The sequence below is a fragment of the Halomonas denitrificans genome (assembly GCF_003056305.1).
GTDB lineage: Bacteria > Pseudomonadota > Gammaproteobacteria > Pseudomonadales > Halomonadaceae > Halomonas > Halomonas denitrificans.
Genome location: NZ_PYVX01000005.1, coordinates 53,858 through 109,604, shown reverse-complemented (window position 1 = coordinate 109,604; position 55,747 = coordinate 53,858). Strand labels below are relative to the sequence as shown.

The 55,747-nt window shown below is 70.9% G+C and carries 52 protein-coding genes and 1 pseudogene (2 of these 53 cut by a window edge); 7 read left to right on the top strand and 46 right to left on the bottom strand.

Features of this window, described 5'->3' with window-relative positions:
- A protein-coding gene (locus C9F13_RS13865) for an electron transfer flavoprotein subunit beta/FixA family protein (RefSeq protein WP_108446864.1) crosses the window boundary here: on the bottom strand, positions 1-230 show its 5' end (the start). The gene continues 523 nt to the left of window position 1, outside the view; the window shows 230 of its 753 coding nt (coding positions 1-230); its start codon is at positions 228-230; its stop codon lies beyond the left edge, outside the window.
- Between the two features lie 395 nt (positions 231-625).
- On the opposite strand from C9F13_RS13865, the gene C9F13_RS13860 reads away from it, so the two are divergent.
- Positions 626-2,266, top strand: a complete 1,641-nt coding sequence (locus tag C9F13_RS13860) for an electron transfer flavoprotein-ubiquinone oxidoreductase (protein ID WP_108446942.1) — start codon at positions 626-628, stop codon at positions 2,264-2,266.
- A 97-nt stretch (positions 2,267-2,363) separates the two neighbouring features.
- Here the strand turns inward: C9F13_RS13860 and C9F13_RS13855 are convergent, their stop codons facing one another.
- The 16 genes and pseudogenes from C9F13_RS13855 to C9F13_RS13780 all read right to left on the bottom strand — a co-directional run bounded on the left by C9F13_RS13855 (position 2,364) and on the right by C9F13_RS13780 (position 16,263).
- On the bottom strand, positions 2,364-3,194 hold the full coding sequence (locus tag C9F13_RS13855; protein ID WP_108446863.1) for a sulfurtransferase: 831 nt from the start codon (positions 3,192-3,194) through the stop codon (positions 2,364-2,366).
- The gene (locus C9F13_RS13850) at positions 3,191-5,428 is read right to left on the bottom strand and encodes an ATP-dependent helicase (RefSeq protein ID WP_108446862.1); all 2,238 of its coding nucleotides are present in this window, start codon (positions 5,426-5,428) and stop codon (positions 3,191-3,193) included. Before C9F13_RS13850 ends, C9F13_RS13855 begins: the two co-directional genes overlap by 4 nt.
- On the bottom strand, positions 5,425-5,997 hold the full coding sequence (locus C9F13_RS13845) for a DUF1285 domain-containing protein (protein WP_108446861.1): 573 nt from the start codon (positions 5,995-5,997) through the stop codon (positions 5,425-5,427). The genes C9F13_RS13850 and C9F13_RS13845 overlap by 4 nt, the downstream gene beginning before the upstream one ends.
- A 30-nt stretch (positions 5,998-6,027) precedes the next feature.
- Positions 6,028-6,873 carry a TatD family hydrolase gene (locus C9F13_RS13840; RefSeq protein WP_108446860.1) on the bottom strand — a complete coding sequence of 282 codons (846 nt, stop codon included), beginning with the start codon at positions 6,871-6,873 and terminating at the stop codon, positions 6,028-6,030.
- Positions 6,874-6,927: 54 nt separating this feature from the next.
- A pseudogene (locus C9F13_RS13835) lies at positions 6,928-7,278 on the bottom strand (PilZ domain-containing protein); the annotation flags it as partial.
- 24 nt (positions 7,279-7,302) lie between these two features.
- Entirely contained in the window at positions 7,303-8,304 is a 1,002-nt protein-coding gene (locus C9F13_RS13830) for a DNA polymerase III subunit delta' (protein WP_425432889.1), read from the bottom strand.
- A complete protein-coding gene (tmk, locus tag C9F13_RS13825; protein WP_108446858.1) occupies positions 8,295-8,948 on the bottom strand; it encodes a dTMP kinase in 654 nt (217 codons plus the stop codon). Before tmk ends, C9F13_RS13830 begins: the two co-directional genes overlap by 10 nt.
- A gap of 19 nt (positions 8,949-8,967) precedes the next feature.
- The gene (mltG, locus tag C9F13_RS13820; protein WP_108446857.1) at positions 8,968-9,972 is read right to left on the bottom strand and encodes an endolytic transglycosylase MltG; all 1,005 of its coding nucleotides are present in this window, start codon (positions 9,970-9,972) and stop codon (positions 8,968-8,970) included.
- A gap of 19 nt (positions 9,973-9,991) precedes the next feature.
- A complete protein-coding gene (pabC, locus tag C9F13_RS13815; protein WP_245888784.1) occupies positions 9,992-10,804 on the bottom strand; it encodes an aminodeoxychorismate lyase in 813 nt (270 codons plus the stop codon).
- Between the two features lie 16 nt (positions 10,805-10,820).
- The gene (gene fabF, locus C9F13_RS13810; RefSeq protein WP_108446856.1) at positions 10,821-12,059 is read right to left on the bottom strand and encodes a beta-ketoacyl-ACP synthase II; all 1,239 of its coding nucleotides are present in this window, start codon (positions 12,057-12,059) and stop codon (positions 10,821-10,823) included.
- 198 nt (positions 12,060-12,257) lie between these two features.
- The gene (gene acpP, locus C9F13_RS13805) at positions 12,258-12,491 is read right to left on the bottom strand and encodes an acyl carrier protein (RefSeq protein ID WP_008956801.1); all 234 of its coding nucleotides are present in this window, start codon (positions 12,489-12,491) and stop codon (positions 12,258-12,260) included.
- A 130-nt stretch (positions 12,492-12,621) separates the two neighbouring features.
- Positions 12,622-13,365, bottom strand: coding sequence for a 3-oxoacyl-ACP reductase FabG (gene fabG, locus C9F13_RS13800; protein ID WP_108446855.1), 744 nt, complete (start codon positions 13,363-13,365; stop codon positions 12,622-12,624).
- Between the two features lie 30 nt (positions 13,366-13,395).
- Positions 13,396-14,367 carry an ACP S-malonyltransferase gene (fabD, locus tag C9F13_RS13795; protein ID WP_108446854.1) on the bottom strand — a complete coding sequence of 324 codons (972 nt, stop codon included), beginning with the start codon at positions 14,365-14,367 and terminating at the stop codon, positions 13,396-13,398.
- 5 nt (positions 14,368-14,372) lie between these two features.
- Positions 14,373-15,494: a phosphate acyltransferase PlsX gene (plsX, locus tag C9F13_RS13790; RefSeq protein WP_108446853.1), complete on the bottom strand. Its 1,122-nt coding sequence runs from the start codon at positions 15,492-15,494 to the stop codon at positions 14,373-14,375.
- A 38-nt stretch (positions 15,495-15,532) separates the two neighbouring features.
- Positions 15,533-15,703, bottom strand: a complete 171-nt coding sequence (rpmF, locus tag C9F13_RS13785) for a 50S ribosomal protein L32 (protein WP_108446852.1) — start codon at positions 15,701-15,703, stop codon at positions 15,533-15,535.
- 32 nt (positions 15,704-15,735) lie between these two features.
- Positions 15,736-16,263 (bottom strand): YceD family protein, encoded by a 528-nt coding sequence (locus C9F13_RS13780; RefSeq protein WP_108446851.1) that lies wholly within the window; start codon positions 16,261-16,263, stop codon positions 15,736-15,738.
- Positions 16,264-16,392: 129 nt separating this feature from the next.
- Between C9F13_RS13780 and C9F13_RS13775 the strand changes: the two genes are divergently transcribed.
- The gene (locus C9F13_RS13775) at positions 16,393-16,974 is read left to right on the top strand and encodes a Maf family protein (RefSeq protein WP_108446850.1); all 582 of its coding nucleotides are present in this window, start codon (positions 16,393-16,395) and stop codon (positions 16,972-16,974) included.
- A gap of 30 nt (positions 16,975-17,004) precedes the next feature.
- Here the strand turns inward: C9F13_RS13775 and sppA are convergent, their stop codons facing one another.
- The 3 genes from sppA to C9F13_RS13760 all read right to left on the bottom strand — a co-directional run bounded on the left by sppA (position 17,005) and on the right by C9F13_RS13760 (position 19,820).
- Complete coding sequence (gene sppA / locus C9F13_RS13770; RefSeq protein ID WP_108446849.1) at positions 17,005-18,099, bottom strand: signal peptide peptidase SppA; 1,095 nt, start codon at positions 18,097-18,099, stop codon at positions 17,005-17,007.
- Positions 18,100-18,210: 111 nt separating this feature from the next.
- The gene (locus C9F13_RS13765; RefSeq protein ID WP_108446848.1) at positions 18,211-18,861 is read right to left on the bottom strand and encodes an HAD-IA family hydrolase; all 651 of its coding nucleotides are present in this window, start codon (positions 18,859-18,861) and stop codon (positions 18,211-18,213) included.
- 11 nt (positions 18,862-18,872) lie between these two features.
- Positions 18,873-19,820: an RluA family pseudouridine synthase gene (locus tag C9F13_RS13760; RefSeq protein ID WP_108446847.1), complete on the bottom strand. Its 948-nt coding sequence runs from the start codon at positions 19,818-19,820 to the stop codon at positions 18,873-18,875.
- Between the two features lie 564 nt (positions 19,821-20,384).
- Here C9F13_RS13760 and rne point away from each other — a divergent pair.
- Positions 20,385-23,840, top strand: a complete 3,456-nt coding sequence (rne, locus tag C9F13_RS13755) for a ribonuclease E (protein WP_211310974.1) — start codon at positions 20,385-20,387, stop codon at positions 23,838-23,840.
- A 110-nt stretch (positions 23,841-23,950) separates the two neighbouring features.
- Here rne and murB read toward each other — a convergent pair whose 3' ends face one another.
- The 9 genes from murB to C9F13_RS13710 are packed head-to-tail and all read right to left on the bottom strand — an operon-like array spanning position 23,951 to position 32,701.
- On the bottom strand, positions 23,951-24,967 hold the full coding sequence (gene murB / locus C9F13_RS13750; RefSeq protein ID WP_108446845.1) for a UDP-N-acetylmuramate dehydrogenase: 1,017 nt from the start codon (positions 24,965-24,967) through the stop codon (positions 23,951-23,953).
- Positions 24,964-25,440 carry a low molecular weight protein-tyrosine-phosphatase gene (locus C9F13_RS13745; protein WP_108446844.1) on the bottom strand — a complete coding sequence of 159 codons (477 nt, stop codon included), beginning with the start codon at positions 25,438-25,440 and terminating at the stop codon, positions 24,964-24,966. The genes murB and C9F13_RS13745 overlap by 4 nt, the downstream gene beginning before the upstream one ends.
- Positions 25,440-26,228 (bottom strand): 3-deoxy-manno-octulosonate cytidylyltransferase, encoded by a 789-nt coding sequence (kdsB, locus tag C9F13_RS13740; RefSeq protein ID WP_108446843.1) that lies wholly within the window; start codon positions 26,226-26,228, stop codon positions 25,440-25,442. Before kdsB ends, C9F13_RS13745 begins: the two co-directional genes overlap by 1 nt.
- Positions 26,228-26,437: a Trm112 family protein gene (locus C9F13_RS13735; protein WP_108446842.1), complete on the bottom strand. Its 210-nt coding sequence runs from the start codon at positions 26,435-26,437 to the stop codon at positions 26,228-26,230. Before C9F13_RS13735 ends, kdsB begins: the two co-directional genes overlap by 1 nt.
- A gap of 19 nt (positions 26,438-26,456) precedes the next feature.
- A complete protein-coding gene (gene lpxK / locus C9F13_RS13730) occupies positions 26,457-27,494 on the bottom strand; it encodes a tetraacyldisaccharide 4'-kinase (protein ID WP_108446841.1) in 1,038 nt (345 codons plus the stop codon).
- Entirely contained in the window at positions 27,491-29,233 is a 1,743-nt protein-coding gene (msbA, locus tag C9F13_RS13725) for a lipid A export permease/ATP-binding protein MsbA (protein WP_108446939.1), read from the bottom strand. Before msbA ends, lpxK begins: the two co-directional genes overlap by 4 nt.
- The gene (locus C9F13_RS13720; protein WP_108446840.1) at positions 29,233-29,655 is read right to left on the bottom strand and encodes an ExbD/TolR family protein; all 423 of its coding nucleotides are present in this window, start codon (positions 29,653-29,655) and stop codon (positions 29,233-29,235) included. The genes msbA and C9F13_RS13720 overlap by 1 nt, the downstream gene beginning before the upstream one ends.
- On the bottom strand, positions 29,652-30,365 hold the full coding sequence (locus tag C9F13_RS13715) for a MotA/TolQ/ExbB proton channel family protein (RefSeq protein WP_211310973.1): 714 nt from the start codon (positions 30,363-30,365) through the stop codon (positions 29,652-29,654). The genes C9F13_RS13720 and C9F13_RS13715 overlap by 4 nt, the downstream gene beginning before the upstream one ends.
- 38 nt (positions 30,366-30,403) lie before the next feature.
- Entirely contained in the window at positions 30,404-32,701 is a 2,298-nt protein-coding gene (locus C9F13_RS13710; RefSeq protein WP_108446839.1) for a DNA internalization-related competence protein ComEC/Rec2, read from the bottom strand.
- A gap of 122 nt (positions 32,702-32,823) precedes the next feature.
- Between C9F13_RS13710 and C9F13_RS13705 the strand changes: the two genes are divergently transcribed.
- Entirely contained in the window at positions 32,824-33,366 is a 543-nt protein-coding gene (locus tag C9F13_RS13705; RefSeq protein ID WP_108446838.1) for a DUF2062 domain-containing protein, read from the top strand.
- A 63-nt stretch (positions 33,367-33,429) separates the two neighbouring features.
- On the opposite strand, the gene C9F13_RS13700 is transcribed toward C9F13_RS13705, so the two are convergent.
- On the bottom strand, positions 33,430-34,167 hold the full coding sequence (locus tag C9F13_RS13700; protein ID WP_108446837.1) for an ABC transporter ATP-binding protein: 738 nt from the start codon (positions 34,165-34,167) through the stop codon (positions 33,430-33,432).
- Positions 34,160-35,401 carry a lipoprotein-releasing ABC transporter permease subunit gene (locus tag C9F13_RS13695; protein WP_108446836.1) on the bottom strand — a complete coding sequence of 414 codons (1,242 nt, stop codon included), beginning with the start codon at positions 35,399-35,401 and terminating at the stop codon, positions 34,160-34,162. Before C9F13_RS13695 ends, C9F13_RS13700 begins: the two co-directional genes overlap by 8 nt.
- A gap of 143 nt (positions 35,402-35,544) precedes the next feature.
- Between C9F13_RS13695 and C9F13_RS13690 the strand changes: the two genes are divergently transcribed.
- Complete coding sequence (locus C9F13_RS13690) at positions 35,545-36,615, top strand: agmatine deiminase family protein (RefSeq protein ID WP_108446835.1); 1,071 nt, start codon at positions 35,545-35,547, stop codon at positions 36,613-36,615.
- Complete coding sequence (locus tag C9F13_RS13685; protein ID WP_108446834.1) at positions 36,612-37,514, top strand: carbon-nitrogen hydrolase; 903 nt, start codon at positions 36,612-36,614, stop codon at positions 37,512-37,514. The genes C9F13_RS13690 and C9F13_RS13685 overlap by 4 nt, the downstream gene beginning before the upstream one ends.
- Positions 37,515-37,599: 85 nt before the next feature.
- Here the strand turns inward: C9F13_RS13685 and C9F13_RS13680 are convergent, their stop codons facing one another.
- From C9F13_RS13680 to C9F13_RS13665, 4 genes are all read right to left on the bottom strand, one after another.
- Entirely contained in the window at positions 37,600-38,547 is a 948-nt protein-coding gene (locus C9F13_RS13680) for a Nudix family hydrolase (RefSeq protein WP_108446833.1), read from the bottom strand.
- Positions 38,548-38,631: 84 nt separating this feature from the next.
- Positions 38,632-39,861: a bifunctional glutamate N-acetyltransferase/amino-acid acetyltransferase ArgJ gene (gene argJ, locus C9F13_RS13675; RefSeq protein ID WP_108446832.1), complete on the bottom strand. Its 1,230-nt coding sequence runs from the start codon at positions 39,859-39,861 to the stop codon at positions 38,632-38,634.
- 51 nt (positions 39,862-39,912) lie between these two features.
- Positions 39,913-42,648: a preprotein translocase subunit SecA gene (secA, locus tag C9F13_RS13670; protein WP_108446831.1), complete on the bottom strand. Its 2,736-nt coding sequence runs from the start codon at positions 42,646-42,648 to the stop codon at positions 39,913-39,915.
- 69 nt (positions 42,649-42,717) lie between these two features.
- Complete coding sequence (locus C9F13_RS13665) at positions 42,718-43,071, bottom strand: hypothetical protein (RefSeq protein ID WP_108446830.1); 354 nt, start codon at positions 43,069-43,071, stop codon at positions 42,718-42,720.
- 142 nt (positions 43,072-43,213) lie between these two features.
- On the opposite strand from C9F13_RS13665, the gene C9F13_RS13660 reads away from it, so the two are divergent.
- Positions 43,214-43,636 carry a DUF721 domain-containing protein gene (locus tag C9F13_RS13660; protein ID WP_108446829.1) on the top strand — a complete coding sequence of 141 codons (423 nt, stop codon included), beginning with the start codon at positions 43,214-43,216 and terminating at the stop codon, positions 43,634-43,636.
- Positions 43,637-43,725: 89 nt separating this feature from the next.
- On the opposite strand, the gene lpxC is transcribed toward C9F13_RS13660, so the two are convergent.
- The 11 genes from lpxC to C9F13_RS13605 all read right to left on the bottom strand — a co-directional run.
- Positions 43,726-44,637, bottom strand: a complete 912-nt coding sequence (gene lpxC, locus C9F13_RS13655) for a UDP-3-O-acyl-N-acetylglucosamine deacetylase (RefSeq protein WP_108446828.1) — start codon at positions 44,635-44,637, stop codon at positions 43,726-43,728.
- A gap of 111 nt (positions 44,638-44,748) precedes the next feature.
- The gene (ftsZ, locus tag C9F13_RS13650) at positions 44,749-45,933 is read right to left on the bottom strand and encodes a cell division protein FtsZ (RefSeq protein ID WP_108446827.1); all 1,185 of its coding nucleotides are present in this window, start codon (positions 45,931-45,933) and stop codon (positions 44,749-44,751) included.
- Between the two features lie 34 nt (positions 45,934-45,967).
- Entirely contained in the window at positions 45,968-47,257 is a 1,290-nt protein-coding gene (gene ftsA, locus C9F13_RS13645) for a cell division protein FtsA (RefSeq protein WP_108446826.1), read from the bottom strand.
- A 194-nt stretch (positions 47,258-47,451) separates the two neighbouring features.
- Entirely contained in the window at positions 47,452-48,177 is a 726-nt protein-coding gene (locus tag C9F13_RS13640) for a cell division protein FtsQ/DivIB (RefSeq protein WP_108446825.1), read from the bottom strand.
- A gap of 3 nt (positions 48,178-48,180) precedes the next feature.
- Positions 48,181-49,098 carry a D-alanine--D-alanine ligase gene (locus tag C9F13_RS13635; RefSeq protein ID WP_108446824.1) on the bottom strand — a complete coding sequence of 306 codons (918 nt, stop codon included), beginning with the start codon at positions 49,096-49,098 and terminating at the stop codon, positions 48,181-48,183.
- A complete protein-coding gene (gene murC / locus C9F13_RS13630) occupies positions 49,095-50,507 on the bottom strand; it encodes a UDP-N-acetylmuramate--L-alanine ligase (RefSeq protein WP_108446823.1) in 1,413 nt (470 codons plus the stop codon). Before murC ends, C9F13_RS13635 begins: the two co-directional genes overlap by 4 nt.
- Positions 50,508-50,568: 61 nt before the next feature.
- Positions 50,569-51,654, bottom strand: a complete 1,086-nt coding sequence (gene murG / locus C9F13_RS13625; RefSeq protein ID WP_108446822.1) for an undecaprenyldiphospho-muramoylpentapeptide beta-N-acetylglucosaminyltransferase — start codon at positions 51,652-51,654, stop codon at positions 50,569-50,571.
- A complete protein-coding gene (gene ftsW / locus C9F13_RS13620) occupies positions 51,651-52,874 on the bottom strand; it encodes a putative lipid II flippase FtsW (protein ID WP_108446821.1) in 1,224 nt (407 codons plus the stop codon). Before ftsW ends, murG begins: the two co-directional genes overlap by 4 nt.
- Positions 52,871-54,247: a UDP-N-acetylmuramoyl-L-alanine--D-glutamate ligase gene (gene murD / locus C9F13_RS13615; RefSeq protein ID WP_108446820.1), complete on the bottom strand. Its 1,377-nt coding sequence runs from the start codon at positions 54,245-54,247 to the stop codon at positions 52,871-52,873. Before murD ends, ftsW begins: the two co-directional genes overlap by 4 nt.
- Before the next feature lie 37 nt (positions 54,248-54,284).
- Positions 54,285-55,367, bottom strand: coding sequence for a phospho-N-acetylmuramoyl-pentapeptide-transferase (mraY, locus tag C9F13_RS13610; protein ID WP_108446819.1), 1,083 nt, complete (start codon positions 55,365-55,367; stop codon positions 54,285-54,287).
- 9 nt (positions 55,368-55,376) lie between these two features.
- On the bottom strand, positions 55,377-55,747 hold the 3' end of the coding sequence (locus C9F13_RS13605) for a UDP-N-acetylmuramoyl-tripeptide--D-alanyl-D-alanine ligase (protein WP_108446818.1). Its footprint extends 997 nt past the window's final position; 371 of the gene's 1,368 nt are visible here — the last part of the coding sequence; its start codon lies beyond the right edge, outside the window; its stop codon occupies positions 55,377-55,379.

Sequence of the window (55,747 nt, the reverse complement as noted above, 5' to 3'; positions counted from 1 at the left end):
GCCAGCGCGGTGCGCAGCTGCTCCTGGGCGGCCTTGGGCCCGACGGTAGCGACGACCACCTCGGTGGCCACGCCCTTCTCCTTCAGGCGCACCGCCTCTTCCACGGCGATCTCGCAGAAGGGGTTCATGGCCATCTTGACGTTGGTGAGGTCGACGTCGGAGTGGTCCGGCTTGACCCGGATCTTGACGTTGTAGTCGATGACGCGTTTGACCGCGACGAGTACCTTCATAGTGTCCTCGCTTGGTTCACTCTGGGAACCTGATGATGAGAGAAGCGGCCTCGACCACCCAAGCGAGCGGGCGGGAAACACGCCTCCTTGGAACCGGCCGGCATACTCTTATGCGTTTCATGCAAGCGTTTGATAGGCGCTGCAGCGAAAAACGTTCCCAATGTGCCATGACCGGCCCGGATCAACAATCCCCGGCCTGACGGGGCCCATTCCTGCCTGCACCGCCCCCTGCACCATCGCAGGGGGTGACCCTTTACCGCTATTATGCCTATCATGAGACATGGCTAGAAGCAAACGACCGTTTTAAATCCTATCGACGTTGGTCGCATCCGCCGGCCGCGTCCTCGGGGACAGAAGGAGAAGAGCAGGTGGAAGAACAAGTCGAACGCGATTCCATGGACTTCGATGTGGTCATCGTCGGTGCCGGCCCCTCGGGCCTCTCGGCGGCGTCGCGCCTGATGCAGCAGGCCAACGAGGCCGGCCAGGAGCTGACGGTGTGCGTGGTGGAGAAGGGCTCCGAGGTGGGCGCCCACATCCTCTCCGGGGCCGTCTTCGAGCCCCGCGCCCTCAACGAGCTGTTCCCCGACTGGGAGGAGCGCGGCGCGCCGCTGACCACCCCCGCGACCCGCGACGAGCTCTATCTCCTCAAGGACGCCGAGAAGGCCCAGAAGCTGCCCAACGCCCTGGTACCGAAGACCATGCACAACACCGGCGGGGACATCACCCGCTACGTGATCAGCGCCGGCAACCTGTGCCGCTGGCTCGCCGAGCAGGCCGAGGCGCTGGGCGTGGAGATCTTCCCCGGCTTCGCCGCACAGGAGGTGATCGTCGAGGAAGGGGTGGTCAAGGGGATCCTCGTCGGCGACATGGGCGTGGGCGCCGACGGCCAGCCCAAGGACGGCCACATGCCGGGCATGGAGCTGCGCGCCAAGTACACCCTGTTCGCCGAGGGGGCCCGCGGCCACCTGGGCAAGCGGCTGATCCGCGACTTCGAGCTCGACGCGGGCAAGGACCCCCAGCACTACGGCATCGGCCTGAAGGAGCTGTGGGACGTCCCCGCTGAGCAGCACGAGCCGGGCCTGGTGCTGCATGGCTCCGGCTGGCCGCTGGACAAGCAGACCCACGGCGGCTGGTTCCTCTATCACGCCGAGAACCAGCAGGTGGTGGTCGGCCTGATCATGGACCTATCCTACCAGAACCCCTGGCTCTCGCCCTTCGACGAGTTCCAGCGCATGAAGCACCATCCGGTGCTCAAGACGCACCTCGAGGGAGGCAAGCGGGTGGCCTACGGCGCCCGGGCCATCGCCAAGGGCGGCCTCAACTGCCTGCCGAAGATGACCTTCCCCGGGGGCCTGCTGATCGGCTGTGACGCCGGCACCCTGAACTTCGCCAAGATCAAGGGCCTGCACACCGCCATGAAGTCCGGCCTGGTGGCCGCCGAGGCGGTCTTCGAGGCCCTTAAAGAGGGCGACGAGGGCGGACGCGAGCTCACTTCCTTCACCGAGAAGTGGGAGGCGAGCTGGGCCTACCAGGAACTCGACGAGAGCCGCAGCTTCGGCCCGGCGATCCACAAGTACGGCACCGTCGGCGGCGGCGCCTACAACTTCCTCGACCAGCTGCTCGGCGGCAAGCTGCCCAACGTCCACGACACCACGCCGGACCACGCCACCCTGAAGCCGGCGGCCGAGTGCGAGAAGATCGACTACCCGAAGCCCGACGGCAAGCTCTCCTTCGACAAGCCCTCCTCGGTGTTCCTGTCGAACACCAACCACGAGGAGGACCAGCCCTGCCACTTGAAGCTGGCCGACCCGGAGCTGCCGATCCGCGACAACCTGCCCACCTATGCCGAGCCGGCAAGCCGCTACTGCCCGGCCGGGGTCTACGAGGTGGTCGAGGCCGACGATGGCACGCCCAAGTTCCAGATCAACTTCCAGAACTGCGTGCACTGCAAGACCTGCGACATCAAGGATCCCGCCCAGAACATCACCTGGGTGGCGCCGGAGGGCGGCGGCGGGCCGAACTACCCGAACATGTAACGCATGCCCCGCCTAAACGGCCCCAACGAAGCGGCCCCGCCATTGGCGGGGCCGCTTCACGTTCCGTGGCTGGTGTCGATCGAGCGTCCGCGTCGCGTCAGTCGCCGGTGGCGATGGGGCGCGCGGGGTCCGTGATCCACTCGCTCCAGGAGCCGACGAAGAGCTTCGGCAGCGCCCGGCCCGCCACGGCGTAGGCCAGCACGTTGTGGCAGGCGGTGACCCCCGAGCCGCAGTAGGCGATCAGCGCGTCGGCCTCGGGCAGCTCGCGGGCGAGCATCGCGGCGCGCTTGAAGTGGCCGCCGGCGTCGAGGTTGTCGGCGCTGGGGCGGCATACCGCGCCGGGGATGTGGCCGGCCACCGGGTCCACGGGTTCGGCCTCGCCGCGAAAGCGCTCGCGGCTGCGGGCGTCGACCTTCAGGGCATCGGCGGTGGCGACCTCGTCCACCCCGACGAGGGCCGTGTCGCGATAGGCCGGCTGCCAGCGCGACGGCGCCGGCACGGCGTCCGGGTCGCCATCCTCGCGAAGCTCGCCCCCCGCGGCCAGCCAGGCCTTCACCCCGCCGTCGAGCAGGCGCACGTCGGGATGCCCCGCCCAGCGGGCGAGCATCCACCAGGCCCGCGCCGCGGCGAGCTGCCCGCCCATGTCGTCGTAGACCACCACCGGCTGATCCGGCGTGATGCCCAGCCGCTGCAGCACCGCGGTGAAGGCCTCGGGGGCGGGCAGCGGATGCCGGCCATCCGCCCCCGGCGCGGCGGCCAGGTCGCGATCGAGGTCGAGGTGGTAGCTGCCCGGCAGGTGCGTCTCGATCCACAGCCGGCGACCGGCATCGGGCTCGCCCAGGCGGGCGCGACAGTCCAGCAGGCGGGGCGGTCGGGGGCCCTCGAGGGCATCAACCAGGGTGGCGGCCGAGATCAGCGGCTCGTTCATGCGTCGACTCCGTCCAGCAGTTCGATGGGGGCGCGACAGGCGATCAGTCGGCGCCGGCCGGCCGTGCGGAAGCGTACCTCGATCACCGGGTTGTCGGGGTCGCCCTCGACCACGTCGATCTGCCCCTCGCCGAAGACCGCATGGCGCAGGGCCTGGCCGACCCGGAACTGGCCCGGGGCGATGTGCCCCGGCGCGGGTGAGGCGGGGCGAGCCTTCGCCAGCGGCAGCGACCGGCCCAGCGCCGTCAGGTAGCGGCCGACCAGCGCGGGGTCGGCAACCTCCAGCGGGGCGCCCGCCCCTTCCCCGGCCCCCTCGGCCTCGGCCAGCCGCCGGGCGACCCGCTCGCCGTCCTGCCAGGCGGATTCGCCGATGAAGCGGCTGGGGCGGTGCTCGCCGCCGTCGTGGAGCAGCACCAGGCGCTCCTGGGCGCGGGTGATGGCCACGTAGAAGAGGCGCCGCTCCTCCTCCAGCCGCGCCGGGGTCAGCGGGTTGTCGCGGGTGTAGTGGGGAAAGTCCTCCTCGTTGGTGCCGGCCAGCAGCACCAGCGGCCACTCGAGCCCCTTGGCCCCGTGCACGGTGGTGATCAGCACGCCGTCCTGGCGGTTCTCGACCGGACGGCACAAGAGCTCGATGAAGGCGGCGGTGTCGTGGCCGAGCTCCCGGGCCTGCTCGACCAGCACGTCGAGCAGCCGCACGTCCTCCTCGCCCTTGTCACGCCGCGCGGCGGCCCGCTTGAGGACCTTCTCGGCCTCCACCGCCTCGAGCACGTGCTCGAGCAGGCGGGCCGGCGGCCAGGCCGAGCGCCGCGGCAACTCGCAGAGCAGCGCCCAGCGCCGCTTCAGGGTACGCCGCTGGTGGGGCTTGAGCCCTTCCAGCAGGGGATCGTGACGCTCCGGCCAGCGCTGGGTCTCGGCCAGCCGGGTGGCCAGGGCGGCGATCCGCTCCCGGGCCACGAAGGAGGTCGGCTGGGCGAGCAGCAGGGCGAGGTGCCCCGGGTCCTGGAGCAGCCGGGGCTCCAGGGCCAGGCGCAGGTAGCCCGCCAGGGCCTCCACCAGCGGCAGGCGGAAGACGAAGCGGTCCTCCCGGGCCAGCCGGAAGGGGATGCCCTCGCGCAGCAGCGCCAGCTGCAGCGGCACCGAGAGCGCCCAGCTGCGCACCAGCAGGCAGGCCTCGTCGAGGCCCCGCCCCTGGCGCTGCCAGGCGGCGAGCTCGTCGAGCAGCGCCGAGCCGCCCTGCCCCACCGCGAGCCCGGTACAAGGATTGCCGGGGGCGGCCAGGCAGAGCTGGTCCGGGCGCCGGCGGTTGGCGGCGATGGCGTGGTTGGCGGTCAGCGCCAGGGCGTGGCCGTGGCGGAAGGTGGTGGAGAGCGGGTAGTCGTGCGCCGCCCCGAAGGTGGCGGTGAAGTTCTCCAGCATGGTGTCGGGGTGGGCGCCGCGCCACTCGTAGATGCACTGGTTGGCATCGCCCACCGCCATCACCTCGGCCTCTCGGCCGGCGAGCAGCGCCAGCAGGCGCTGCTGGGCGGTATTGATGTCCTGGTACTCGTCGATCACCACGTGATCGAGGAAGCCCTGCACCCGGCGCCGGAGCGCGGCGTCCTCCTCCAGCGCCCGCAGCGGCCGGTAGAGCAGGTCGGCGAAGGTCATCAGTCCCTGCTCGGCCAGCAGCCGCTCGGCGTGCTCGAAGGCGGCCACGAAGTGGCCGGTCTCCTCGCCGAAGTCGAGGCGCGCGTGCAGCTCGGCGGGCGAGGCCATCTCGGCCTTCACCAGCCCGCAGAAGTGGGCCAGCGCCTCGAGGCGCTCGGCGTCCAGCGCCGTCTCCCGGGCCTCGGGCTCCTCGGCGAGCGCCGCCAGGGTCGCCTGGCGCAGCAGCCGCTCGAGCTGCCAGTCGGCGGTGAGCAGCTGGCGAGGCGCCAGCGCGCCCCAGCGGGTCAGGCTGGCGGAGAGCCGGTGGCCCAGCGAGTGGAAGGTACGCACGTCGGGCAGCGCCTGGCCGGCCGGTGCCATGGCCGCGAGCCGGGCCTGGAAGTCCTCCCGGGCCGAGCGGTTGAACATCAGCACCAGTATCCGCCCCGGGGGCACGCCACGCGCCAGCAGGTGCAGCACCCGGGCGACCATGGTGGTGGTCTTGCCGGCCCCGGCCACGGCCGCGACCCGGGCGTGGCCCTGCGCGTGGGCGACCACCGCCCGCTGCTCGGCGGTCAGCGACGGGCTCGCGGTAGCACCCTCGCTCATGGACCCTCGCCGTCCCGGCGCTCGTCCGCCTCGAGCCGGCCGAGGGGTTGCCAGACGCCGCCGCTGGTCAGGCCCAGCTCCAGGGCGCCCTTCTCCCCCTTGCGAGTCTCGGCTCCCTCGACGAGGCGGTAGTAGACGTTGCGCCCCAGCCGGGCGGCGAGGCCGAAGCGGATCGGCACCTCGGGGACCGTCTCCCCGGCCGGCGTCTCGCTGAGGGTCAGCCGGCAGCCATCGTCGAGGCGCACCCGATCGCCGACGTTGGTGGCTAGCCACCAGTCGCCATCGGCGTCGGGCTCGGCGTCAACGACCAGGAAGGGACGATCCTCGACGCGGATGCGCTGCATCTCGGCCGGCGTGACCAGCCAGTAGTCGCCGTCCGCCTCGCGGCGCAGGATGGTCGACAGCAGCCGCACCAGCCGCGGCCGCGCGATGGCCGTGCCCTCGTGGAGCCAGCGCCCGTCGGCGGCGATGGTCAGGTCCATCTCGCCGCGCTGCGCGGGGTGCCAGCGATCCACGGGGGGGATCTCGCCGTGGGGCTCGATCTGCGCCAGCAGGGGGTCGAGGGTCATGGCAGCGGCCTTTGTCGGTGGCGTCCCGGGCTATACCAGCCCGGCGCGGGAGAGGGCGTCGCGCACGCTCGCCGGCGCCTCGGGGGCCGCCGCGCGGAACAGCTGATAGAAGTTGGCGGTGGTCTGGGCACCGACCTCCTCGACGCTGATGCCCCGCGCCTTGGCGATGCACTCGGCGACCTCGACCACCCAGGCCGGCTCGTTGGGCTTGCCGCGGTGCGGCACCGGGGCCAGGTAGGGGCTGTCGGTCTCGATCAAGAGCCGGTCCAGCGGCACCCGCCGCGCCACCTCGCGCAGCGACTCGGCGTTGCGGAAGGTGACGATGCCGGAGAGCGAGATGTAAAAGCCGTGGCGCACCGCCTCCCGGGCCATGTCGAGGTCCTCGGTGAAGCAGTGCAGCACCCCGCCCACCGCCGGGTCGACGTGCTCGCGGATCAGCGCCAGGGTGTCCTCGCGGGCCTCGCGGGTATGGATGATCACCGGCAGCTCGAGCTCCCGGGCGGCGATCAGCTGGCGGCGGAAGCGCTCGAGCTGCACCTCCCGGGCAGGCACCGAGTCGGGGGACTTGTCGAGGTAGTGGTAGTCCAGGCCGCACTCGCCGATGGCCACGGCCCCGAAGCGTTCGGCCGCCTCGGTGATCGCCGCCACGTCGGGCTCCGCCTCGAGGGTCTGCAGGGGGTGGATGCCGGCCGAGATCACCACGTCGTGGTGGGCACGGCTTATCTCGGCCAGGGCGGGGACGTCGTCCAGGGTCACGGCGATGGCCAGGAACTGGCGCACGTCGCGTGCGCGGGCGGCCTCGAGGGCGGCGGCGAGGTCGCCATCGTGGCTGGCGGGATCGAGGCGATCGAGGTGGCAGTGGGAGTCGACGAACATGCAGGGGACTTCCGAAATGACGGGTGGGTTCAGGGTGCGGACCGGCGCGGTCCGTCAGAGCGTGTAGGTCGGGGCGCCCTTGTCCAGCTGGCCGGCCAGCAGGGTCTCGATGCGGTCACGCACGGCCTGGTCGTCGGGGCTGAAGTGGATGCCGATGCCGGGGACCCGGCGACCGGCCACGCCCTCGGGCGAGACCCACACCACCTGGCCGGTGACCGGCACGCGCTCCTCGTCGCCGGGCAGCATGAGCAGCAGGAAGACCTCCTGGCCCAGCGCGTAGCGCTCGCGGGTGGGGACGAAGATGCCGCCGCGCTCGAGCACCGGCATGTAGGCCGAGAGCAGGGTCGGGACATCCTGGATGGTCAGCGAAAGCGCCTTCTGTGCGGCCATGGTCTCTCCCTTTGCGAAACGTCGGCGGCGCGCGGCGTCTCAGGAACGCAGCAGCGTGGACCAGCGTACCAGCCAGGCCTCGAGGGTCAGCTGGGGGTTGGGGTTGCCGCCCTCGGCCAGCAGGCGTCGCTGCTCGCGGGCGTAGTCAAGCAGGCGGAACCAGTCGCGGACCCGGGCATTCTTGACCGCCTGGCGGTAGAGCACCAGCAGGTCGGGGTTGCGAAGCTCGGCGGTGTCGCCCGAGAGCCCCAGGCGGATCAGGTCCTCGAGCCAGATGATACCGTACCACAGGATGGCGTCGATGGACTGGCGATCCAGCCGGGCCGCCTCGGCCACCGGTTCGCCGCCGCGCATCAGCGCCTCGAAGGTCTCGACCAGCTGCTGGCGCAGCGCCCGGGCGCTCGGTTCGGCGAGCTCCAGGGCGCGCAGCGGCAGTCCGCCCGCGGCCCGGTACCAGAAGTGGGCCTCCTCCTCGCCTCCCAGCTGCTCGATCAGCCAGGGCCGACAGTCGGCCTCGGCCGGCACGGGCAGGCTCCAGTGCTGGCAGCGCGAGCGGATGGTCGGCAGCAGCCGCGAGGGGATGTCGGAGAGCAGCACGAAGAGGGTGCGCCCGCCCGGCTCCTCGAGGCTCTTGAGCAGCGCGTTGGAGGCCGCCACGTTCATCGCCTCGGCCGGGGCGATGGTGATCACCCGGTAGCCGCCCTGCTGGGCGGTCTGGGCGACGAAGGCGTTGACCTCGCGCACCGGGCCGATGCGGATCAGCCGCTTGCCCTCCTCCGGCGCCACCCGCAGCAGGTCGGGATGATAGCCCGAGGCCAGCATGTGGCAGGCGTGGCAGCGGCCACAGGCGGTCTCGCCGGGCGAGGCGCAGAGGGTGCGGGCCACCAGCGCCTCGGCAAGCGACTGCTTGCCGATGCCGTGACCGCCCGAGATCAGCAGGGCGTGGGGCAGCCGCCCGTCATCGGCCAGCCGGATGAGCTCGCGCCAGCGTGGCATCAGCCAGGGCAGCGGCCGCGGCACCTCGACGAGGCTCATCGCCATGCCGCCATCCGCGCGTCCAGGCGGGCCAGCAGCTCGGCCTTGACCTCGTCGAGGCCGGCCCCGGCATCGATCACCGCCACCCGCTCGGGCGCGGCCTCGGCGCGGGCGAGGTAGGCGCGACGCACCGCCTCGAAGAAGTCGCCACGCTCGCGCTCGAAGCGGTCGCGCTGCTCGCCCTGCCCCTCGAGGCGACCCTCCAGGCGCCGCTGGGCGGCTTCCATGGACATGTCCAGCAACAGGGTGAAATCGGGCTGGAGGCCCTGCTGGACGAAGGCCTCGAGCTCGGCGATGCGCGCGGCGTCGATGCCTCGTCCGCCGCCCTGGTAGGCGTAGGTGGCGTCGGTGAAGCGGTCGCAGACCACCCAGGCGCCACGCGCGAGGGCCGGCTTTATCACCCGCGCCAGGTGCTGGGCACGGGCGGCGAATACCAGCAGCAGCTCGGCGTCCGGGTCGAGGGGCTCCTCCTCGACAGGGTCCAGCAACAGCCGGCGAATGTCTTCCGCCCGGGGGGTGCCGCCGGGCTCGCGGGTCGCCACCACCTCGTGCCCGTGGGCCCGCAGGTGATCGACCACCAGGGCGAGGTTGGTGGACTTGCCCACCCCCTCGCCGCCTTCCAGGGTGATGAATCGTCCGCGCTCGGTCATGTGGGATGCCGCTCCATGGTCAGCGATTGCGGATATACCGGTTCACCGCGTTGTTGTGCTCGCGCAGGGTGCGCGAGAAGTGGTGGGTGCCGTCGCCGCGGGCGACGAAGTAGAGCGTCTCGCCCTCGGCCGGCTGCACCGCGGCCTCCAGGGCCGCGCGCCCCGGCAGGGCGATCGGCGTCGGCGGCAGCCCGTCGATCACATAGGTATTGTAGGGCGTCGGCTCGCGCAGGTCGGCCCGGGTGATGTTGCCCTCGTAGCGCTCGCCCATGCCGTAGATCACGGTGGGGTCGGTCTGCAGGCGCATGCCGCGCTCCAGGCGGCGCTTGAACACGCCGGCGATCTCGGGCCGCTCCTCGGGCGCGCCGGTCTCGCGCTCGATCAGCGAGGCCATGATCAGCGCCTGGTAGGCACTCTCCAGCGGCAGGTCGTCATCGCGCGCTTCCCAGACGTCCGCCAGGGTGCTCTCCATGCGCTCGAGGGCCTGGCGCAGGATCTCCAGGTCGCTGAGCCCCTTGTGATAGCGGTAGGTATCCGGGAAGAACCAGCCCTCGGGGTGGCGCTCCTCCCGGTCCAGCAGCGCCATCACCTCGGCGTCGCCGAGCCCCTGGGTGCGATGCTCGAGCTTGGGCGCCTCGTCGAGGGCCTCGCGCATCTGGGCGAAGGTCCACCCCTCGGGGATGGTCAGCGAATAGGTGACCACCTCGTGGCTGCCCAGCAGCGCCAGCAGCTCGCGGCCGCTCATCCCGGGCTCGAGGCGATACTCGCCGGGGCGCAGGTCGGGCAGGTGCTCGGGCTCCAGGCGCGCCAGCAGGCGAAAGGCCCAGACCTCCTCGAGGATGCCGCGCTCGGCCAGCTCGCCGACCACGCGATGGTAGCCGGCGCCGGTCGGCACCTCGTAGAGCGTCGGCGCCTCGAGGGCGATGGGCGCCTCGAGGCGCGACTGCCAGTAGCGGTGGCCGGCGAACAGCGCCAGGCCCGCCAGCACGACCAGCACCAGCAGGATCTTCAGCAGACGCAGCATGCGTGTCCTCGTTCAGTCATCACGGTAGGGAGTAGCCCAGCGCCTCATGGGCCAGGGCCTGCAGGGGGCGATGGAGCGGCCCGACGCTCCAGCGACGCAGCGGGCTGCCCTCGGCATCGTCGAGCCGCGCCACCGGCCAGAGCCCCTGCAGCGAGTTGCCGAGCCACAGCGCCTCGACGTGCTCCAGCGTCTCGGGAGTGGCCTCGACCTCCCGGATCGGCGCCCGCTCGAGCAGCGCCGCACGCAGGGTGCCGGCCACGCCGCAGCGATCGAGCCGAGGGGTCTCGAGGACACCGTCACGCTGCCAGAAGAGGTTCATGCAGGTGGCCTCCACCAGCTGCCCCTCGCTGTCGCAGAGCAGGCCTTCGGCCGTATCGGCGTCCGACCACTCGGCGCGGGCCAGGACGTTCTCGAGGCGATTGAGGTGCTTGAGGCCGGCGAGCAGGGGCTGGATGCCGAACCGCAGCCGGCAGTGACGCACCCGCACGCCCTCTCGCCAGCGCTCGGCATCGGGCGCGAACGGCGCGAGGCGCCAGCGCAGCCGGGGGTCGGGCGTCGTCGGGGGTGCATAGCCGCGCCCGCCGCTGCCGCGGGTCAGGATCAGCTTGAGCACCGAGAGCCCCTCGCCGGCCTCGCCCAGCGGGGCTTCCAGCGCCTCCCGGGCGGGCACGGGCATGCCCAGCACCCGGCAGCCTCGGGCGAGGCGCGCCAGGTGCTGCTCCCACAGCAGGGGGGCGCCGTCCCGTACCAGCACGGTCTCGAAGAGACCGTCGCCGTAGGCGACGCCGCGATCCTCCAGCGGCCAGTCGCTGATCGCCGCCTCCGTCGTCACGCCGCGCCTCCCGGGCTCACACCTTGCTGAAGATCAGCGTGCCGTTGGTGCCGCCGAAGCCGAAGGAGTTCGACAGGCTGACGTCGATCTTCATCTCGCGCGCGGTGTGCGGCACGTAGTCGAGCCGGCAGCCCTCCTGGGGGTTGTCCAGGTTGATCGTCGGCGGCGCGACCTGATCGCGGATCGCCAGGATGCTGAACACCGCCTCCACGGCGCCGGCCGCGCCCAGCAGGTGGCCGATCATCGACTTGGTGGAGCTGACCGCCACCGACTTGGCGGCGTCGCCCATCACCTTCTCGACGGCCCGGCTCTCGGCCAGGTCGCCGGCCGCGGTCGAGGTGCCGTGGGCGTTGATGTAGTCGACGGCGGAGGGATCGATGCCAGCATCCTTGATGGCGTTGCTCATCGAGCGGGCCGCGCCGCGGCCGTCCTCCGGCGGCGCCGTCATGTGGTAGGCGTCGTCGCTCATGCCGAAGCCGGTAAGCTCGGCGTAGATGGTCGCCCCGCGGGCCTTCGCCTGCTCGTACTCCTCGAGCACGATCACCCCGGCACCATCGGAGAGCACGAAGCCGTCGCGGTCACGGTCCCAGGGGCGGCTCGCCGCCTCGGGATCGTCGTTGCGCGTGGACAGCGCCCGGGCCGCCGAGAAGCCACCGAGGCCCAGCGGAGTGGTCGCCATCTCGGCGCCACCGCAGACCATCACGTCGGCATCGCCGTAGGCGATGGTGCGCGCGCTGTAGCCGATGTTGTGGGTGCCGGTGGTGCAGGCGGTGGTGATCGCGATGTTGGGGCCGCGGAAGCCGTGCTGGATCGCCAGGTTGCCGGAGATCATGTTGATGATCGAGCCCGGCACGAAGAACGGCGAGATCCGGCGCGCCCCGCCCTTGTTGAGGGCGTTGTGGTTGTGCTCGATCATCGGCAGGCCGCCGATACCCGAGCCGATCGCCACCCCGATGCGATCGGCATTCTCCTCGGTGCACTCGATCCCCGCATCGGCGATCGCCTGGCCGCCCGCCGCCATCCCATACTGGATGAACAGGTCCATCTTGCGGGCGTCCTTGGGGTTGAGATAGGGACTGATGTCGAAGTCCTTCACCGACCCGCCGAAGCGCGTATTGAAGGCGCTGACATCGAAGTGTTCGATGGGAGTGACACCGCTCTTGCCGGCCAGGATATTGGCCCAGCTCTCCTTGACGGTATTCCCCACCGGCGTGACCAGACCGAGCCCGGTCACTACAACCCTTCTACGAGCCATCAGCTTTCCTCCAGACAACCTTGGTGACACGACCCCCTCGCGGGATCGTCATTGCGCGCATTATACCCGAGTCTCCCCGACCTGTGCGGGCTCGACAAGTTCCCGGCGCGCATAGCACGAGAGCCGTCCTGCCACGGCAGGACGGCTCTCCTCGGGGCACGGCCCCGGACGCTTCAGAAAGCGGTATCGACCGCCACCTTACTGGTGGGCGTTGACGTAGTCGATGGCTTCCTGAACGGTGGTGATCTTCTCGGCTTCCTCGTCGGGAATCTCGGTGTCGAATTCTTCTTCGAGCGCCATCACCAGCTCGACGGTGTCCAGGGAATCCGCGCCGAGGTCTTCGGTGAAGGAAGAGGAGTTCTGGATGTCTTCTTCCTTGACGTTCAGACGCTCAGCCACAACCTTCTTAACGCGCTCTTCGATGGTGCTCATTATGACTACTCCAGTCGTTCAGATTGGCCGTTCGGAAACCAGCCGTTAAAGATCCAGATCCGCTAGCCGGAAGCTGCGGGGTAGTTTATAGACGCCCCGGGGTCGGCGCAACCGCCTCCCCCCGACGGCGTCAACGCATGTTCATGCCGCCGTTGACATGCAGGGTTTCGCCGGTGATGTAGCCCGCCGATTCGCCGGTCAGGAAGCCCACCGCCGCGGCGATCTCCTCGGGATCCCCGAGCCGCGACAGGGGAATCTGGCCGAGCAGCATCTTGTGCTGCTCCTCGGGCAGCGCCTCGGTCATGTCGGTGGCGATGAAGCCCGGCGCCACCGCATTCACGGTGATGGCGCGCGAGGCGACCTCGCGGGCCAGCGCCCGGGTGAAGCCCTCCATGCCCGCCTTGGCGGCGGCATAGTTGGTCTGCCCCAGGTTGCCCATAGTGGCCACCACCGAGCTGATCGAGACGATGCGCCCGAAGCGCGCCCGAGTCATGCCACGCAGGCAGGCCTTGCTGACGCGGTAGACGGACTTGAGATTGGTGTCGATCACCGAATCCCACTCGTCCTCCTTCATGCGCATCAGCAGGTTGTCGCGGGTGATGCCGGCGTTGTTGACCAGGATGGTCGGCGCGCCGAACTCCTCGGTGATCGCCTTGATCAGCGCGTCGACGCTGGCCTGGTCGGTGACGTCCAGCTTGCGGCCGGCGCCCTCGATGCCCGCCGCGGCGAGATCGGCATTGATCCGCTCGGCTCCGGCATCGCTGGTGGCGGTGCCGATCACGATGCGACCCTGGCGCCCCAGCTCGTGGGCGGTGGCGCGGCCGATGCCGCGACTGGCCCCGGTGATCAGGGCGACTCTACGCTCGGTTGTCATGGTCTCTTCCGTCTACGTCCTGAAGATGGATCAGCCGTTGGCCGTCGGCGACTGGCCGGCGGCTTCCCTGGCCAGTTCGAGGGCCGCGGCGAGGCTGTCCGGGTCGTTGACCGCCAGCCCCTTGCTGCCCCGTGCGATTCGCTTGTTGAGGCCGGTGAGCACCTTGCCGGGCCCGCACTCGATGAACACCTCGGCGCCCCGGCCGGTCATGGCCTCGATGCAGGAGGTCCAGCGCACCGGCTGGTAGAGCTGCTCGATCAGCCGCGTGCGCAGGGTCTCGACGTCGGCGTGCGCCTGGGCATCCACGTTCTGATAGACCGTGTAGCGCGGGGCGCGCAGCTCGATCTCCTCCATGGCCGCGGCCAGCCGCTCGGCAGCCGGGCGCATCAGGTCACAGTGGGAGGGCACCGACACGGGCAGCGGCATGGCACGCTTCGCCCCGGCCTCCTGGCAGGCCACGATGGCCCGCTCGACCGCGGCCTTGCTGCCGGCGATCACCACCTGACCGGGGGCATTGTAGTTGACCGCGGCGACCACGTCGCCGTCCGCGGCGCGGGCACAGGCCTGCTCGACGTCGGCGTCGTCCAGGCCGAGGATCGCCGCCATGGCGCCCTCGCCCACCGGCACGGCCGCCTGCATCGCCTCGCCGCGCAGCTTCACCAGCCGCACGCCCTCGGCGAAGGTCAGGGCCCCGGCACACACCAGGGCGCTGTACTCGCCCAGGCTGTGACCGGCCATGGCCACGGGCCTCGGTCCCTCCAGCTCCTGCCAGACGCGCCAGATCGAGACGCTGGCGGTGAGCAGCGCCGGCTGGGTGCAGGCCGTGGCGTTGAGTGCCTCGACCGGCCCCTCCTGAACCACCTGCCAGAGGTCGTACCCCAGGGCGTCGGAGGCCTCCTCGAAGGTGGTGCGCACCACGCTGTAGCGCTCCGCCAGCTCGCGCAGCATGCCGATCTGCTGCGAGCCCTGCCCGGGAAAGATGAGGGCAAGGGATTGTGTCATGTCGATCACCTTTGCGCTTGTTGACTGTCGTCGATGCCGGTCGCACCCGGCAGGATCGGACCCTGGGGTCCGGATCCGCTCTCGACTCGACCGACGGCGGCCGAATCGACAGCGGACCGTCGATGATCCAGTTCACTGGCCAGCCGGCTCGGCAGGTCGTGACTCACTTCGCTGGCCGCCCGCTGGACCGCGAAGCGAAAGCCCGTGGCATCGGCACCGCCATGGCTCTTGATCACGATCCCGGCGAGCCCCAGCAGGCTGGCCCCATTGTAGCGGACGGGGTCGAGCTCGCCTCTCAGGCGCTTAAGCGCCGGCCGCGCCAGCAGCCCCACCAGCCGACTGCTCCAGTGGGCCTCGAAGGTCGCCTGCACCCGCTCCACCAGCAGCCGCGCCAGGCCTTCGCTGGCCTTGAGCACCGCGTTGCCGACGAAGCCGTCGCAGACCACCACGTCGGCGGCACCGCTGAAGACCCCGTCGCCCTCGACGTAGCCGAGGTAGGTGATGCCCGGATGGCATCGCAGCCAGGCATCGGCCTCGCGCACGCTGGCGGTGCCCTTGGTGCCCTCGACGCCGACGTTGAGCAGCGCCACCCGAGGGGCGGCCAGGCCGTCCACGTGGCGCGCCATGACCTCGCCCATCAGGGCGAAGTCGACCAGGCGCGCGGCGCTCGCCTCGACGTTGGCCCCCAGGTCGAGCAGGTAGCAGCGCCCCCGGTCGCGGGTGGGGATGGCGGTGCTGATCGCCGGCCGCGGGATCCCCGCCACCGTGCCCAGGGCGCGTCGCGCCAGAGCCATCAGCGCGCCGGTATTGCCGGCGCTGACCCCGGCCACAGCCTCGCCGCGGGCGATGCTGTCGAGCATTCCGGCCATGCTGGTGCCCGCGCCATGGCGCAGCGCCTCGCTGGGGCGCTGCGCCTGGCGGATCACCTCGGGCGCATCACCGACCCGCAGACGCGACGCCGCCGCGGCCAGCGGCCGCGGCAGGCGAGAGATCTCGTCGCGCAGCCGCTCGGCGGGGCCGAACAGCTGGAGCTCCAGATCCGGGTCGGCGCTGACCGCCTGAGCGGCCCCCATCACGACCGGGCGGGGACCGAGGTCCCCGCCCATCGCGTCGATGGCGATCCGCACGTCAGCGGCCAGCCACTACCACTCGCGTCGCCGTCGTCTTAGACGTCGACGACCTTGCGGCCGCGGTAGAAGCCGTCCGGCGCCACGTGGTGACGCAGGTGGGTGGTACCGGTTTCCTTGTCCTGGGACAGGGCCGCCGAGGTCAGGGCGTCGTGGCTACGGCGCATGCCGCGCTTGGAACGAGTCTTGCGGTTCTGTTGAACTGCCATGGGTTGTCACTCCAGAGTGAAACGAGGGTGTATCAGAGTTTGCCCTTGATCTGCCGCAGCACATCGAAAGGGTTCGCCGGGGCGTCGGCCGACGCGTCGGTCGCCTCCCCGCTTGTCAGCTGGTCGCGCGAGACCGGACACTCGGCCTCGTCGTGGTAAACCACCTGGGGCAGACTGAGGATGATCTCATCCTCGACCACCGCCATCAGGTTCAGCTGTTCGTTTTCCACCAGCACCGGTTCATGGGTGCTCGGCAGCTCGGCGGCCAGGGCGTCGCTGGTGACCATCCCCAGCCGGAAGTCGCTCTCGATCCGCTGTGCCATGGGCTGGAGACAGCGCCGGCACGGGATCTGCAGCTCGGCTTCCAGGTGGCCGCGAATCTCCCGGCGCCCCTGGGGATCGATGGCGAAGTCCAGCCATACCTGGCCGTCGCCGGTCTGGGCGCCGACTTCGTCTGCGAGTCGGGCCAGCTCGGCGAGCGCCACCAGGCCTTCCAGGTGTTCGGCACGGGCCGCGAGCTTGTAGGGCTCGACCCTGCCGGGGAGTCTTGAGGTCAACATAGGCGCGCAATGATAGGCACTCCCCCTGCCCCTGTCAAAGCCACCCTTGCCCCGGGTTACAATGGCCTGACGGCGCGTTCGGCGTCATCACGCGTTTCACTCATTCGCCCCACCGCAGAGGAAGCCTTCATGCCCCGCCTGGTACTTGCCTCGGGCTCTCGCTGGCGCCGCCAGCTGCTCGACCGCCTCGCCCTCCCATATGCCTGGGAGAGCCCCGAGATCGACGAGACGCCACGCCCGGGCGAGGCGCCCGAAACACTGGTGCACCGCCTGGCGCTGACCAAGGCCGAGCGGCTGGCGGCGACCCACCCCGACCACCTGATCATCGGCGCCGACCAGGTGGCGCTGTTCGAGGGCGAGATCCTCGGCAAGCCAGGCAGCGAGGCCGCAGCCCGCGCCCAGCTGGCCCGCTTCTCCGGCCGCCGGGTGCGCTTTCTCACCGGCCTGGCGCTGATCGATACCGGGCGCGGCCAACACCGCGTCTGCCATGAAACCTTTGACGTGGTCTTTCGCCGCCTCGAGGCGCGGGAGATCGCCACCTACGTGGCCCGGGAGCAGCCGCTGGACTGCGCCGGCAGCTTTCGCATGGAGGGGCTGGGCATCACGCTGTTCGAGCGCCTCGAGGGCGACGACCCCAACACCCTGATCGGCCTGCCGCTGATCCGCCTCTGCGCGATGCTGCGCGAGGCCGGGCTCGACCCGCTGGCCTGACCCTCGCCGGGGCGCGGCCGAGGCCGGCGCTTACGGCAGCTGGTAGCGCACCGGCGCCGCGGCCTGGGGCAATCCCAGCCACTCGGCGGCGACCCGCCCGAACTGACGGGAGATCCGCTCCAGGGGATCGAGGCGCGGCGTGTAGTCCTGCAGCCGCGCCCCGTCGAAGCGACGCGCCAGGGTGTCCAGGCTGCCGAGCTCGTCTACCAGGCCGAGCTCCCGGGCCTGCTCGCCCGTCCAGATCAGCCCGCTGAAGAGCCGTTCGTCGTCGGCCAGGCGCTCGCCACGCCCCGCGCGGACGTCGTCGATGAACTGCTGGTGAGTGGTGGCCAGCACCTCCTGCCAGAACTGGCGTTGGGTGCGGGAGATGTCGGAGAAGGGATCGAGGAAGGCCTTGTTCTCCCCGGCGGTGAAGACGCGCCGCTCCACCCCGAGGCGCTCGATCGCCTCCTCGAAGCCGAAGCCGGCGTGGATCACCCCGATCGAGCCCACCAGGCTCGCCGGGGCGGCGACGATCTCGTCGGCCGCCGCCGCCACGTAGTAGGCGCCGCTCGCGCCGATGTCCTCGACCACCGCGATGATCGGCTTGTCGCCCTGCTCGCGCAGCCGCATCACCGCATCGAAGATGCGCTGGGACTGCACCGGACTGCCGCCGGGGCTGTTGAGATGCAGCACCACCGCGGCGGCCTGATCGGCCTTCCAGGCCCGCTCGAGCCCCTCGATCACGCGCTGGGCGCTGGCCGGCGACTCGCTGTCGATCACGCCCTTGACCTCGACGACGCCGAGGTGGCGCTCGACGGGGGCCGACGGCCCCGAGGCCACGAAGAGCCCGTAGAAGGTGGTCGAGAGCGAGGCGAGGATCAGCAGCGCGAAGAAGAAGCGGAAGAACAGCTTCCAGCGCCGGGCACGGCGTTGCTCGACGAGCACGCCATCGATCCAGCGATCCATCATCGCCAGCTGCGCCAGGCGCTGGCGTTCGCGCAGCGTCTCGGCATCCTCGTCGCCGCCCGGCGTGGCCCCGTCCGGCGAGGCCGCAGCCGCCCGCTCACGCGCCTGGCGCGCCTGCTCGGGCGTCAGCTCCGGGCCCGTCGTCCAGCGATCGTCTCGCTTGTCGTCGTCACTCATGGCATTCCTTTCCTTGATGGCCTGGTCGGTGGCGGGCGGGTCGCAAGCGAGCCGGCCGCAGCGGCGCTGGCCGTGAGAGCTCTAGCCGTGAGAGCTCTAGCCGTGAGAGCTCTAGCCGTGCAGCCAGTCGAAGAGTTCGGGCACGCTCTCGGCGGTGAGCACCGGGCGGCTGACGGCCAGCCGCTCCGGGGCGTGCACGCCCCAGGTCACCGCGATGCGGTCCATGCCCAGCGCCCGGGCCATCTCCAGGTCGTACTCCGTGTCGCCGATCATCACCGCCTCGCCTACGTCGACGCCGAGCTCGGCGAGGAGCTCCTCGAGCATGCGCGGGTGGGGCTTGGAGAGGGTCTCGTCGGCGGTGCGGCTGGCGTGGAACCAGTGGCCGCTGGCGCTCTCGCGGAAGATGCGATCGAGCCCGCGGCGGCTCTTGCCGGTGGCCACCGCCAGCTGCTGCCCCTCCCGGCCGCGCAGCCGGGCCAGCCCCGCCTCGACGCCCGGATAGAAGAGCATCGGCGTGGCGTCGCCCTCGACGAAGTAGTAGGCGTAGCGGGCCCGGAGCAGCTCGGCCCGGTCGGGATCGATGCCAGGGCAGAGCGTGGCGATGGCCTCGGGCAGGCCGAGGCCGATGATGTTGCGCACCGCGCCCGCCTCGACCTCGCCCCAGCCGGCATCCCGGGAGGCCGCCTGCATGCAGGCGACGATGCGGGCGATGGAGTCCATCAGGGTGCCATCCCAGTCGAAGATGGCCAGTCGATAACGCATGGGGGCTCCTGTCAGCGAGCGTGGCGCGCCTTGGCGAGCGCCGCCTCGAGTTCGTCGGGGAGCGGCGCCTTGATCTGCACGGGGCGACCGCTGGTGGGTTCGGGAAAGGTCAGCGAGGCGGCGTGCAGGAAGAGCCGCGACACGCCGAGCCCCGCCGCCAGGCGCTGGCTCTCGCGACTGCCGTACTTGTCATCGCCGAGCAGCGGATGCCCGGCGTGGGCGGCATGTACGCGGATCTGGTGGGTCCGCCCGGTGACCGGCTCGGCCTCGATCAGGGTCACCTTGTCGAAGGTCTCGCGCACCGCGAAGCGGGTGCGGGCCACCTTGCCGGCCGCATCGACCCGCACCCGCCGCTCGCCGTTGCCCAGCTCATAGCGGTCGAGCCGCGCACTGACGAAGTCGCGGCGCGCCGGCCAGCGCCCGGCCACCAGGGCCAGGTACTGCTTGTCCATCTGGTGCTGCTTGAGTGACTCGTTGAGGGCCAGCAGCGCCGGGCGCGACTTGGCCAGCAGCAGGCAGCCGGAGGTATCACGGTCCAGGCGATGCACCAGCTCGAGGAAGTCGAGGTCCTCGCGCACCTGGCGCAGCGCCTCGATCAGGCCGATCTTGACGCCGCTTCCGCCGTGCACGGCGAGCCCCGAGGGCTTGTTGATCACCAGCCAGTCGCGCCCCTCGACCAGCACGCTGCCGGCCAGCAGGTTGCGCAGGTTGTCGCTGACCTCGCGCACCGCCTCGCGGGGCGTGAGGCGCAGCGGCGGGATGCGCACCAGGTCGCCCAGCGCCAGGCGCGTGTCCGCCTTGACTCGCTTCTTGTTCACCCGCACCTCGCCCTTGCGCACGATGCGGTAGATCAGCGCTCGCGGCGCCCCCTTCATGCGCGTCAACAGGAAGTTGTCGACCCGCTGGCCGACCTGACCCTCGGTCACTTCCACCCACTGCACGTCGCGCCCTTCGGCCATGCCGCCACTCCACTGAAAACCCGCTCGAAAGGCGCATTCTAACGCAGTGTGCAGCATCCTGCGCCAATTGCTGGCCACCCCCGTTACTGGTATATTGCCAGCTCGCCTCAATGGGTCGTGACGACCCGATAGCGCGCCTGCACGACAGACACGCAGGCCGGGGCGAAAAGATCGGGCCGCGAAGATCCTCGCCAATCCGAGGTCCCGCCGCCGACAAGCAAACGATACTACGCCACGCCCGGCTCCGATCGCGTCCACTGCGGCACGAGCGGAGACCACGGGATACGTACAACAACGTGCCGGAGGCCGGCGTTGGCGAATCGATGAATGCCAGGTGTTGGCGGTGACCGCAGAACCGGATGGGCGATGACCCACCGTGACATGTCCTGCCACCGCCCCGTACTCAACATGATCATGCCGTGTCGGATCCATCGTGCAAGGATGCTCCGGGGCGGCCGGGCGCTATACCGCATCCGCGACATGCGCTGAGCACAGGCACGCTGCAGCCAGCGGTTCGCCTCCGTCGTTGACCGTCATCCGGCACGTCCATATTTGTGAGACGACATGAAACGGATGCTCATCAATGCGACCCAGCCAGAAGAGCTGCGCGTCGCGCTGGTCGATGGACAACGCCTCTACGACCTGGACATCGAGTCCGGTGCCCGGGAACAGAAGAAAGCCAATATCTACCGCGGCAAGATCACCCGCGTCGAACCCTCCCTCGAAGCCGCCTTCGTCGACTTCGGTGCCGACCGCCACGGCTTCCTGCCTCTCAAGGAGGTCTCCCGCGACTACTTCCTGAAGGAGCCCTCCGGGCGCCCGAGCATCAAGGAGGTCCTCAAGGAGGGCCAGGAAGTGATCGTCCAGGTGGACAAGGAGGAGCGCGGCAACAAGGGCGCGGCGCTGACCACCTTCATCAGCCTGGCCGGCCGCTTCCTGGTGCTGATGCCCAACAACCCGCGCGCCGGCGGCATCTCGCGGCGCATCGAGGGCGAGGAGCGCAGCCAGCTCAAGGAGGCCATGAGCCAGCTGACCGTGCCCGACAAGATGGGCCTGATCGTGCGCACCGCCGGCATCGGCCGCTCCCCCGAGGAGCTGCAGTGGGACCTCGACTACCTGGTCCAGGTGTGGGAGTCGATCACCGAGGAGGCCGGCAAGCGCGCCGCCCCCTTCCTGATCTACCGCGAGTCCAATGTCATCATCCGCGCCATGCGCGACTACCTGCGCCAGGACATCGGCGAGGTGCTGATCGACAGCGAGGCGATCCACCAGGAGGCGCTGGCCTTCATCCGCCAGGTGATGCCCTCCTACCAGCAGAAGATCAAGCTCTACGTCGACGAGGTTCCGCTCTTCTCGCGCTTCCAGATCGAGTCGCAGATCGAGACCGCCTACGAGCGTGAGGTCAAGCTGCCCTCCGGCGGCTCCATCGTCATCGACCACACCGAAGCGCTGGTCTCCATCGACATCAACTCGGCGCGCGCCACCCGCGGCAGCGACATCGAGGAGACCGCCCTGCAGACCAACCTGGAGGCGGCCGACGAGATCGCCCGCCAGCTGCGCCTGCGCGACATCGGCGGCCTGGTGGTCATCGACTTCATCGACATGAGCCCGGCGCGCAACCAGCGTGAGGTCGAGAACCGCACCCGCGACGCCCTGAAGCTCGATCGCGCCCGGGTCCAGATCGGGCGAATCTCGCGCTTCGGCCTGATGGAGATGTCCCGCCAGCGCCTGCGCCCGTCGCTGGGCGAGACCAGCGGCGTGGTCTGCCCGCGCTGCGACGGCCAGGGCACCATCCGCGACGTGCGCTCCATCTCGCTCTCCATCATGCGCCTGATCGAGGAAGAGGCCATGAAGGAGCGCAGCGCCCAGATCCGCGCCATCCTGCCGGTGCCGGTGGCCACCTACCTGCTCAACGAGAAGCGCAGCGTGCTGGCCGAGATCGAGCGCCGCCAGGACGTGCGGGTGGTGATGCTGCCCAACCCCGACATGGACACGCCCCACTACGACGTCCAGCGCCTGCGCGACGACCACGTTGACGAGGAAGGCACCGCCAACCTCTCCAGCTTCGAACTCTCCACCGACACCGAGGTGGGCAAGGAGCCGGAGGCCGCCTTCGGCAAGCCGGTCCAGCGCGCCGAGGCCGCCGTCAAGACGGTGATCCACCACGAGCCCGCCCCCGCCTCCCTGCAGAAGGAGGAGGCCCAGGCGCCGGCCGCCAAGGCCCCGGCACCCAGCAAGCCCAACGCGGCGAAGGCGCCCGCCCCCAAGGCACCGGCCGCCAAGGCACCGACCGCCGAGCCCGAGGGCGGCGTCCTCGGCCGCCTGGTCAAGGGGCTGGCCAAGCTGCTCGGCGGCGAGGAGACCCCCGCCGGCCAGGAGAAGGCACCCGCCGCTCGCCGCAGCGAGTCCACAGACGCCGGCAACCAGGCAACCCGCCAGCCCGCCGCCCGTGACGACGATCGCGGCAGCCGCGGCGGCCGCCAGCGCCGTCAGCGCAACGACGAGCGTCGCGGCAGTGCTCGCCAGGAAGGCGGGCGCGACGAGGGCAAGCCCACCGGCAACGAGGGACGCGGCAACCGGGGCGGCCGGGGACGCGGCCGCCAGGACGACAACCGCCAGGCCCCGCGCCAGCAGGAAGCGCCCAAGGCTCGCGACGACAAGCCCCGCGACGACAAGCCGCGTGACGACAAGTCCCGCGAGGAGGTGCGCCGCCAGAAGCCGAGCGACAAGCCGGCCGAGAAGGCCGCCGAGAAGCCGAGCGACAAGCCGGCGGCCAGCGAGCCGGTGGATGACGGCAAGCCGAAGCGGACCCGCAACAATCCGCGCAACCGCACGCGCAAGCACGCCATCAACCCCAAGGCCGAAGCCGAGCAGCAGCGCCTGCAGGCCGAGGCCGCCGAGGCGCCCAAGGACGCGCCGGTAGCGGCCGAGCCCAAGGCCGAGGAAAAAGCCGAGCAGCAACCTGCGCAGGCCAAACCCGAGCCGAAGGCCGAGGAAAAGGCCGAGCAGCAATCGGTCGAGCCCAAGGCCGCTGACGCCAAGGCCGAGGAGCAGACTGAGCCGAAGGCTGCCCAGAGCAAGCCCGAAGCGAAGACCGAGGACAAGGCCAAGCAGAAGCCGGCCGACGCCAAGGCTGAACCGCAGCCGGCCGCGCCGAAGGCCGCCGAGGACAAGGGCGAAGACAAGGCCGAGCAGCAGCCCGCCCAGGCCAAGCCCGAGGCGAAGGCCGAGGATAAGACCGAGCAGAAGCCGGCCGAGGCCAAGTCCGAGCCGAAGGCTGAGGAAAAGGCAGAGCAGAAGCCCGCCCAGGCCAAATCCGAGCCGAAGGCCGCCGAGGCCAAGGGCGAGCCGAAGGCTGAGGAAAAGGCAGAGCAGAAGCCCGCCCAAGCCAAGTCCGAGCCGAAGGCCGCCGAGGCCAAGGGCGAGGACAAGGCCGAGCAGAAGCCTGCCCAGGCCAAGCCCGAGGCAAAGGTCGAGGACAAGACCGAGCAGAAGCCAGTCGAGCCCAAGGCCGCTGACGCGAAGGCCGAGGAGCAGGCTGAGCCGAAGGCTGCCGAGAGCAAGCCCGAAGCGAAGGCCGAGCAGAAGCCGACCCAGGCCAAGCCCGAGCCGAAGGCCGCCGAGGCCAAGGGCGAGGACAAGGCCGCGCAGAAGCCGGCCGACGCCAAGGCTGAGCCACAGCCGGCCGCGCCGAAGGCCGCCGAGCCCAAGGGCGAGGACAAGGCCGAGCAGAAACCGGCCCAGGCCAAGTCCGAGCCGAAGGCTGCCGAGGCCAAGCCCGAGGAAAAGGCCGAGCCGAAGACCGCCGAAGCCAAGGACGAGGACAAGGCCGAGCCGAAGCCGGCCGAGGCCAAGGCTGAGCCGACGGCCGCCGAGGCCAAGGTCGAGAAAAAGGCCGAATCGGAGCCTCAGCCCGCCGCCAAGGCCTCTCGCCGCCGGGGACGCCGCGCGCATAACGATCCGCGCGAGATCCGCCGTCGCGAGCAGGAAGCCAAGGCCCAGGAGGGCAAGCAGGGCTGATCCCCGCCCTGCCCCAACGACAACGCCCGCAGCCATGGCTGCGGGCGTTGTCGTTTAGGGAGAGCCGATCGGCTCGAGGCGGGAGCCGGCGCGCCCGATGTCGCCTGGCCTTATCGAGCGCCGGCCCGCCGCGGCTCGCGCTCGAGGGTGACGCCGAAGCGCTCCCGCACCCGGGCGGCCACCTCGCCGGCGAAGCCGAGCAGCTCCTCGGCACTGCCCCCGCCGAAGTGCACCAGCACCAGGGCCTGACGGTCATGCACGCCGAAGTGGCCCTGGCGCCAGCCCTTCAGACCGCAGCGATCGATCAGCCAGCCGGCCGCCAGCTTGACGCGCCCGTCGGGCTGGGGAAAGTGCGGCATGGCGGGATGCTCGGCCAGCAGGCGGCGGGCGCGCTCGCCATCGACCAGCGGGTTCTTGAAGAAGCTGCCGGCGTTGCAGAGCGTCGCCGGGTCGGGAAGCTTCTCGCGGCGGATCGCACAGACCGCCTCGGCCACCTCGAGCGCCGTCGGCGCGGCCTCGAGCCGGCTGGCCAGATCACCGTAGCCCAGCCGCGGGCGCGGCACGGGAGACACGCAAAGCACCAGCCGGGTGATCACCACACGGCCCGCCAGCGCGCCCTTGAAAATGCTGTCCCGGTAGCCGAAGGCACAGTCGGCCGCCGACAGCACGGCCTCGCGCCCGTCGTCGAGGTGCACCAGGTGCACCGCCTCGAGCAGGTCGCTCAGCTCGACCCCGTAGGCGCCGATGTTCTGGATCGGCGCCGCCCCGCAGTGGCCGGGGATCAGCGCCAGGTTCTCGGCGCCCCAGAGCCCACGCTGCGCCAGGGCCATCACCAGCGCGTGCCACTGCACCGCCGCCTCGGCGTGCACGCGCACGCCGTCGTCCCGCTCCTCGAGCCACCACTGCGCCATGGCCGGCTGGATCACCAGGCCCGGCAGCCGCGCCGGGAGGATCAGGTTGCTGCCGCCACCGAGCACCGTCAGCGGCCAGTCGTGCTGCCGCGCCAGGGCCAGCGCCTCGCGCAGTTCATCCAGGGTCGCCGGCGCCGCATGGCGCTGGGCGACACAGGGCAGCCCGAGCGTGTTGGCCTCGGTCAGCGGGTGATCGGCGTGGAGCGTCAGGCTCAAGGCATGGTCTCCAGGCGCGAGGCGATCTCGGCCACGAGCCCCCGGGAGGCGGCCTCGACCAGGTCCAGCACCTCCTCGAAGCCGTCGTCACCGCCGTAGTAGGGGTCCGGTACGGCGCGCTCGGGCCCGCCGGCGAAGGCGAGAAACAGGTCGACGACCGCCTCGCTCGAGGCGGGCCGCCGGGCCTCGATGGCGGCGAGGTTGTCGTGATCCATGGCGAGCACGTAGTCGAAGCGCGCGAAGTCCTCGTCGGCGAGCTGCCGCGCCCGCAGAGCGGAGAGGTCGATCCCACGTCGCAGGGCGGCCTCCCGGGCGCGGGCATCCGGCGCCTTGCCCACGTGCCAGGGACCGATGCCGCAGGAGTCGACCTCGACCCGCGAGGCGAGGCCAGCCTGCTCGAGGTGAGCACGGAAGACCCCCTCCGCGGTGGGCGAGCGGCAGATGTTGCCGAGGCAGACGAAGAGTACGCGCATCAGGCACCTCCCCGCGGAGCCTGGCCCTCGAGCAGCGCGCGGACCCGCGCGAGGTCGGCCTCGGTGTCGACGCCGGCCGGATGCGGCACCCGGGCCAGGGCGACCTGGATGGCGTGGCCGTGGTGGAGGGCGCGTAGCTGCTCGAGCTGTTCGAGTTGCTCCAGCGGCGACGGCGGCCAGTCGCGATAGTCGGCGAGAAAGCCCGCCCGATAGGCGTAGAGGCCGATGTGGCGCAGCCAGGCGTCGGTCTCGAGCAGCTCGGGACGCCGGGCGAAGGCGTCGCGATCCCAGGGGATGGGGGCCCGGGAGAAGTAGAGCGCCCGCCCGGAGAGGGCGCGCACCACCTTCACCGCGTTGGGGTTGAAGAGCGTCTCGACGTCGCCGATCGGCTCGGCCAGGGTGGCGATGGAGGCCTCGGGGTCGTCGAACAGCCGGGCGGCGACCTGGTCGATCAGCGCCGGCGGAATCAGCGGCTCGTCGCCCTGCACGTTGACCAGCACGGCGTCGTCGGCAAGCCCCAGCCGCTCGGCCACCTCCGCCAGGCGATCGGTCCCGGAGGGGTGGTCGTCGCGCGTCATCACCACCTCGGCGCCCAGCGGCTCCAGGGCGTCGCGGATGCGCGCGTCGTCGGTGGCCACCACGACCCGCGCCGCGCGGCTCTCGCCGGCACGCCGCCAGACGTGCGCCACCATGGGCTCGCCGGCGATTTCGGCCAGCGGCTTGCCGGGCAGGCGCGAGGAGGCGTGACGCGCGGGAATCACCGCGATGAAGGCGTCGTCACCGCTCATCACTCCTCCCCCGTGCGTCCCGGCGAGTCGTGCAGCGTCTCGTCGACGCTCATGGCCCGCGCCTCCTCGGGCAGCATCACCGGGATGCCGTCGCGGATCGGGTAAGCGAGGCCGTCGAAGCGGCACTCGAGCTCGAGGGCCTCGCGGTGGTACTTGAGCTTGCCCTTGCATAGCGGGCAGACCAGCATTGCCAGCAGTTCCTTGTCCATGACTCCCCCTCGTGGTGGTTCAGTTCGCCGCCAGGGCCTCGCCCGGCGGCGGATACGATGATGACAGGCTGTCCAGGCGCTGCGCCAGCCAGTCGACGAAGCCGGCATCGGGGCGCGCTTCCACCTCGAGGACCCAGCTCTCGTCGGGCGCCAGGCCCCGGCACTTCACCGCGTCCTTGGCGGTCATCACCAGCGGCCGGTCATCGCCGAAGGCGAGCTCGTCCGCCGTGTAGCGGTGATGATCCGCGAAGGCGTGGGGCATCGCCTCGACGCCCAGGTCCGCCAGGGTCGCGAAGAAGCGCGGCGGATGACCGATGCCGGCAATGGCGTGCACCGGCCCCGCGAAAGGCAGGGGCGAGAGCGGGAAGCGCCGGCCATCGCCCAGGCGGCGCCAGGCGGCGGGTTCCAGGGCCATGCTATGGGCCCCGGGGGGCGGCGCGACGGTGGACTGGCCGTTGATCACCACCGCATCCACGCGCTCGAGCCTTGAGGGCGGCTCGCGCAGCGGGCCCGCCGGCAGGCAGCGCCCGTTGCCAAGGCCGCTCCGCCCGTCCACCACCACCAGCTCCAGGTCGCGCCCCAGCGCCAGGTGCTGCAGGCCGTCGTCGCTGATCAGGATATCGCAGCCCGCCTCGAGCAGGTGCCTCGCGCCGCGCGGCCGGTCGGGGTCGACCACCACCGGCAGCCCGGTCTGGTCGGCCAGCATGCGCGGCTCGTCGCCACAGGCGGCGACCGGCGTGTGCGCGTCCAGGCGCAGCGGATAGCGCTCGCTATGACCGCCATAACCCCGGGAGAGGATGCCCGGCGACCAGCCCCGCTCGGCCAGGTGACGGCCCAGCCAGGCGACCAGCGGTGACTTGCCGGTGCCGCCCAGGGTGACGTTGCCGACCACGATCACCGGCACCGGGGCACGCCACACCGGCTTGCGCCCCGAGGCATAGGCCGCGGCGCGGCGACGCACGACCAGGCGATAGAGGGCCTCCAGCGGCCGCAGGACGCCCAGCCAGGCGTCGCCGCGGTAGGCCGCCGTCAGCCAGCGCTCGCCCAGGCCGCTCATGCCGGCCCGGACTCCTGGAACTGCAGGCGGTGCAGCGCCGCGTAGGCGCCGTCGCGGGCCAGCAGTTCCTCATGGGAGCCCTGCTCGACGATCTCGCCCTGCTCCATCACCAGGATGCGATCGGCCCGCTCGATGGTCGAGAGGCGGTGGGCGATGACGAAGGTCGTCCGGCCGCGACACACCTCCTCGAGGGCCGCCTGGATGTGGCGCTCGGATTCGGTATCCAGCGCCGAGGTCGCCTCGTCGAGCACCAGCAGCGGCGCATCCTTGAAGATCGCCCGGGCGATGGCCAGGCGCTGGCGCTGGCCGCCGGAGAGCATCACGCCGTTCTCCCCCACCACGCTGTCGTAGCCGTGGGGCATGCGCTCGATGAACTCGTGGGCATGGGCGGCGCGGGCGGCGGCCTCGATGTCCGCGGGGTCGGCGTCCGTCACGCCGTAGGCGATGTTGTCGGCGATGGTCGCGTTGAACAGCGTGACCTGCTGGGAGACCAGGGCGATCTGGCGGCGCAACGGGGCCAGGCGGTACTCGCCCTGCTCCACCCCGTCGATCAAGAGCCGCCCTGCCGTTGGACGGTAGAAACGCGGCAGCAGGCCGACCAGGGTCGACTTGCCGCTGCCGGAGCGGCCCACGATGGCGACCATCTCGCCGGGCGCGACCTCCAGGTCGATGCCCTTGAGCACCTCGGGCTGGTCGTCGCCGTAGGCGAAGCGCACCCCCTCGAAGCGGACCCGCCCCTCCAGGCGACCGGGGTCCAGGGTCCCGGTGTCGCGCTCGGGGGGCTCCTCGAGCAGCCCGAAGAGCTCGCCGGCGGCGGCGATGCCCTTCTGGATGGTGGCGTTGATCTCGGTGAGCTGGCGGACCGGCTTGGCCATCAGCGAGGCCGCGGTGATGAAGGCGACGAACTCGCCGGGGGTCATGTCCGCCATCAGCGCCGGCGACATGGCCAGCCACACCAGCACCGCCAGCGACACCGCCACCATCAGCTGGATCACCGGCGTGCTGGTGGCCTTGGTCAGCGCTTCCTTCATGCTCTGGCGACGGTTGACCTCGCTGGCCTCGGCGAAGCGGGCCTTCTCGAAGGTCTCGGCGCCGTGGGTGCGCACCACCCGGTAGCCGGACAGCGCCTCGGCGGCCACGTGGGTGACCTCACCCATGGAGCGCTGGATGCGCCGGGAGATGCGCCGGAAGCGCTTGCTGGCATAGCTGACCACCCCGCCGATCAGCGGGGTCACCGCCAGGAACAGCAGGGTCAGCATCCAGTTGGTCCACAGCAGGTAGGCGATTAAGCCGACCACGAAGAGCCCCTCGCGCAGCAGGATGGTGACCGCCTTGGTGGCGGCCCCGGTGACCTGCTCGACGTGGTAGGTGACCCGGGAGATCAGGTGGCCCGAGGAGTGGGCGTCGAAGAAGCGTCCCGGCAGGTGCAGCATGTGGTTGAAGACGTCGCAGCGCAGCGCATGGACCAGGTTCCTGGCCACGCTGCTCATGAAGTAGGTGCCGAGGAAGGTGCCGAGGCCGCGCGCCGCGAACATGCCCACCACGAACAGCGGCAAGAACAGTCGGAAGTTGGCGTCCGGGTTCTGGATGCCGTCGATCAGTCGCTTCATCATCTCGGCCAGCGCCGTGCTCGAGGCGGCATAGATCACGTAGCCGAGGATCGCCAGGGCGAAGGCGCGCCAGTGGGGCTTCACGTAGGCCAGCAGGCGCTTGTAGAGGGTCCAGCCGGAATGTTCGATCACGGTGTCTCCGCTTGAGGGGTTGCAACGGCCTCGGTGGCGATGCGCACGTGCCGGATCTCGAGACCGGCGGCCCGGTCCAGCGCGCGTACCACGTCGGCATGGGCGGCCCGCCCGTCGGCCTCGACCACGAGGCCGTGTTCGCGGGCCTGTTCGGCCTGTGCCGCCAGGGCCTCGCCCAGGCTCGCGGCCGTATGGACCCGCTCGCCCAGGCGATACTCGCCCGCCGCCGTGACCACCAGCGTCACCGGCGCGGCCTCCATCGGCTGACCGCTGGCGCTCTCGGGCAGCTCGAGCTCCAGCGCCTGGCGGGTCTCGAAGGTGGTCGAGACCATGAAGAAGATCAGCAGCAGGAAGACCACGTCGATCAGCGGCGTGAGGTTGACCTCCACCGGATCGCGTCGTCGCCGGGGGAATCTCACGACGGCGTCACCCGCGGCGCGGTGCGCCCGTCCGCCTCGCGACGCTCGTCACCGCGCGGGCCCGGATGGGCCTCGTCGGCGCGGCGCTCGGCCAGCACCAGCTCCCCCGGATAGTGGGCGAGGTACTCGACCACCTGGCTGGCCTGCTCCTCCATGCGCACGGTGATGTCCTCGACCCGGCGCTGGAAGTAGCGGTGGAACATCAGCGCGGGAATCGCCACGGTCAGGCCAGCCGCGGTGGTCACAAGGGCGCGGGAGATGCCGCCGGCGAGATCCGCCGTGCGGCTCGCCCCGTCGCCGCTGACGATCACCGCGAAAACCTCGATCATGCCCACCACGGTGCCCAGCAGGCCGATCAGCGGGGTGATCGCGGCGATGGTGCCCAGCGGGCTCAGGAAGCGCTCCATGTCATGGATAACCGCGGTCGCCGCCTCCTGCAGCCGGGCGCGCACCTGCTCATGGCCGAGCCGCGCATTGCGCAGCCCGGCGGCGAGCACGCCGCCCAGCGGCGAGTGCGCCTCCAGCCAGTAGAGGTTGACCTGGCCGCGCGCCACCAGCTGGCAGACCTCCTGGCCGAGCCCCCGGGGGGCGATGCGGCGCGCGCGCAGGGTCCACAGGCGCTCGATGATGATCACCGAGGCCAGCAGCGAGCAGCCCAGCAGCGGCACCATCAGCCAGCCGCCGGCGATCAGGGCATCCATCATGTCCATGGCGTTCTCCCCGGGTGTGGCCGGCCCGCGGGCCGGCATCAGTGGGGCGATTCTAACGCAAGGCAGCCGCCACCGACACCGCCGAGCCGCCAGGCGGAAGGCCGCTCGGCGAGGATCCCCGGCGGCGCGTCGTCGCCGAGCCAGAGGGTCACGGCGCCGTCCTGGGCGGTACTCCAGAGGCAGCTGCCCACCGCCCGGAAGCGGCGAACGACGCGATCCGTCGGATGGCCGAAGGCGTTGTGGCGCGCCGCGCTGAAGATCACGTGGCGCGGGGCCAGGCGCCTCACCAGGGCAGGCCCGGAGCTGGTGGCGCTGCCGTGGTGACCCGCCACCAGCAGCGTGATCCCCGCCGCTACCTCATCGAGGAAGCGCCGCTCGGCGCCGCGTCCGACGTCCCCGGTGATCAGCAGCCGCTGGTCGCCGGCGCGCACCAGAAGGACGCAGGAGCGATCGTTGGCGGAGAGCTCGGCGGTGTCCGAAGGCGGCCAGAGGATGCGAAAGCTGACCCCGTCGCGCCGCCAGCGGTGGCCCGCCGTGCAGGGCCTGGCCGGCAGCCCCAGGGCCTCGCCGGGAGGCGTCAGGAGTCGCCCCACCTGGTGCGCATCGCGCAGTGCCGGCAGGCCGCCGGCATGGTCCTGGTCGGCGTGGCTGACGATGACCTCGTCGAAGCGCTGGCCCGGCGGCCACAGCCCGGCCAGCGGCATGAAGCCCGAGGCGAAGCGCGGCCCGGTGTCATAGAGGGCGCGATAGCCGGCGGTGCGCAGCTCGATCAGCTGGCCCTGCCCCACGTCGTGCACCCGCACCCGCAGCTGCCCCTCGGCGAGCACCGGCGACGGGGCCGGCAGGCCCAGCGGCACCAGCAGCAGAGCCGCCGTGGCCGCCAGGCGCAGGCGCATCGCGAGCCCCGGCAGCGCCCACACGAGGCCGCCCAGCCCCAGCGCCAGGCCGAGCGGCACCACCCACGCCGGCTCCGGCTCCCACAGCGGCCGCCAGGCGACCGCCAGCTCGAGCAGCGTGGCCAGGGCCTCCACCAGCCAGCCGAACAGGCGCCAGCAGAGCGCCGAGAGCGGGGGCAGCCAGGCGGTGAGCCAGCCGAGCAGCCCGAGAGGCACCAGCAGCGTGCTGACCAGGGGCACGGCGACCAGGTTGATCAGCGGCGCCGTGGGGGCCAGCCGGTCGAAGGCCAGCAGCACGGCGGCGCCCATCAGCGGCGCCAGCAGCAGCTGGGTGCGCACCAGCGCCCATAGCCAGCCGCCCAGGCCACGCGGGCGGGCCCTCCCCTGCCAGATCAGGATCAGCAGCGCCACGGCGGAAAACGACAGCCAGAGGCCGGGCCGCCAGGCCGAGAGCGGGTCGACCACGAGCACCAGCCCCAGCGCCAGCCACCAGCCCTGCCAGGGACCGGGCGCGTGGCGCCCGCTGGCCACCCAGAGCCCCACCAGGGTCATGATCATGGCGCGTAGCGCCGGCGGCTCCAGCCCGGCGAGGCCGGCATAGCCCACCGCCGAGGCGGCGGCGACCCACCAGGGCCAGACCGCCAGCCGCCAGGCCCCGGGCGCGACCAGCCGGGCCGCGCCGCGCGCAAGCCACAGGGCGAAGGTCGCCACCAGCCCGACGTGGAGGCCGGAGATCACCACCAGGTGGGTGGTGCCGCTGGCGTTGAGCAGGTCCCAGTCGGCACGTTCAAGGCGCTCGCTCGCCCCCAGGGTCAGCGCCGCCAGCCAGCGCGCCTGGCGCGGCGCCAGCGCCTGGGCGTCGAGGTGTTCGAGGGCCAGTCGGCCAAGCGAGAGTCCGGCCTCGGCGAGCCTGACCGGCGGCGGGTCGCGACGCACGTAGCCGCTGGCCTGGATGCCCTCCCGCCGCAGCCAGGCGCCGAAGTCGAAACCGCCCGGATTGGCGAAGCCGGACGGAGGGCGCAGGCGCACCGACAGCGCCCAGCGCTCGCCGGCCACCAGGTCGGGGGCCTCGAAGAAGGAAAGACGCACCCGCGTCAGGTCATCACAGGCCGGCAGCTCGTTCGTCGCGGCGCGACACGCGTCCACCGCCATGATCAGGCGGGAGAGTCGCGCGTCGCGACGCACCTCGACCAGTCGCCCCTCGAGGCGCAGGTCCTGGCGGGTCAGGCCGGGGGCGAGTTCGCCACCGCGCAGCGTGAGCAGCTGCCCGGCGACCAGCGCCGCCACCAGCAGCCCCAGCGCGAGACGCGGACGGCGCCCGGCCAGGGCCGCCAGGCAGGCCAGGGCGAACAGCTCGGCGCTGCCCGGCGCGGCAAGATGGCCTCCCAGCACGCCGAGGAGCACGGCGAGCGCCAGGGGCAGGGCCAGACCCAGCGGCATGATGTCGTCCCTGAACGGCGGGCGGGCGCCTCGCCCTCCGTCGCGTCGGCGAGACGCATCATGGCGAGGCGGGCGACTTCTATGGATAATAGCTCGGGTTTCGACGCCGCGAGCTCGTCTTCATGCCGCGCAGACTCCTGCAGCGCTACCTGCCCCATCCCGATGCCCTCCGGCGCCGGCGCTCCCTGCGCATGGTCGGCCACCTGATCGGCAACCCCTCGCTGTGGGTGCTGACGCGTCGCAGCGTGGCCAACGCCTTCTCCGTGGGGCTGTTCAGCGCCCTGCTGCCGATCCCCTTCCAGATGCTGGTGGCCGCGCTGGGCGCCTGGCTCGCGCGCTGCAACCTGCCGCTGTCGATCGGCCTGGTGTGGATCACCAACCCCCTGACCATGCCGCTGATCTTCTTCGGCAACTATCGCCTGGGCGCCTGGCTGCTGGACACCCCGGTCCGCCCGGCGCCGGAGCGCATCTCCACCCAGTGGATCGCCGAGCAGCTGGTGGAGATCCTGCCGGCGCTGGCGCTGGGGTCGCTGGTGGCGGCGGTGGTCACCGCTGCGCTTGCCAACCTGACGATTCGCCTGATCTGGCGCTGGCAGGTGTCGCGCAGCTGGCGCGAGCGCACCCGCCGTCGCCGCCGTTCGCGCGAGGCCGCCCAGGAACCGTGATGCCAAACGCCAGCGGCCGGCGCCATGGCGCCGGCCGCTGCTGCATCGCCCCACCGGATGGGTTCAGGCGCGGGGTGGCTCCTCGACCAGGCGCCCGCCGTCGAGCTTGAGCACCCGATCCTGGTGGGCGGCGAGGCCCGGATCATGGGTGACGATCACGAAGGCGCAGGCGGCGCTGGCCGCCAGCTCGTCCATCAGCGCGAGGATGCTCGCCGCGGTGGTCTGGTCGAGGTTGCCGGTGGGCTCGTCCATCAGCATCAGGCTGGGGTCGGTGACCAGCCCCCGGGCGATGGCCACCCGCTGGCGCTCACCCCCGGAGAGCTCGCCCGGCTTGTGATCGGCCCGCTCGGCCATGCCGACGCGCTCGAGCAGCTCCCGGGCGCGCGCCTCGGCGTGGCGCTTGCGCTGGCCGCGCACGATCAGCGGCAGCGCCGCGTTCTCCAGCGCCGTGAACTCCGCCAGCAGGTGGTGGAACTGGTAGACGAAGCCGATGTGACGGTTGCGAAAGCGCCCCAGATCGGCGTCGTTGAGCGCCCGCAGCGATTCGCCGGCGATGCACACCTCGCCGCGGCTCGGCTGATCCAGCCCGCCCAGCAGGTTCAGGAGCGTGGTCTTGCCGGAGCCGGAGCTGCCGACCACGGCGACCCGCTCGCCGGCCTGCACCCGCATCTCCAGGCCGTCCAGCACGGTCAGATCCCGCGGCCCCTCGCGATAGACGCGGGTCAGGTCCGTGCACTCGAGCATCACCTGCCCCGCTCGGTTGGCGGCATCGGTTCGTGGCGTCATGGCCGTGTCACTCATAGCGCAGTACCTCGGCAGGCTGGACCCGCGCGGCCCGCCAGGCCGGATAGAGGGTCGAGAGGAAGGTCAGGATGAAGGCCGCGGCGACGATGTTGCGCACGTCGGACCAGATCAGCCGCGACGGCAGCTCGCTGATGAAGTAGACGCCGGCATCGAGGAAGTGGATGCCGAAGGTGCTCTCCACCCAGCCGATCAGGTCCGACACGGTGAGCGCCAGCAGCACGCCCAGGGTGACGCCGACCAGGATGCCGATCACGCCGATCGCCAGCCCCTGGACGATGAAGATGCCCATGATCGAGCGCGGGGTGGCGCCGATGGTGCGCAGGATGGCGATGTCGGCCCGCTTGTCGGTGACCACCATCACCAAGGTGGAGACGATGTTGAAGGCCGCCACGGCGATGATCACCGTCAGCAGCAGCGCGATCATGCGCTTCTCCATCTGGATCGCCTGGAAGAGGTTGCCGTGGGAGTAGGTCCAGTCGAGCCCCCGGTAGCCGGGCCCGAGCTCGTTGATGATGGCGCGGGTCTCGCTGCCGGCGGCGAAGAGGTCGTCGAGCTCCAGCCGCAGGCCGCCCACGGCGTCGCCCAGGCGCGCCAGGGTCTGCATGTCCTCGATGTGGGCATAGGCCAGGGCGGCGTCGAGGTCGGCACCGACGCTGAAGATGCCGCTCACCGTGAAACGCTTGAGCCGGGGGAAGACCCCGGCCGGGGTGATCGAGGCCTCGGGCACCAGCAGGGTGACACGATCGCCCACCCCGACGCCCAGGCGACGGGCCAGGATCGAGCCCAGCACCACGTTCCACTCGCCGGCCTCCAGGTCGTCGAGGCGGCCCTGGCGCATGTGCTCGTCGACGATCGACACGCGGCTCTCCCAGGCGGGATCGATGCCGTTGACCATGGCGCCCTCGTTGCGGCCGCCTACCGAGAACATACCCTGCTGCTCCACGTAGGGGGCGGCGCCGACCACCCGCTCGCGCTCGACGAGGCGCTCGGCCAGGGGCTGCCAGTCGGTGAGCCCGCCCGGCGACTCGATCTTGGTGTGCGGCACCATGCCGAGCACCCGGGTGCGCAGCTCATGGTCGAAGCCGTTCATCACGGAGAGCACCAGGATGAGCACCGCGACCCCGAGCATGAGGCCCAGCATGGAGGTCAGCGAGATGAAGGAGATGAAGTGGTTGCGACGCTTGGCCCGCACGTAGCGCAACCCGATCAGGAAGGGGAGACGGTCGAGCATGAGAACGTTCCTTGTCGGCGGGCGCCCATGGTACGGTTTTTTGCCCGCGCCTGCATCGCCGCCGGTGGGTGCTTGCGCGATGATTGCATCATTGACGACGGCGGCCTACATTGCGCCGTCACGACCCGCACGAGACTCGCCTAATGGCCCATCGCCTGCTCCCCGAATGGCATCCCCAGGATGCCGTGCAACTCACCTGGCCCGGCCCCGACAGCGACTGGGCGCCCCTGCTCGAACGCATCGAGGCGACCCTGGAGGCCATGGTGGTGGCCATCGCTCGCTATCAGGCGGTGCTGATCGCCGTCCCGGACGCGGCCACCCGCAGCCACCTGACCCATCGCTTCGCCTGCCTCGGCGTCGACCCCGCCCGCCTGCGGCTGATGGTCGCCCCGGCCGACGACACCTGGGCGCGGGACCACGGCCCGATCGCCGTGGCCGAGGGGGATGCGCCGCGGCTGCTCGACTACGTCTTCACCGGCTGGGGCGGCAAGTACGAGGCCGCCCGGGACAACACCCTGACCCGGCGCCTGGCCGAGGCCGGCGCCTTCGCCTGCCCGGTCGCCTCACACGACCTGGTGCTGGAGGGCGGCGCCATCGAGACCGACGGCGATGGCACCCTGCTGACCACCGAGGCCTGCCTGCTCAACCCCAACCGCAATCCCGGGCTCGACCGGGCGGCCATGGAGGCGCGTCTCAAGCAGGAGCTCGGCATCTCGCGGGTGCTGTGGCTGGCCCACGGCCACCTGGAAGGCGACGACACCGACAGCCATGTCGATACCTTGGTGCGCTTCTGCGACCCGGCGACGCTGGCCTACGTGCGCTGCGACGACCCGGCCGACCCCCACTATCCTGCGCTCGCGGCCATGGAGGCGGAGCTCAAGGCCCTGCGCCGCGCCGATGGCGAGCCCTACCGGCTGGTGCCCCTGCCCTGGCCGCGCGCCTGCCACGACCCGGTGGACGGGCACCGCCTGCCCGCCACCTACGCCAACTTCCTGATCATCAACGGCGCGGTGCTGGTCCCGACCTACGGCGACGCCGCCGACAGCCGGGCGCTCGGCGCCCTGGCCGGCGCCTTCCCGGGTCGCGACATCATTCCCATCGACTGCCTGAGCGTGATTCGCCAGCATGGCAGCCTGCACTGCCTGACCATGCAGCTGCCCCGGGGCAGCCTGGCCGACGCCCCCGAGCCATCATCCACGAGGAGAGCCCCATGACCCGCACCCTCAAGGCCGGCCTGGTCCAGCAACCGGCCTGGCCCGACAAGGCCCGAAGCCTCGCCGAGAGCGAGGCCGGCATCCGCGAGCTGGCCGGCGCCGGCGCCCAGCTGGTGATGCTCCAGGAGCTTCACGCCACCCACTACTTCTGCCAGATCGAGGACACCGACGTCTTCGACCTGGCCGAGCCCCTCGACGGACCGACCGGCACGCGGCTGGCGGCGCTGGCCGAGGAGCTCGACATCGTGCTGGTGGGCTCGCTGTTCGAACGCCGCGCGCCGGGCCTCTACCACAATACCGCCGTGGTCTATGACCGCGACCGCGGCCGCGTGGGCTACTACCGCAAGATGCACATCCCCGACGATCCGGGCTTCTACGAGAAGTTCTACTTCACCCCCGGCGACCAGGACGCGGACCGCGAGCAGGGCTTCACGCCCATCGACACCTCGGTGGGCCGCCTCGGCGTGCTGGTATGCTGGGACCAGTGGTACCCGGAGGCCGCCCGGCTGATGGCCCTGGCCGGCGCGGAGCTGCTGCTCTACCCCACCGCCATCGGCTGGCATCCGCCGGACGACACCCCGGAGAAGCGGCGCCAGAAGGAGGCCTGGACCCTGATCCAGCGCAGCCACGGCGTGGCCAACGGCCTGCCGGTGATCGTCGCCAACCGGGTCGGCCACGAGGCGGATCCCTCCGGGGCCACGCCGGGCATCGACTTCTGGGGCGGCAGCTTCATCTGCGGCCCCCAGGGCGAGCTGCTGGCCCACGCCGGTGAGGAGGCCGAGCGCATGCTGGTGACGCTGGACATGGCGCGCAGCGAGGAGGTGCGGCGCATCTGGCCCTACCTGCGGGATCGTCGCATCGACGCCTACGGAGACCTGGTCCGCCGCTACCGCGACTGAGGCCCGCCAGAAGCGCCGACGCCAAACGCCCCCGACGGCCAGGCCGTCGGGGGCGTTTCACTTGCCCATGCTGCTCGGGCGGGGCCTATTTCCAGAAATCGCGGATCGAGGCGATGCCTTGGGCGCCCACGGCGCGCGCGTGGTGGGCATCATGGCGGGTCATGCCACCCAGCGCGAAGACCGGCATGCCGGCGTGCTCCACCAGCTGCTGGAAGTCATGCCAGCCGATGGGGGGCACCTCGGGATGCGAGGGCGTAGTGCGCAGCGGCGAGAGGGTCACGAAATCGCAGCCGATGCGGCGCGCATGATCCAGCTGCCGGCGATCATGGGTCGAGGCGGAGAGCCACTTGGCCTCGGCCACCGGGCGGCGCTCCAGGCTCATCAGGCGATCGCTGGTCAGGTGGATGCCGTCGGCGTCCACCGCCTCGAGCAGCGACGGCTCGCCGTTGAGCACCAGCCGTGCGCCCCGGGCCCGGCAGAGCTCGAGGGCCTGCTCGGCGCGGCTCAGGTAGTCCGCCTCGCCCAGCGACTTGGCCCGCAGCTGCACCAGGCGCACGCCATCCTCGTCGAGGGCGCGCGTGAGACACTCCTGGAAGCGCGATTCGTCGGCCTCCTCGCCGGTGATCAGGTACTCCGTCGGCAGCATCACCGCCCGCAGGATCGGCAGGTTCGCCGCCGGGAAGGGGTAGTTCACCAGCTCGCTCATGGGTACCCAGCGCACGGCCTGCCCCTCGCGGCCGAACGGCTCGCCGGCGAAGTCGTGCACCTGCCAGACATCCAGCAGGATGTGCTTGTCGGAATACTCATGGTGGATGCGGATCAGCGGCTGGGCGCGCCGGATCTCCACGCCCAGCTCCTCGTGGAGCTCGCGCTTGAGCGCTTCCAGGCCGGTCTCGTAGGGTGCCAGCTTGCCGCCGGGAAACTCCCAGAGGCCGCCATGATCGACGTTGGAGGGACGACGGGCGAGCAGCACCTCGCGGCCGTCGGCACTGATGATGGCGGCCGCCGCCACGTGCACCCTTCTCTTCACCATTGCGTTCATTGACTCCTACCCGCTGTTCCACGCGGCCTAGGCGCCGCGTGGGGTTTCTGTCTGACTGCCGACCGAAGGGTTCGGTCAGCTACGATAGTCGGCGTTGATGCTCACGTAGTCGTGGGAGAGGTCCGAGGTCCAGACCGTCGCTTCCTGCTCCCCGCGACCGAGGGCGATGCGGATCTCGATCTCCTCGAGGGCCATCACCGCGCTGCCGGCCTCCTCGGAATAACCGGGGGCGCGACCGCCGTGCTCGACCAGGCGGACCTCGCCCAGGTCGATGGTGACGCGGTCGACGTCGAAGTCCTCGACGGGCGCGCGCCCCACCGCGGCGAGGATGCGCCCCCAGTTGGCATCGGAGGCGTAGAGGGCCGTCTTGACCAGCGGCGAGTGCGCCACGGTGAAGGCCACGTCCAGCGCCTCCTGGCGGCTGCGCGCCTGCTCGACGCGCAGGGTGACGAACTTGGTCGCCCCCTCGCCGTCGCGGATCACCGCCTGGGCGAGCTCGGTCATCACCAGAAGGAGCCCCTCGCGGAAGCGCGCGAGGGCCTCGCCGTCGACCACCGCCGCGCCGCGCCCGGTGGCGATCAGCAGGCAGGCGTCGTTGGTCGAGGTGTCGCTGTCCACGGTGATGCAGTTGAAGGAGCGCTCCACCGCCTCGCGCAGCAGCCGGTCGAGCAGCGACTGCTCGATGGCGGCATCGGTGGCCACGAAGGCGAGCATGGTGGCCATGTCGGGGCGGATCATGCCCGAGCCCTTGGCGATGCCGTTGATGGTCACCGTCGCCTCGCCCAGCGCGAGGGTGACGCTGGCGCCCTTGGTCCGGGTGTCGGTGGTGAGGATGCCCTCGCCCGCCTCGCGCCAGGCATCGGGCCCGTCGTCGAGGGTCTGCACCGCGCCGGGCAGGCCGGCGAGCAGGCGCTCCATGGGCAGCGGCTCGCCGATCACCCCGGTGGAGAACGGCAGCACGCTCGCTTCCTCCACCCCGGCCAGCCGCGCGAGCTCCGCGCAGGTGGCCCGGGCATCACTGAGCCCCGTCGCACCGGTGCCGGCATTGGCATTGCCGGTGTTGATCACCAGGTAGCGCGCGCCCTCGCCGCGCGCCGCACAGGCGGCGAGATGCTCGCGGGCCACCGTCACCGGCGCCGCGCAGAAGGCGTTGCGAGTGAAGGTCCCCGCTACCCGGGCCCCGTCGGGGACCTCGATCACCACCAGGTCGCGTCGACCGGGCTTCTTGATGCCGGCCATGGCGGTGCCCAGCCGCAGCCCCTCGATCACCGGCATCTCCGGAAAACGTGTCTCGCCCACTGCCATCGCTTCGTCTCCTCTGTCGGCCGGGACCCGCCCGGCCTTCGCCTCAGTCCCTCAGCTCAGCTTGCCGCAGCACTGCTTGAACTTCTTGCCCGACCCGCAGGGGCAGGGGTCGTTGCGGCCCACCTTGGGGCCCTCGCGGCGCAGCGGGCGGCCATCGGCGCCCGGTGCCGGGGCACCCGGCGCCTCGCCGCCCCCGGCACCGGCCAGGGCAGGCTCCTCATGACGGCTCGCCGCCGACGCCTTCTCCCGCTCCAGCGCCTCGCGACGCTGGCGCTCGAGCGCCTCGACCTCCTCGGGACGGCGCACCTGGACGTGGCTCAGGATGCGCGTCACGTCGGCCTTGATGTTGGTCAGCAGGTGCTGGAACAGCTCGAAGGACTCGCGCTTGTACTCCTGCTTGGGGTTCTTCTGGGCGTAGCCCCGCAGGTGGATCCCGCGGCGCAGGTGATCCATGGACTGCAGGTGCTCCTTCCAGCGGGTATCGAGCACCTGTAGCATCGCCTGCTTCTCGAAGCGACGCATCAGCGTCTCGCCGGCCTCGGCGACCTTGGCCGCATAGGCCTCGCGGTGCATGGTCTGCAGCCGCTCGCGCAGCTGCTCCTCGTGGAAGCGCTCGTCCTGCTCGGCCCACTCGACGACCGGGGCGTCCAGGTTGAACTCGCTCTTGAGGTGATCCTGGAGACCGGCCAGGTCCCACTGCTCGGGCAGGCTCTGGGGCGGCACGAACTCGCTGATGGCGAGGTCCAGCACCTCCTCGCGAATGCCGGCGACGTTCTCGGAGACGTCCTCGGCGGCGAGGATCTCGTTACGCTGCTCGTAGATCACGCGCCGCTGGTCGTTGGCCACGTCGTCGTACTCGAGCAGCTGCTTGCGGATATCGAAGTTACGCCCCTCGACCTTCTTCTGGGCCCGCTCGACGGCGTTGGAGACCATCTTGTGCTCGATCGCCTCGCCGCGCTCCAGCCCCAGCGCCTGCATCAGCCGCTGGACCCGGTCGGAGCCGAACAGCCGCATCAGGTTGTCTTCCAGCGACAGGAAGAAGCGCGTCGAGCCCGGGTCGCCCTGGCGGCCGGCACGCCCGCGCAGCTGGTTGTCGATGCGCCGGGATTCGTGGCGCTCGGAGCCGACCACGTGCAGGCCGCCGGCCTCGAGCACCGCGTCGTGGCGTGCCTGCCACTCCGCCTTGAGCCGCTCGAGCTCCGCCTCGCCGGGATTGTCCAGCGTGGCCGCCTCGGCCTCCCAGTTGCCGCCGAGCACGATGTCGGTGCCGCGGCCGGCCATGTTGGTGGCGATGGTCACGGCGCCGGGACGACCGGCCTGGGCGATGATCTGCGCCTCGCTCTGGTGCTGCTTGGCGTTGAGGACGTTGAAGGCCATGTCGGCGCGCTTCATCAGCTCGGCCAGGTACTCGCTGGTCTCGATGGAGGCGGTGCCGACCAGCACCGGTCGACCGGCCTCGGTCTGGGTCTGGACGTCCTCGATGATCGCCTCGAACTTCTCCTCGGCGGTCAGGTAGACCAGGTCGTTGAGATCCTTGCGGACCAGCGGCCGGTTGGTGGGAATCACCACCACGTCCAGGCCGTAGATCTGGCGGAACTCGAAGGCCTCGGTGTCGGCGGTGCCGGTCATGCCCGAGAGCTTCTCGTAGAGGCGGAAGTAGTTCTGGAAGGTGGTCGAGGCGAGCGTCTGGCTCTCGCGCTGGACCGTCACCCCCTCCTTGGCCTCCACCGCCTGGTGCAGGCCCTCGGACCAGCGCCGCCCCGGCATGCTGCGGCCGGTGTGCTCGTCGACGATCACCACCTGGCCATCCTTGACGATGTAGTCGACGTCGCGGTGGTAGAGGTGGCGGGCGCGCAGCGCCGAATGCATGTGCTGCAGCAGGTTGAGGTTCTGGGCCGCGTAGAGGGAGTCGGCCTCGCCGAGCAGCCCCTGCTCGCGCATCAGCGCCTCGACCTTGTGGTGACCGCCCTCGGTGAGCTCCACCTGCTTCTGCTTCTCGTCGAGGGTGAAGTCGCCGCTCTCGGGGTCCTCCTCGTCGCTGCACTGCTCGAGGTGGTGGGCCAGCCGGTCGACCACCTGGTAGAGCTCGGTGTTCTCGTCCACCGCGCCGGAGATGATCAGCGGGGTCCGCGCCTCGTCGATGAGGATCGAGTCAACCTCGTCGATGATCGCGAAGTGCAGGTCGCGCTGCACCTTCTCTTCCAGCGAGAAGGCCATGTTGTCGCGCAGGTAGTCGAAGCCGAACTCGTTGTTGGTGCCGTAGGTGATGTCGCAGGCGTAGGCGTGGCGCTTCTCCTCAGGGGTCTGGCCGGCGTAGATGACGCCCACCGAGAGCCCCAGGTATTCGTAGAGAGGACGCATCCACTCGGCGTCGCGGCGGGCCAGGTAGTCGTTGACCGTGACCACGTGCACGCCCTTGCCGGGCAGCGCATTGAGGTAGACGGCCAGGGTCGCCACCAGGGTCTTGCCCTCGCCGGTCTTCATCTCGGCGATGCGCCCGCTGTGCAGGGTCAGGCCGCCGACCATCTGCACGTCGAAATGGCGCATGCCCATGACGCGGCGGCTGGCCTCGCGGACCGTGGCGAAGGCCTCCGGCAGCAGCGCATCGAGGGACTCGCCGCCCTCTAGGCGTTCGCGGAACTGCTCGGTGCGGCCCTTGAGGGCGGCCTCGTCGAGCGCCTGGTGGTCGGCTTCCAGGGCGGTCACGTCCGCGACCTGGCGGTTCATGCGCTTGACGTCGCGGTCGTTCTTCGAGCCGACGACCTTGCGTAACAGGTTATTGATCATGAAGGATCCAGTGGCTGCGTATGATGTCGCATCGCGGGCAGGGGCCCGCGACCTCTCCGGGACGGTGGCTCAACAGCGCGTGGGAGGGCCACGACGCGACAGGACGTCGTGGGCGGCCACCGGAAGCGAGGGAGGCGCGGGACGCCAGCGACGACGGCGCGCGGCCGGCGGCCAGCCAAGGCGACGGCGGACCCAGCGCCCCAGGGCACGACGGCGCGCCTGGAGGCGGGAGCGCACCCGCAGCAGCACGGGCACCAGCAGGCTGACCTGGGCGGCCCGCTCCACGGGACGCAGGGAGTCCAGCTGGGCGAGGCCCGCCGGCAACAGGCACCCCACCAGCAGACCGGCCAGCCACCAGCGCGTCGCGCGGCGCATGCGCCGCGAGCCCTGAGGCGCGGCGCCGTTGTCGGTGATGGCGGGCATGCTGTCGAGGGCCTCCGGTGCGTGCTAGGCTCTGGCTGATCAGGGGCCGCCTGGATCATGGCGGCCGACGGATAACGTCAGGGCTTCGACCCCGAGAATCAAGCCGATGAGTATAAAGGTTAAGCGGTTCCGCGCACAGCCCATGTCCCGCCTGCTGGAGGGTCGCGGCGAGCTGGGCGCCCTGATGCGCATGGCCACCCTGGTCGAACGCGCCCAGTCCCACCTGCGCGACCACCTGCCCGAGGAGATGCGCGAGCACCTCTTCGTCGGCGGCTTTCACCAGGGGAAGCTGGCGCTGATCACCGACCGCGCGGTGTGGCTGACCCGGCTGCGCTACGAGCAGCCGAGGCTGCTCGGCCTGCTGCATCAGCTGCCGGGCTTCGAGGCAGTCACCGGCTTCAGCCTCAAGGTGCGCCCCGTGCGCCCGACCCGGCCGCCGCTGCGCCAGCCCCGCCACCTGCCGACGAAGGCCGCCGACGAGATCACGAGCTGCGCCGCCGATGTCGACGACCCCGGCCTCAAGCGCGCCCTGGAGCGACTGGCCGCCCACGCCGAGAAATCCTGAGCCGCGACGCGCCCGCCTCGACGCAGACGAAAACGCCGCCATCCTGTCGGATGGCGGCGTTCTGGTGACTGCCGGTGAGGGGCGCGGCCTCAGGCCATGGCGGGCGCCGCGTAGGAGATCGGCGCCTTCTCGGCCTCGCCCTCGAAGGTGACCAGCTCCCAGGCTTCCGGCTGGGCCATCAGCGCACGGCACAGCTGGTTGTTCAGGGCATGGCCCGACTTCACGCCGCGGAACTCGCCGATCAGGCTGTGGCCGAGCTGGTAGAGATCGCCGATGGCGTCGAGCACCTTGTGCTTAACGAACTCGTCGTCGTAGCGCAGGCCGCCCTCGTTCACGATGCGGTAGTCGTCGACCACGATGGCGTTGTCGAGGCTGCCCCCGAGCGCCAGGTTGTTGGCACGCAAGTACTCGAGGTCACGCATGAAGCCGAAGGTCCGCGCCCGGGACACCTCCTTGACGAAGGAAGTGGTGGAGAAGTCCACCATCGCGGTCTGCGACTGCCCCTCGAACACCGGGTGGTCGAAGTCGATGGCGAAGGAGACCTTGAAGCCCTGATGGGGCAGGAAGATCGCCTCCTTGTCGTCCTCGCGCACCGCGATCTCGCGCTTGATGCGGATGAACTTCTTGGCGGCGTTCTGCTCGGCGATGCCCGCCGACTGAATCAGGAACACGAAGGGTCCTGCGCTGCCGTCCATGATCGGCACCTCGGGGGCGCTGACGTCGACGTAGGCGTTGTCGATGCCGAGGCCGGCGAAGGCCGACATCAGGTGCTCGACGGTCGCGACCTTGGCCCCGCCCGCGGAGAGCGCGGTACACAGGGTGGTGTCGGTGACATGCTCGGCGCGCGCCGGGATCTGCACCTCGGGCTCGAGGTCGGTGCGTACGAACACGATCCCGGTGTCGACCGGCGCCGGGCGAAGCGTCAGGTAGACCTTCTTGCCGGAGTGCAGGCCGACGCCGGTGGCGCGGATGACGTTCTTCAGGGTTCGTTGTCTGATCATGGGCAGTCGCCAGGCAGTCATTGGTTATCAAACACCGTTCACTATAACACCGAACGGCCGTTTCAACAAAGAAAGATCACCCGGCGCCCCCTATCCCCGCGATAGGCCGCCTCAATCGGCCTGGCGGCGCAGAAAGGCGGGAATATCGAGATAGTCATCGAGCTCCTGGGACGGACGCTTCTCCGGCTGCGCCTGGGGCCGCGGGGCCTCCTGAGGCTCCGGCTTGGATGCCGTCGCGGCCTGGCCACGGCTGGCGGCCGCCGGCGGACGCTGGCGGTAGCTGCTGGCCTCGGTGCGGCGCGAGGAAGCCTCGCGGGCGGCCGGCTTCTGGGCCTGGCGCCCGTCGAGGCCGGCCGCGACCACGGTCACGCGCAGCTCGTCGGTCATGTCCATGTCGATGGAGGTACCGACCACGATGGTCGCGTCCTGGGAGGCGAACTCCTGGACGGTGGCGCCCACGTCGTTGAACTCGCCGATGGAGAGATCCGGGCCGGCGGTGATGTTGACCAGGATGCCGCGGGCGCCGTGGAGATCGATGTCCTCGAGCAGCGGGCTGCGGATCGCCTTCTCGGCAGCCTCGCGGGCGCGGTTCTCGCCGGTGGCGCCGCCGGTGCCCATCATCGCCATGCCCATCTCGGACATCACGGTGCGCACGTCGGCGAAGTCGACGTTGATGATGCCGGGGCTGGTGATCAGCTCGGCGATACCCTGCACGGCACCGAGCAGCACGTCGTTGGCCGCGCTGAAGGCGGTCAGCAGGGTCGCGCTCTTGCCGAGCACCGAGAGCAGCTTCTCGTTGGGAATGGTGATCAGCGAGTCGACGTGCTCGGAGAGCTCCTTCATCCCCTCCTCGGCGGCACGCATGCGCTTGGGACCCTCGAACGGGAAGGGCCGGGTCACCACGGCGACGGTGAGGATGCCGAGCTCCTTGGCCACCTGCGCGACCACGGGCGCGCCGCCGGTGCCGGTGCCGCCCCCCATGCCGGCGGTGATGAAGACCATGTCGGCCCCACCGAGCAGCTCGGCGATGCGCTCGCGATCCTCCATGGCGGCCTGACGGCCGACATCGGGGTTGGCGCCGGCACCGAGGCCCTTGGTGATCTCGCTGCCGAGCTGGAGCACGGTCTTGGCGGCGACCCGCTTGAGCGCCTGGGCATCGGTATTGGCGCAGATGAACTCGACGCCCTCGATGTTGCTCTCGACCATGTGGTTGACGGCGTTGCCGCCACCGCCCCCGACACCGATGACCTTGATGACTGCACTGCTGGAGGGTGCGCTATCTACCAGTTCGAACATAAGTCCCGTCTCCTGAACCGCGATCGCGGCCCTGTCAGAAATTTCCTTTGAACCAGCCCTTGATCCTTGCCAACGCCGGAGTCCCTTCCCCTGCGTCACGCCGGGTATTGTCGTCACGTCTCGGCTGCGCCGACATGCTACCCCCGGCCCCCTGGCGGCCATGCCCTTGACGGGTTTCCAGTAGAGCGTAATGCAGCAGGCCGACACCCGTCGAATAAATCGGATTGCGCACCACGTCGGCCAGCCCACGCACGTTCTGCGGGCAGGCGATGCGTACCGGCATGTGGAAGATCTCCTCGGCGAGCTCCACCACGCCCTCCATGCGGGCAGTGCCGCCGGTCAGGACCACGCCGGCGGCGACGAGGTCCTCGAAGCCACTGCGCCGCAGCTCGTCGCGCACCAGGGTGAAGAGTTCCTCGTAGCGGGGCTCCACCACCTCGGCCAGCGACTGGCGGGAGAGGTCCCGGGCCGGCCGGTCGCCGACGCTCGGCACCTTGATCATCTCGTCGCTGGCGGCCAGCTGCGTCAGCGCGCAGGCGTACTTGACCTTGATCTCCTCGGCGTGCTGCGTGGGCGTACGCAGGGCCATGGCGATATCGTTGGTGACCTGATCGCCGGCGATGGGAATCACCGCCGTATGGCGAATGGCGCCCTCGGTGAAGACCGCGATGTCGGTGGTGCCGCCGCCGATGTCGACCATGCAGACGCCGAGCTCACGCTCGTCCTCGGTCAGCACCGCATGACTGGAGGCCAGCTGCTCGAGGATGATCGAATCCACCTCGAGCCCGCAGCGCCGCACGCACTTCTCGATGTTCTGGACGGCATTCAGGGCCGCGGTGACCAGATGCACCCGCGCCTCGAGGCGAACCCCGGACATGCCGAGCGGCTCGCGGATGCCGCCCTGGGTATCGATGGCGAATTCCTGGGGCAGGACGTGCAGCACCCGCTGCCCTTCCGAGATGGCGCGGGCCCGGGCGGAGTCGATGACACGATCGATATCGGTGGAGGCGACCTCGCGCTCCTTGATCGCCACCACGCCATCGGAATTCATCGAACTGATATGACTGCCGGCGATGCCGACATAGACCGAGTGGATATCGCAGCCGGCCATCAGCTCGGCCTCTTCCACGGCGCGCTGGATCGACTGCACCGTGGATTCGATATTGATCACCACGCCTTTCTTCATGCCGCGTGACGGATGTGAGCCGATACCGGCGATTTCGATCCCGCCATCGTCGGTGGGCTGACCCACGATCGCCACGACCTTGGATGTTCCGATATCCAGCCCGACTACCATATTGGACGCATTGGATGGACCTGCCATGAGTCGGGAAGTCTCCTAGAACCTGACCCCGAAGGGGAAGATTAATCCTGAAAAGTTAGCCTGGGGCAATTATAGGAACAACATCCCATGTTCCACCAGCCCGATTGTTGAAACACCGGACACGATACGGCGATTTTGCCGCGAAAGAAACACCCGAAATACCCCCCTCATGGGCGAGTTATTCCATCGATTGATCACCCTTCCGTTGCGGACTCGCCCTCGAGCGGTTGGGTTTCGCCATGCCAGGCCACGGCCACGCCGTTGGGATAGCGCAGGTCGATGTAGCGGATATGCGACGCCAGAGGACCCAGCTCGCGCTCCCAGGCGGCGACCAGGCGACCCAGCCGCGAGGCGCGGTCGTTGCGCCCCAGCATCACCCAGACGCCGCTGTCGAGCTGGAAGCGCCAGGCGCCGCGCGGCTCCAGGCGCAGCTGACGCACCTCGAGGCCCAGGGACGCGAACTGCGCGGCGAGCCGGGCCCGGTAGTCCAGGACCTCGGCGCCGCTGCCGGGCGGGCCGGCCAGGTCCGGCAGGTCGTCGGGCGGCGACACCGGACCGGCGGCGAAGGGCTCGCCCTCGGGGTTGAGCAGGCGTCCATCGCTCCAGCGCGCCACCGGCACCTGCTCGACCAGCTCGAAGGTCAGCGCATCGGGCCACTCGCGGCTGACGCGCACCTCCTTCAGCCAGCCGATCTCCCGGGCCTCGCGACGCAGCGCCGCGAGGTCGACGGAGAGCCAGCTCTGGCCCTGGATCAGCGGCGCCAGCCGGCTGCGCAGGTAGTCGGCACTGACATGGGTGAGCTCGCCGCGCACCGAGACCCGCTCGATGGGACGATCCAGCCACACCCACAGGGCCCGCCCCCCGGCGCCCAGCAACAGCGCCAGCAGCAGCACCCCGACGAGGCTTCCACGCGCCGCCATGGGCTAGCGCCGCGCCTCGGCCGTGGCGAGGATGCGCAGCACCAGGGCATCGAAATCGATGCCGGCGTGGGCCGCTGACTGGGGGACCAGGCTGTGGTCGGTCATCCCCGGCACGGTGTTGACCTCGATCAGCCAGAAGCGCCCTGCCCCGTCGCGCATCACGTCGATGCGTCCCCAGCCCTCGGCGCCGATGGCGGCGAAGGCCTCGCGACAGAGCGCGGCGAGCTCGGCCTCCTCGTCGGCGGAGAGCCCGCAGGGCAGGTGGTAGAGCGTGTCGTCGGAGACGTACTTGGCCTCGTAGTCGTAGAAGCCGCCGGGCACCTCGACGCGGATGGCCGGCAGGACCTCGTCGCCGAGCAGCGACACGGTGTATTCCTCTCCCTGGATGAAGCGCTCGGCCATCACCCGGGCATCGAAGCGGGCGGCATCGCGGTAGGCCGCCTCCAGGGCGTCGCGGCTGTCGACGATGCTGATACCGAGGGTCGAGCCCTCGTGCACCGGCTTGACGATCAGCGGCAGCCCGAGCCGCTCGATCACCGCCTGCCAGTCGGCGTCGGGGCCGAGCATCACGCTCTCGGGGGTCGGCAGCCCCAGGGCCTGCCAGACCAGCTTGGTGCGCTGCTTGTCCATGCCCAGCGCCGAGGCCAGCACGCCGCTGCCGGTATAGGGGATGTCGAGCAGCTCTAGCGCCCCCTGCAGGGTGCCGTCCTCGCCGCCGCGGCCGTGCAGGGCGATGAAGACGCGATCCGGCGCCAGCGCCTCGAGGCCCACCAGCCCGCCGTCGGCGGGATCGAAGCCGATGGCGTCCACGCCCTGGCGCTCGAGGGCGGCCAGCACGGCGGCCCCGCTCTTCAAGGACACCTCGCGCTCGGCGGAGGCCCCGCCGAACAGCACCGCCACGCGGCCCATGTCATCGCTCATAGCGTCACCTCGTCGAGATTAAGGGCGGCATCGCTCAGCCGCTGGGCGATGCCGCCCACGTCGCCGGCCCCCTGGGTGATCAGGATATCGTCGGGGCGCAGCACGCGGGCCAGCAGCCCCGGCAGCTCGCTCTTGTCCTGCACGAAGATCGGATCGACCGCGCCGCGCTGGCGGATCGAGCCGGCCAGGGTGCGGCCGTCGGCGCCGGCCAGCGGTGCCTCCCCGGCGCTGTAGACGTCGAGCAGCAGCAGGGTGTCGACCCCGGCCAGCACGCGCACGAAGTCTTCATAGAGGTCGCGGGTGCGCGAGTAGCGGTGCGGCTGGTAGACCATCACCAGGCGCCGGTCGGGCCAGCCCGCCCGGACCGCGTCGATCACCATCTCCACCTCGCGGGGGTGGTGGCCGTAGTCGTCGACCAGCATCACCTGGCCCTCGCCCTCGGGGGCGAGATAGTGGCCGTGCACCTGGAAGCGACGTCCCACGCCCTCGAAGTGCCTGAGCCCGCGCAGGATGGCGTCGTCGGAGACGCCGGCGTCGCTCGCCACCACGATCGCCGCCAGGGCGTTGAGCGCGTTGTGGCGGCCCGGCATGGCCAGGCGCACCTCGAGGGGAGCCAGCCCCTCGGGGCGCACGGCGGTGAAGCGCACCTCGCCGGCCCGCTGGTCGAAGTCCTCGATGCGGTAGTCGGCGTCCTCGCTGAAGCCGTAGGTCACGAAGCGGCGGCTGACCTGGTCGAGCAGGCCGCGCACGTGGGGATCGTCGATGCACAGGATCGCCAGGCCGTAGAACGGCAGGTTGTGCAGGAACTCGATGAAGGTGCCCTTGAGCCGCTCGAAGTCGCCGCCGTAGGTGGCCATGTGGTCGGCATCGATGTTGGTGACGATGGAGACCATGGGCTGCAGGTGCAGGAAGGAGGCATCCGACTCGTCGGCCTCCGCCACCAGGTAGTCGCCCTCGCCCAGCCGCGCATTGGTGCCGGCGCTGGTCAGCTTGCCGCCGATCACGAAGGTGGGATCGAGGCCGCCCTCGCCGAGCAGGGTCGCCGTGAGGCTGGTGGTGGTGGTCTTGCCGTGGGTGCCGGCCACGGCGATGCCGTGGCGAAAGCGCATCAGCTCGGCGAGCATCTCGGCGCGGCGCACCACCGGCACGCGGTGCTCGTGGGCCCAGCGGATCTCGGGGTTGGTCTCGTCCACCGCGGTGGAGACCACCACCACGTCGGCGCCCGCGGCATGCTCGGCGGCGTGCCCCAGGGCCACGCGGATGCCGCACTCTTGCAGGCGGGCCACCACTGGCGAGGCCTTCAGGTCGCTGCCGCTGACCGCGTAGCCCTGATTCGCCAGCACCTCGGCGATGCCGCACATGCCGGCCCCGCCGATGCCGACGAAGTGGATGCGTCGAATCCGGCGCATGCCCAGCCCGCGGCCGGGATGCGGGGGTGTTGCCTGACCGGGAACCGGCCCGAGGGTCTCGTCACTCAAAACCTGTCTCCATGCAACCGGCCACCAGGCGCTCGACGGCGTCGAGATGGGCACCGGCACGGGCCCGTGCCGCCATGGTGGCGAGAGTGTCGGGGTCCAGCAGCGTCGCCAGGCACTCGGCCAGCGCCGCTGCGCTCATTTCCTGCTGGGGCATCAGCCGGGCCGCCTGCTGCTCGACCAGCGCCCGGGCATTGGCCGTCTGGTGATCGTCCACCGCGTGGGGGAAGGGCACGAAGAGCGCCGGCTTGGCCGCGGCGGCGAGTTCGGCCACGGTAAGGGCGCCGGCCCGGCAGACCACCAGGTCGGCCCAGTCGTAGGCGCCGGCCATGTCGTCGATGAAGGCCGTGACCTCGGCATCGACCCCCTGGGCCGTATAGGCCTCGCGGGTCGCCCGCTCCTTGTCGCGCCCGGCCTGGTGGCGCACCTCGGGGCGACGCTCGCCGGGCAGCTCGGCGAGCGCCTCGGGCAGGCGCTCGTTGAGAGCCTTGGCGCCCAGCGAGCCACCTACCACCAGCAGGCGCAGGGGCCGTCCCGCCATCTCGGCGGCGCGACGGGGCGAGCGGCCGAGCGCGGCGATCTCGGCGCGCACCGGATTGCCGATCACCTCGGCCCGGCCGGGAAAGGCCTGGGGAAAGGCGGCGTAGACGCGGCGCGCCAGGCGCGAGAGGGCGCGATTGGTCAGCCCGGCCACGGCGTTCTGCTCGTGGATCACCAGCGGCCGGCGCATCAGCCAGGCCGCGAGCCCCCCGGGGCCGCTGGCGAAGCCGCCGAGGCCCACCACCAGCTGGGGGTCGAACTCACTGATCACCCGCCGCGCCTGCCAGACCGCGCGCGCGAGATTCAGCGGCGCCATCAGCCAGCCGGCCAGGCCATTGCCGCGCAGGCCGCTCACCGCGATGCGCGACAGGGGAATGCCGGCCTCGGGCACCAGGCGGTTCTCGATGCCCCGCGGGCTGCCGAGCCAGGCGACCTCGACGCCCTCCTCGGCCAGCCCCCGGGCCAGCGACAGCGCGGGGATGACGTGGCCGCCGGTGCCGCCGGCCATGATCAGGACGCGGCGTCCTGGCTGTCGATTCATGACGTGCTTCCTTGTCGCTTGCCGGCACCGGGTGACTGGCCTGACCCGGCCCGGCGGGCCGTGGGGCGCGCGCGCCGGCGGACCTCGCGGGTCTCGATGTCGGCGCGCAGCAGCAGGGCGACCATCACGCTGCTCACCACCAGGCTCGAGCCGCCGTAGCTCAACAGCGGCAGGGTCAAGCCCTTGGTGGGCAGCATGCCGGTGCTCACGGCGATGTTGATGAAGGCCTGGGCGCCGAGGACCAGGGCGAAGCCGTAGCTCACGGAGGCGGCGAAGGCCAGGCCGGCGAGTTCGGCCCGCCGCCCCACCGCCATGGCGCGCCAGATCAGCAGGGCGAAGAGCCCCACCACGGCGATCGCGCCGACCAGGCCGAGCTCCTCGGCGAGCACCGCGAAGACGAAGTCGGTGTGGGCCTCGGGCAGGTAGAAGAGCTTCTGCACGCTGTTACCAAGCCCCATGCCGAGCCAGTGGCCCCGCCCGAAGGCGATCAGCGCCTGGGTAAGCTGATAGCCGCTGGCGAACTGGTCGGCCCAGGGATCGGCGAAGCTGGTCAGGCGCGCCATGCGATAGGGCTCGGCGACGGCGGCCAGGGCGCCGAGCGCCCCGACCAGCAGCAGCAGCACCAGAAAACGCCCCCAGGGGGCCCCGGCCATCAGCAGCATGCCCATCACCGCGCCGGTCATCACCACCACGGCGCCGTAGTCAGGCTCGAGGATCAGCAGGCCCGCCACCACGGCCATGACCACCAGGGGGCGCAGGAAGGCGCCCCACTCGCGGCGCACCTGGGGCAGGAAACGCTCCAGATAGCCGGCCATGTAGATGATCAGGCAGAACTTGGCGACCTCGGAGGCCTGCAGGTTGAAGGGCACGCCGGGCAGCGACAGCCAGCGACGGCTGCCGTTGACCTCGCGGCCCACCAGCAGCACCAGCGCCAGCAGCGCGAGGCCCACCAGCAGCAGCAGCGGGCCGTTGGCCTTCCACCAGGCCAGCGGCACGCGCAGCGCCAGCGCCCCGGCGGCCAGCGCCGCCAGCAGGAAGGTGCCGTGGCGCAGGCTGAAGTACCAGGCGTTGCCGGTCAGGCTCGAGGCGACCTCGCTGGAGGCCGAGGTCACCATCACCCAGCCAATCAGCAGCAGCGAGAGCGCGGCGAGCACCAGCCAGCCGTCGAAGGGCTGATCGGCAGTGCTCAGGCGCTGGCGAAGACGTGCGAACCGGCTCATGCGCCCTCCTCGGCCAGCCGCAGCACCGTCTGGCGGAAGGCCTCGCCGCGGGCCTGGTAGTCGCGGAACTGATCGAGACTCGCGCAGGCCGGCGAGAGCAGCACGCAGTCGCCCGGCGCGGCGATCTCGGCGGCCCGGGCCATCGCCGCGTCCAGGTCGTCGACCCGGGTCAGCGGCAGCCGGCCCGCCAGGGCCTGCGCGAGGCGCTCGGCGTCGCGCCCGAAGAGGATCGCCTCGCGGCCGTGGCGCGCCAGCGGCGCCGCCAGGGGGCGGAAATCGGCGCCCTTGCCGACCCCGCCGGCGAGCAGGATCAGGCGCCCGTCGAGGGTCGGCCCCAGGCCCGCAATGGCGGCCAGGGTCGCCCCGACGTTGGTGCCCTTGGAGTCGTTGATCCAGCGCACGCCGTCGATCTCGGCGACCAGCTCGCCGCGGTGGGGCAGTCCGGCGAAGCGCCTGAGCACCGCGAGCATCGCGGCGAGGGGCAGCCCCAGCCGGGTGCCCATCGCCAGGGCGGCCAGGGCGTTGGCCTGGTTGTGGCGACCGGGCAGGCGCATCTCGGCGGCCGACATCAGCGGCGTGTCACCATGCATCAGCCAGTCGGCGCCCTGGTAGCGCCCGATCCCCCACTCCCCCGCCCCGGGGGCGGCGGTGGTGAAGCGCTCCTCGGCGGGCAGCGGCGTCGCCGGCCAGGTCAGGGGGTCCTCGGCGTTGACCACGCCATGCCGGGCGCCGCGGAAGACGCCTAGCTTGGCGGCGCGGTAGCCTGCCATGTCGCCGTGGCGGTCGAGGTGGTCCTCGGAGAGGTTGAGGAAGGCCGCCGTCTCGGCGCCGAGTGAGGGCGTGGTCTCGAGCTGGAAGCTGGAGAGCTCCAGCACGAAGAGCTCGGCATCGGGCACCTCGACCAGCAGGTCCAGGGCCGGAGTACCGAGGTTGCCGCCCACGGCGACACGCACGCCGGCCTCGCGGGCCATCTCGCCGACCAGGGTGGTGACCGTGGACTTGGCGTTCGAGCCGGTGATGGCGGCGATGGGCGCCCGGGCCGCGCGCACGAAGAGCGCGATCTCGCCGACCACCAGCGGCTCGCCCGTGGCCCCGCGGGTGCGCCCGGCGAGCGCGGCGAGGCCCGGCGTGGCCGGATCGACCCCGGGGCTCAGCACCACCTCCTCGACCCCGCTAAGATCGAGGTCGCTGAGCGGTCCGCCCAGGAAGGCGACGTCCGGGTGGGCGGTCCGGAAGGCCTCGAGCCCGGGCGGCGCGGCGCGGGTGTCGGCGACCATGAAGGGCACGCCGAGCCGGCTGAGGTGGCGACAGATGGCCCGCCCGGAGAGCCCGAGCCCGACCACCAGCGTCACTCCCTTCGGCACCTTGTGCATCTTGCGCTCCTTGCGGATGGCGATCGGCCCGCGGCGATCAGCGGACCTTGAGGGTGGCCAGGCCGATCAGCACCAGCACCACGGTGATGATCCAGAAGCGCACGATGACCCGCGGCTCCGGCCACCCCTTGAGCTCGTAGTGGTGGTGCAGCGGCGCCATGCGGAAGATGCGGCGCCCGGTGAGCTTGTAGGAGCCCACCTGCAGGATCACCGAGACGGTCTCCATGACGAAGATCCCGCCCATGATGAACAGCACCACCTCCTGGCGCACGATCACCGCGACCACGCCCAGCGCCGCGCCCAGCGCCAGCGCGCCCACGTCGCCCATGAAAACCTGGGCCGGGTAGGTGTTGAACCACAAGAAGCCAAGGCCGGCCCCGGCGATGGTCGCACAGAACACCGCCAGCTCGCCGGCGCCGGGAATGAAGGGGATCTGCAGGTAGTCGGAGAAGACGGTGTTGCCGCTGGCATAGGCGAACACCGCGAGCCCCATGGCCACCAGCACCGTGGGCATGATCGCCAGGCCGTCGAGGCCGTCGGTGAGGTTGACCGCGTTGGAGCTGCCGACGATGACCAGGTAGGTCAGCACCACGTAGAAGACGCCCAGCGGCAGCACGAACTCCTTGAACACCGGCACGATCAGGCTGGTCTCCACCGGCGAGGCCGCCGTGACGTAGAGCACCAGCGCCGCCGAGAGGCCGATCAGCGACTGCCAGAAGTACTTCCAGCGCGCCGGCAGGCCCCGCGGGTTCTTCTCCACCACCTTGCGGAAGTCGTCGACCCAGCCGATGGCGCCGAAGCCCAGGGTCACCGCCAGCACCAGCCAGACGTAGTGGTTGGTCAGATCGCCCCACAGCAGGGTGCTGACCGCGATGGCCATCAGGATCATCGCCCCGCCCATGGTCGGCGTGCCGGCCTTGGAGAGGTGGGACTGGGGACCGTCGTCGCGCACCGCCTGGCCGATCTGGCGCTCCACCAGGCGGCGGATCATCAGCGGCCCGAGCCACAGGCAGAGCACCAGGGCGGTCAGGGTCCCCAGGATCATGCGCAGGGTCAGATAGTCGAAAACGTTGAAGGCGCTCTGGAATTGCGCCAGGAAGTCAGCCAGAAAGAGCAGCATGTAGTGCGTTCACCTTGATGCATCCGCGCGCAGGGCGGCCACGACGTGTTCCATGCCGGCGCTGCGCGAGCCCTTGACCAGCACGCTGGCCCCGGGCGGTAGATGGTGGAGGACGTGGCGCGTCAGCGCCTCCCGATCGTCGAAGTGGGCCCCGCCTTCACCGAAGGCCTGGCTGGCCGGCCGTGCCGGCTCGCCCAGGGTACCCAGGAAGTCGATGCCCCGTTCCCGCGCATAGTGTCCGAGCTCGGCATGCAGCCGGTCGGACTCGCCCCCCAGTTCTCCCATGGCGCCGAGCAGGCACCAGTGCGGACCGGGCAGCGTCACGAGGACATCGAGCGCCGCCTTCACCGCGCCGGGGTTGGCATTGTATGTATCGTCCA

Coding starts and splice junctions, on each gene's coding strand:
- C9F13_RS13690 (WP_108446835.1), top strand. CDS start 35,545: ATGGCCCATCGCCTGCTCCCCGAATGGCATCCCCAGGATGCCGTGCAA.
- mraY (WP_108446819.1), bottom strand. CDS start 55,367: ATGCTGCTCTTTCTGGCTGACTTCCTGGCGCAATTCCAGAGCGCCTTC.
- ftsW (WP_108446821.1), bottom strand. CDS start 52,874: ATGAGCCGGTTCGCACGTCTTCGCCAGCGCCTGAGCACTGCCGATCAG.
- sppA (WP_108446849.1), bottom strand. CDS start 18,099: ATGAGTGACGACGACAAGCGAGACGATCGCTGGACGACGGGCCCGGAG.
- C9F13_RS13850 (WP_108446862.1), bottom strand. CDS start 5,428: ATGAGCGAGGGTGCTACCGCGAGCCCGTCGCTGACCGCCGAGCAGCGG.
- C9F13_RS13840 (WP_108446860.1), bottom strand. CDS start 6,873: ATGTTCGTCGACTCCCACTGCCACCTCGATCGCCTCGATCCCGCCAGC.
- C9F13_RS13860 (WP_108446942.1), top strand. CDS start 626: ATGGACTTCGATGTGGTCATCGTCGGTGCCGGCCCCTCGGGCCTCTCG.
- C9F13_RS13780 (WP_108446851.1), bottom strand. CDS start 16,263: ATGTTGACCTCAAGACTCCCCGGCAGGGTCGAGCCCTACAAGCTCGCG.
- mltG (WP_108446857.1), bottom strand. CDS start 9,972: ATGCTGCGTCTGCTGAAGATCCTGCTGGTGCTGGTCGTGCTGGCGGGC.
- C9F13_RS13665 (WP_108446830.1), bottom strand. CDS start 43,071: ATGCCCGCCATCACCGACAACGGCGCCGCGCCTCAGGGCTCGCGGCGC.
- rpmF (WP_108446852.1), bottom strand. CDS start 15,703: ATGGCAGTTCAACAGAACCGCAAGACTCGTTCCAAGCGCGGCATGCGC.
- secA (WP_108446831.1), bottom strand. CDS start 42,648: ATGATCAATAACCTGTTACGCAAGGTCGTCGGCTCGAAGAACGACCGC.
- ftsA (WP_108446826.1), bottom strand. CDS start 47,257: ATGGCAGGTCCATCCAATGCGTCCAATATGGTAGTCGGGCTGGATATC.
- C9F13_RS13635 (WP_108446824.1), bottom strand. CDS start 49,098: ATGAGCGATGACATGGGCCGCGTGGCGGTGCTGTTCGGCGGGGCCTCC.
- fabD (WP_108446854.1), bottom strand. CDS start 14,367: ATGACACAATCCCTTGCCCTCATCTTTCCCGGGCAGGGCTCGCAGCAG.
- C9F13_RS13735 (WP_108446842.1), bottom strand. CDS start 26,437: ATGGACAAGGAACTGCTGGCAATGCTGGTCTGCCCGCTATGCAAGGGC.
- C9F13_RS13830 (WP_425432889.1), bottom strand. CDS start 8,304: ATGGCGATGAGCCTCGTCGAGGTGCCGCGGCCGCTGCCCTGGCTGATG.
- murC (WP_108446823.1), bottom strand. CDS start 50,507: ATGCGCCGGATTCGACGCATCCACTTCGTCGGCATCGGCGGGGCCGGC.
- C9F13_RS13705 (WP_108446838.1), top strand. CDS start 32,824: ATGCCGCGCAGACTCCTGCAGCGCTACCTGCCCCATCCCGATGCCCTC.
- ftsZ (WP_108446827.1), bottom strand. CDS start 45,933: ATGTTCGAACTGGTAGATAGCGCACCCTCCAGCAGTGCAGTCATCAAG.
- C9F13_RS13695 (WP_108446836.1), bottom strand. CDS start 35,401: ATGCTCGACCGTCTCCCCTTCCTGATCGGGTTGCGCTACGTGCGGGCC.
- C9F13_RS13710 (WP_108446839.1), bottom strand. CDS start 32,701: ATGCCGCTGGGTCTGGCCCTGCCCCTGGCGCTCGCCGTGCTCCTCGGC.
- acpP (WP_008956801.1), bottom strand. CDS start 12,491: ATGAGCACCATCGAAGAGCGCGTTAAGAAGGTTGTGGCTGAGCGTCTG.
- C9F13_RS13760 (WP_108446847.1), bottom strand. CDS start 19,820: ATGGCCGAAGGGCGCGACGTGCAGTGGGTGGAAGTGACCGAGGGTCAG.
- murG (WP_108446822.1), bottom strand. CDS start 51,654: ATGAATCGACAGCCAGGACGCCGCGTCCTGATCATGGCCGGCGGCACC.
- C9F13_RS13680 (WP_108446833.1), bottom strand. CDS start 38,547: ATGGTGAAGAGAAGGGTGCACGTGGCGGCGGCCGCCATCATCAGTGCC.
- tmk (WP_108446858.1), bottom strand. CDS start 8,948: ATGACCGAGCGCGGACGATTCATCACCCTGGAAGGCGGCGAGGGGGTG.
- fabG (WP_108446855.1), bottom strand. CDS start 13,365: ATGACAACCGAGCGTAGAGTCGCCCTGATCACCGGGGCCAGTCGCGGC.
- C9F13_RS13660 (WP_108446829.1), top strand. CDS start 43,214: ATGTCCCGCCTGCTGGAGGGTCGCGGCGAGCTGGGCGCCCTGATGCGC.
- C9F13_RS13715 (WP_211310973.1), bottom strand. CDS start 30,365: ATGGACATGATGGATGCCCTGATCGCCGGCGGCTGGCTGATGGTGCCG.
- C9F13_RS13685 (WP_108446834.1), top strand. CDS start 36,612: ATGACCCGCACCCTCAAGGCCGGCCTGGTCCAGCAACCGGCCTGGCCC.
- C9F13_RS13765 (WP_108446848.1), bottom strand. CDS start 18,861: ATGCGTTATCGACTGGCCATCTTCGACTGGGATGGCACCCTGATGGAC.
- lpxC (WP_108446828.1), bottom strand. CDS start 44,637: ATGATCAGACAACGAACCCTGAAGAACGTCATCCGCGCCACCGGCGTC.
- C9F13_RS13700 (WP_108446837.1), bottom strand. CDS start 34,167: ATGAGTGACACGGCCATGACGCCACGAACCGATGCCGCCAACCGAGCG.
- rne (WP_211310974.1), top strand. CDS start 20,385: ATGAAACGGATGCTCATCAATGCGACCCAGCCAGAAGAGCTGCGCGTC.
- murD (WP_108446820.1), bottom strand. CDS start 54,247: ATGCACAAGGTGCCGAAGGGAGTGACGCTGGTGGTCGGGCTCGGGCTC.
- C9F13_RS13855 (WP_108446863.1), bottom strand. CDS start 3,194: ATGAACGAGCCGCTGATCTCGGCCGCCACCCTGGTTGATGCCCTCGAG.
- fabF (WP_108446856.1), bottom strand. CDS start 12,059: ATGGCTCGTAGAAGGGTTGTAGTGACCGGGCTCGGTCTGGTCACGCCG.
- C9F13_RS13640 (WP_108446825.1), bottom strand. CDS start 48,177: ATGGCGGCGCGTGGAAGCCTCGTCGGGGTGCTGCTGCTGGCGCTGTTG.
- kdsB (WP_108446843.1), bottom strand. CDS start 26,228: ATGAGCGGTGACGACGCCTTCATCGCGGTGATTCCCGCGCGTCACGCC.
- C9F13_RS13845 (WP_108446861.1), bottom strand. CDS start 5,997: ATGACCCTCGACCCCCTGCTGGCGCAGATCGAGCCCCACGGCGAGATC.
- C9F13_RS13775 (WP_108446850.1), top strand. CDS start 16,393: ATGCCCCGCCTGGTACTTGCCTCGGGCTCTCGCTGGCGCCGCCAGCTG.
- argJ (WP_108446832.1), bottom strand. CDS start 39,861: ATGGCAGTGGGCGAGACACGTTTTCCGGAGATGCCGGTGATCGAGGGG.
- lpxK (WP_108446841.1), bottom strand. CDS start 27,494: ATGAGCGGCCTGGGCGAGCGCTGGCTGACGGCGGCCTACCGCGGCGAC.
- C9F13_RS13745 (WP_108446844.1), bottom strand. CDS start 25,440: ATGCGCGTACTCTTCGTCTGCCTCGGCAACATCTGCCGCTCGCCCACC.